Raw genomic sequence first — 57,671 nt, 5'->3', positions numbered from 1 at the left:
ACGTATGAAGAAGGATGGTAGCATGACGGATATGGAACTGGGTCAGACGGACCCCGATTACACAGCGTTTATCCGCAAAATCAAGGACAGCACAGGTATTGATCTTGCACAATACAAAGAAGCACAGATGAAAAGGCGGTTAACGACGCTTCGCAACAAAAACGGGTTTCCCAGTTTTGTTTCTTTTTATGATGCCATGATGAAGGAAAAATCTTTATTCTATGAATTTCTGGATCGGATGACGATCAATGTTTCCGAGTTTTGGCGAAATCCCAATCGCTGGGAAGTGCTGCGGGATATCATTTTGCCACAGCTGCTTGTAGGGAAGCAAAAGCTTAAGCTGTGGAGTGCAGCCTGCTCAACTGGGGAAGAGCCTTATAGTTTAGCTATGATTCTCGACGGTAAAGGGATTTTAGGGAATTGCTCCATTACAGCTTCCGATATTGATGATGGTGCATTGGCTAAAGCCAAGGAGGGGAGATATTTGGAGCGCTCGCTCAAGGATGTGCCTGAGCAGGTAGCTAGCAAATATTTTAAACCGGATGGTGCGATGTACCGGATTGATGACCGTTTAAAACAGGCTGTGAAATTTCAAAAGCAAAACTTGCTGCTGGATCGATTTGAGGATGGATATGATCTCATCATCTGTCGAAATGTTATGATTTATTTTACAGAAGAGGCCAAACATGTATTGTATCAAAAGTTTGCTGCCAGTCTTCGTCCCGGCGGTGTCTTATTTGTCGGCAGTACCGAGCAAATCTTTTCTCCAAACCAATATGGGCTGGAATCGACTGAAACCTTTTTTTATCGTAAAAAAGCATAAGCCTGCACATAGCATCCATAGTTTCGTAGGAACTTATTTCTATCCATAAGTAATGGCTGGCTTATCAACAGCGCACGTCCTTTGAGCCCTTCTGGCTGAGGGACGTGTTTTTGTTTATCTGATCACATGTGGCTTTTCTTGTCAAAGAAAGGTGCGTATACTATAATGAAGCACAGTTAAAGGTTTTAGCGATGCACAGTTTAACAGTTTAAAGGGGGAACGCGTCATGAGTTTACGTTATTTAACCGCGGGGGAAACGCATGGTCCCCAGCTAACTGCCATTGTAGAGGGTATGCCGAGTAATTTGAAGTTGGATTTTGAAGAATTGAATTTTCAGTTGCACCGTCGTCAGAAAGGATATGGACGGGGGCGGCGCATGCAAATTGAAAAAGATACGGCGAAGATTGCCGGCGGCGTACGTCACGGTTATACCACAGGAGCACCGATTGCGCTAGTTGTGGAAAATAACGATTGGAAGCACTGGCAGAATATTATGAATATTGAGCCTATTGAAGGCAGTGATGAAGAAAAACGTCGGGTTCATCGGCCACGCCCGGGTCATGCGGATTTGAATGGCGGTATGAAATACAACCTGAAGGATCTTCGTAACGTGTTGGAACGCTCCAGTGCACGTGAAACAGCAATTCGTGTGGCGTGCGGCGGTTTGGCTCGTCAATTGCTGGCTGAATTCGGAATCAAGGTGGCAGGTCAGGTCATCCGCATTGGTGAAATCGAAGCTCCTTATCGTGATTTGCCGATTGATGAACTGATTGCCGTCACCGAAGCTTCTTCGGTGAGAGTAACCGATCCGGAAACCGAAAAGAAAATGGAAGCATATATTGACCTGATCAAGCAAGAAGGCGACTCCGTCGGTGGGGTAGTGGAATGTATCGTAGAAGGTGTTCCAATTGGACTAGGTAGTCATGTACAGTTTGATCGTAAGCTGGATGCACGTATCGCACAAGGAGTCATGTCGATCAATGCATTTAAAGGTGTGGAAATCGGCATCGGGTTTGAAGCAGGGGAACTGCGCGGTTCACAGGTGCATGATGAAATTCTGTATGATGAGGAACGTGGGTATCACCGTCGTACGAATCGTTTGGGTGGTTTTGAGGGTGGCATGACCAACGGAATGCCCGTGGTGGTTCGTGGCGTAATGAAGCCGATCCCCACACTCTACAAGCCGCTGCAAAGCGTCGATATTGATACGAAGGAAGCGTTCACTGCCCAAGTTGAGCGTTCGGATGCATGTGCGGTACCAGCGGCAAGCGTAGTCATGGAGCATGTGGTAGCTTGGGAGATAGCCAAAGCTTTGTTAGAAAAATTCGGCGGGGATTCAATCGAAGAAATCCGCGCGAATATTGCATCCTATGAACAACAATTGGAGCAGTACTAAGATGAGTACGCTGACGGTACAACTCGGCGAACGTTCTTATCCTATTCATATCGGACGTGGGTTGTTGCATCAAGCCGGAGAGTCGTTAAAGGAACGAGGAATTGCCCAAAAAAGCCCATTGTTGATTGTTTCAGACGAAAATGCAGCGGGATTCTACCTGGCAACATTGGAGAACAATCTTCAAGAGTCGGGATACAAAACGGTATCATTTGTCGTTAAGCCAGGAGAAACATCCAAGTCGCTTGCTGTATTTGAGCAGGGGATAACAGCAGCCATTGAGGGCGGTCTGGATCGCAATTCAGCCGTTATCGCTCTTGGTGGTGGTGTGGTGGGTGATTTAGCTGGATTTGTGGCTGCTTCTTTTATGAGAGGCATCAAATTCGTACAGGTTCCAACGACAATCCTCGCTCATGACAGCAGCGTGGGTGGTAAGGTCGGTATTAATCATCCTTTGGCGAAAAATATGATAGGGGCCTTCCATCAACCGGAACTTGTACTTTATGACGTAGATACGTTGTCAACACTACCTCCGCGCGAGGTATCTGCAGGACTAGCTGAAATGATCAAACACGGCCTGATCTGGGCTGCTGATTTTGCTCAGTGGTGTCATGAACATGCGACGGATTTGCTCGCACTGGATGCGGCGGCACTGGAGTACGGACTGGAGAAGGGATGTTCCATTAAAGCCGAAGTCGTGTCGCGCGATGAACGAGAAAATGATGTACGCGCTATTCTAAATTTAGGTCATACGATTGGTCATGCGATTGAAGCCATTGCGGGATATGGTGAGTTTTTACATGGAGAAGCTATTTCTATTGGTATGGTCGGCTCCGCGCTTCTGGGTGTGAAGCTAGGGGCAGATCCATCTTTGGTAGACGATACGAAGGAAATGCTGTCTTCGTTGCGCTTGCCGACTTCTCTTCCATCACATCTGGAAACAGATCGACTGCTTGAAGCGATGATGCATGACAAAAAGTTCAAAGAAGGCAGCATTACTTTCGTTGTCCCACGTAGTATTGGGCGTGTGGAGGTTGTGAAGGATATTTCCGTCTCTTACATCCGGGAAGTCATTGAACAGTTAAAAAAGGAGGCGTGAAGATGTACAATCGTGGAATTCGTGGCGCGACGACCGTCGCGAATAATGAAGCAGATGAAATTTTGGAAGCAACAAGCCAACTATTGGATGAAATTGTATCCTACAATGAAATTCAGCCAGAGGATATTAGTAATGTATGGATAACAGTGACCCATGACCTGGATGCTGCCTTTCCAGCCATGGCCATCCGTAAGCTTGATGGCTGGGATATGGTTCCGCTGATGTGTGCATTGGAAATTCCTGTGCCAGGTAGTTTACCGAAGTGCATCCGTTTAATGGTACAGGTGAACACCGACAAATCCCAGCGGGAAATCAAGCATGTATATTTAAACGGAGCGCAGGCATTAAGACCAGATCTAGCTTCCCAGGGGAAATAAGCGCCTGTTTTTGAAGTTGATGGTTGCCAAAGTAACATCCCATGAGATATAGTGTGTGTAGCAGAGTTGAGTAGAGTAGAGTTAGCCAGAGCAGAGTTGAGATGAGAAGAGTGTAGCCTTAGCCAATTCCATATGAGATTACAGAGACCGGCGGTAGCGGATAAGCTTTTGTCCATGAAGAGACCTTCTTCTACAGAGAAGCTTATTTGAGGTGACCTGCGTGGTTGTGCAAAAGGGATAAGTGTATGCTTTTGTCTATTTGCTGTAATCATTCTACATATGGAGCATTCTTATAATTTCAATAACTGACAGCCTCTACCTTACGGGTAGAGGCTTTTTTATTCTCTCCATGGGTTCTGCGCCAAATTGGAAAGGAAGTGATCTCATGTTAACGCCGCATGTGGAGCAAGTGATAGCAATGGCGAATGAATTTAACCTGATTCCTGTGTACAAAAAAGTGCTGGCTGATATGGAGACGCCGATTCGGATTTTCCGTCGGTATGCTGAGCGGGACCGTGCCTTTCTGCTGGAGAGCGTAGAGGGAGGCGAACAGTGGGCGCGCCATTCCTTCATCGGAACAGACCCGTTTCTCATGGTCTCGGGAAAAAAAGGTCGATTGATTTTGGAGCAACATGGAAAACGTCAAATATTAAGCGATAAGCCACTTGAAGCGCTCAAAGCATTGCTTCGTAAATATCGTAGTCCGAAACTGAAAGACATGCCTCCCTTTACAGGCGGGGCTATCGGATTTTTTGGATATGACCTGCTTCAATACTATGAACAGCTGCCAGAGCACGCGGTAGATGATTTGAATATGGACGATATTCGTTTTATGTTTTGTGATCAAGTTATTGTCTTTGATCATGTAAAACAACAAATTCTGCTGGTTGGCAATGTTCATATTGGTGAAGGGTTCCGCGAGGAGGATATTCGTGCTGCTTATGCAGATGTGGAACGCAAGTTGGAGATTACGGCGCAGTATTTGCGCAAGCAATCCCCGCCGGAACGATTAGGATCAACTTCCATTCCTGATGATGTGGAACTGGGTGAAATTCAGTCCAATGTGACAAAGGAACAGTTTATATCAAACGTAGAGCAGGCCAAGGAGTATATCCGTTCTGGTGATATTTTTCAGGTTGTGCTATCCCAGCGTTTTCACATTGATACAGAGGCCTCGCCATTACAAGTATACCGCGTGCTGCGCACGATGAACCCGTCGCCATATATGTATTATTTGAAAATGGATGACGAGATCATCGTAGGCACTTCGCCGGAGGCACTCGTCAAGGTGGAAAACGGCCGCGTAGAGACCCGACCGATTGCAGGAACAAGACCACGTGGCGTAACGGAAACCGAAGATGCGGCACTTGCTGAGGAACTGTTGAAGGATGAAAAAGAACGTGCAGAGCATCTGATGCTGGTCGATTTGGGGAGAAATGACTTGGGGCGTGTATCCCAGTTTGGCACTGTTAAATGCGATACGTTCATGGAGATTGAGCGCTATTCTCACGTCATGCACATTGTATCTAATGTGTCGGGTGAGCTGCGTGAGGACAAGGATTTCTTCGATGCTTTCCTGTCTTGCCTGCCGGCCGGCACTGTATCAGGGGCTCCAAAGCTGCGAGCCATGGAGATTATTGCTGAGCTGGAGCGGGAAGCACGCGGAACCTATGCGGGAGCAATTGGATATTTGGGCTTCTCAGGCAATATGGATGCTTGCATTACGATTCGCACGATTGTGTTTAAAAAGAACCGGGCCTATGTCCAGGCGGGCGCTGGAATTGTGTGGGACTCCGTACCGGAAAGCGAGTATCAGGAGACGGTGAATAAAGCAAAGGCACTGCTGAAAGCAATCCGAACGGCAGAAGCGATGTTCCCAGCAACGACACAGCCCTACAACAGCGTCATCAACCAAGATTATTTGTACACTCCGTAACACACACAAATCTGATTCTGAGGAGGAGACGACAATGGAACGACATGACATGATGCAAATAGGGTTAAGCCGGATCATTGAAGGACAGCATCTTTCGCGTACGGAGGCCCGTAGCGTGATGGAACAGATTATGAGTGGGAGTGCTACACAGGCGCAAATCGGCGGGCTGCTAACGGCTCTTCGCCTCAAAGGAGAGACGGTGGATGAAATCACCGGTTTTGCCGAAGCAATGCGCAGCTATGCCAGTCCAGTGCAAGCAGGAGAAGGCAACAGTCGTTTGCTGGATACATGCGGCACCGGAGGTTCAGGCATTCACAAGTTTAATATTTCTACCATTTCCGCTATTATCGCGGCTTCGGTTTCTGTACGGGTAGCCAAGCACGGCAACCGCTCTGCAAGTGGGCGTGCCGGGAGTGCTGATGTTCTGGAGGCGCTCGGAGTCAACATTCATCTGACGAGTGATCAGGCGCGGTCGTGTCTGGACCGTATTGGCATCTGCTTTTTATTCGCACAGCTGTATCATCCGTCTATGAAGCATGCTGCGGCGCCGCGCCGCGAGCTAGGTGTGCGGACGGTATTCAATATGCTCGGTCCATTGACGAATCCGGCTGGTGCGGATCGACAGCTGTTGGGCATTTATGACGCTGGCAAAACGGAAGTGATCGCCGAGGTATTGAACCAGCTCGGCTCCAAACGAGCCATGGTTGTCAGCAGTTTGGACGGACTAGATGAAATTAGTATTTCAGCTGTGACACGAGTATCCGAGCTCAAGGATGGCAAGGTTCACACATTTGAGCTTCACCCGTCGGATCTGGGCTTGCAGACGCATTCTCTCGATCAGGTGTTGGGCGGCGATGCACAGGTTAACGCAGATATCATACGGCGAATTTTGAACGGAGAGCATGGTGCTTACCGTGATGTTGTGTTAGCGAATGCAGGAGCGTGTATCTATGTCTCAGGTGCAGCAGCTACTCTGACAGACGGAGTAAAGCGAGCGGCAGAAGCCATTGACTCTGGACGGGCACTTTCCAAGCTGGATCAATTAATACAGGCAACGGGGGAATATCAATATGTATCTTGATAAAATTGTAGTGACGAAGCGACAAGAAGTGGAGCAGCTAAAGCAGCATTTTCAAATTAATAAAGCCGAACGCTTAATTGCGGATTTACCTTTGACGAGAGGATTCGAACATGCGCTCGCCCGCGGACGCAACCGTCCGCTCGGACTGATTGCTGAAGTGAAAAAGGCCTCCCCGTCAAAAGGATTGATTCGACCCAATTTCCAGCCAGTGGATATTGCACGTGCATATGAGGGAGCGGGAGCCGATTGCATTTCTGTACTGACGGATGTGACGTATTTTCAGGGAAGCCCTGAATATTTACAGCAAATTCGCGATCAGGTGAAAATTCCGTTGCTGCGGAAAGATTTTATCATTGATGAACGGCAAATCTATGAAGCTCGTCTATTGGGAGCAGATGCGGTACTGCTGATTGCGGCTATCCTGGAACCCCATGTATTAGGGTCATTCTTACAAATCGCCAAGGAGCTTGGGCTGGACGCACTGGTAGAGGTGCACGACAGTGAGGAACTTAAAGCAGTGCTGGATCTAGGAACAGCTACCTTAGTTGGTGTAAACAATCGCAATCTCCGGACATTTGAGACCCGTCTACAGACGACAGAGGAGCTGATCTCCCTGATCCCTAAAGGGGTTACATTCATCAGTGAAAGTGGCATTGCAGGACCGGACGATGTGAAATATCTGTATTCGGTAGGTGCGCACGGCATTTTGGTAGGGGAGCATTTGATGCGTAAGGAAGATGTAGGACAGGCTGTAGCTGACTTGATGGACGGGGTTAAAGCATGAACAAAACGGGCGTAAAAATTTGTGGACTTCAAAGCGTTGAAGTGCTAAAATCTATCGTAAACTTACCGGTCGATTATATAGGTTTTGTGTTTGCTGACAGCAAACGCCGGATTGACGGCGCACATGCTGGAGAGTTGCTTCGCGTATTGGATGAATGGGCACCAGGCAGCAGACCTCGTAGCGTGGGCGTATTTGTGAACCCTGATGATGCACTGTTAAATGATGTGATGGAGAAAGCACCATTGGACGTCATTCAGCTGCATGGACAGGAGAGTCCGCAGCGTTGTCAGGAGCTTAAGGAACGTTTTGGCATACAGGTATTCAAGGCCTGGTCTGTGGATAGCCAAGGGCAGACGGTGAAGGACCTGGTAGAACGCCGGGCGGGCGAATTAGAGGCTTATGTCGGAACGATTGATGCTTTACTGCTGGATACATATGATCCCCTGTATGGTGGCGGTTCTGGAAAAACGTTTGTATGGGATCGAATTCCTGCTTATCAGGCTTGGGCTCATCAACATGGAATCCCTCTGTTTGTAGCTGGAGGGCTAACTGCCGATAACGCAGAAAAGCTGATTAACGAATATCATCCCGACGGGCTGGATGTTTCCAGCGGTGTAGAGACGAACGGAGTCAAGGACATTACAAAAATCACAGCATTCATAGAAAGGGTGAAGCAGGCATGACACAATTACCTGATAACAACGGACGTTTTGGAACATTTGGCGGACGTTTTGTACCGGAAACGTTGATGAACGCACTGATTGAATTAGAGGAATCCTACCGAAAATATGCGGATGATCCTGAATTTAAAGCAGAGTTGAACGGACTTCTAAAAGACTATTCGGGCCGGGAAACGCCGCTTTATCATGCGGAGCGTCTGAGTCAACATCTAGGCGGAGCTAAAATTTACTTGAAGCGTGAAGATTTAAACCATACCGGTGCCCACAAAATCAATAATGCATTGGCCCAGGGGTTGCTGGCGAAGCGCATGGGTAAACAGAAAGTCATTGCCGAAACAGGTGCAGGACAGCATGGTGTAGCGACAGCTACTGTGGCTGCATTGCTTGGTTTGGAATGCAAGGTGTTTATGGGCGAAGAGGATACGGTGCGCCAGCAGTTGAACGTATTTCGGATGCAGCTTTTGGGTGCGGAAGTGATTCCGGTGACATCCGGTACGCGTACACTTAAGGATGCCGGGAATGAAGCTTTGCGCTATTGGGTGAGCCATGTCCATGATACGTTTTATATTTTGGGTTCGGCTGTCGGCCCGCATCCGTATCCGATGATGGTACGAGACTTCCAGCGCGTGATAGGCGATGAAACACGTCGTCAGATCTTGGAGAAGGAAGGCAGACTTCCGGATGTTATTGTGGCAGCAATCGGTGGCGGAAGCAACGCAATCGGCATGTTTTACCCTTTTATAGAGGATCAGGGTGTTGCTTTGGTTGGCGTGGAGGCTGCTGGAAAAGGCGTCGACACGGAATTCCATGCAGCTACCATGAGCAAGGGAACACAAGGGGTCTTCCAAGGCTCTATGAGTTATCTGCTGCAGGATGAGTATGGACAGGTCCAGCCTGCGCATTCCATCTCGGCTGGACTGGATTATCCAGGTGTTGGACCAGAGCATTCATACTTAAAAGACATTGAGCGGGCTAAATATGTTCCGATTACCGATCAGGAAGCACTGGATGCACTTCAGCTCCTTTGCCGTACCGAAGGAATACTTCCTGCATTAGAGTCGGCACATGCTGTTGCACAGGTCGCCAAGCTGGCACCTACGTTGACCGCAGATGATATTATCGTTATTTGTTTGTCTGGGCGCGGGGATAAAGATGTGGACTCCATTATCAAGTATTTGGGAGGAAATCCGTCATGAATTTAATTGATCAGGCGTTTGAACGCCTTAAAAATGAAGGCAAAACGGCATTAATTCCTTTTCTGACGGTAGGCGACCCGGATGTGGATACTACAATAGAGATCATTCGGCAGTTAGAGTCGGCCGGAGCCGATATATTGGAACTAGGCGTACCTTACTCGGACCCGTTGGCAGACGGCCCTGTGATTCAGCGTGCGTCTGAACGTGCACTGAAACGGCAAATTACGATCCGCACCTGTATGGAGACCGCGTCTCTGGCTAGAGTAGCAGGTTCAAGCCTGCCTTTTATTCTGTTCACGTATTATAATCCTGTATTGCAGATGGGGATGGATGCTTTCTTTGCAGGCTTGCAGGAGCATGGTATCAGTGGTCTGATTATTCCGGATCTTCCGCTTGAAGAAGCAGAAGAGTTGGGAGGACGGGCAGCCGAGGTGGGAGTGCATTTGATCCCGCTGGTAGCCCCAACGTCTGAACAGCGAATTGAGCGCATTGTTCGGCAGGCCCGTGGGTTTGTATACTGTGTATCTTCGCTGGGTGTAACCGGAGAAAGAGCTTCTTTTTTTGAAGGAATAGAGGGCTTTATCGCGCAGGTCAAACGGCATACGAATGTTCCGGTGGCGATAGGCTTTGGTATTTCGAATCGTGAGCAGGTTGTCCGGTTTTCTGATATTTGCGATGGTGTTGTGGTTGGCAGTGCCATCGTACGTCAGGTGGAAGAAGCCATTCCATTGCTGGAGGATTCTGCCCGCAGAAAAGAAGGGCTTTTGCAAATTCGTGATTTTGTGGCACAATTAAAGCAGTAACAGGTGTCAAAATAGAAATTTTAAATTAGTTCTATGGGATAGAGGAGGTAAGGGCATGCAACCTAAACCGCATATTGTACATTTGCCAGTATATCAGCCCGGTAAACCGATTGAGGATGTGAAGCGTGAATTGGGACTCGATGAAGTCATCAAGCTTGCCTCAAACGAGAATCCGTATGGCAGTTCTCCTAAAGTGTTGCAGGCCATTCAGCAGGAGTTTGCTAACATCAGTGTATATCCTGACGGAAGTGCAGTTGCTCTGACACAGGCGCTAGCTAAACAAACGGGTTTAAAAGAAGAACAGTTTATCTATGGCTGTGGCTCTGACGAAATTATTGCGTTGATTACGCGTGCTTTCCTCCTTCCAGGGGAAGAAAGCATCATGGCTGATCAGACATTTTCAGTATATAAAAGCAACGTGGAAATTGAGGGAGCAGTTGCAGTTGAGGTGCCGTTGCGTGAGGGTGTACATGATCTGGATGCTATGCTGTCGCATATCAATGACCGTACAAAAATTATTTGGATCTGTAATCCAAATAATCCGACGGGAACGATTGTACCCGAAGCCGAATTGATAGCGTTTCTGAACCAAGTACCCAAGCATATTATGGTGGTGCTAGATGAAGCCTATGCTGAGTTTGTAATAGATCGTTCATATCCGGACGGCATTCGTTTGTTGTCAGCTTACGAAAATTTGGTTGTACTGCGTACCTTCTCCAAAATCTATGGTCTGGCTTCGTTACGTATCGGATATGGTATGGGAGCTGAGTCAACCATTCGCTTGATCAATCAGGTTCGCGAGCCGTTTAATACTTCACGGGTAGCACAAGCTGCGGCCATTGCTGCCTTGGAAGATCAGGAATTTGTTCAGGAATGTCGGGATCGTAATGCAGAGGGTAGAGCTTATTTGCAAAATGAGTTGAAACGTCTGGGGCTGGAGTCTTTCCCGGCACATGGTAATTTTATTATGCTGGATGTACGCCGTCCATCCGGTGAGGTATTTCAGGAGTTGCTTCGTAAAGGTGTGATTATTCGCGCAGGTCATCATAAATATCCGACATATATTAGGGTATCCGTTGGATCACAGCCACAAAATGAGTTGTTTATTCGTGCGCTGGAACAGGTCCTGGGGGCGGAAGCGGCGAAAGTACGCCTATAATTTCCGCAGATGGGATTTGATATGAGATGAAGATTGCTATTTTTGGCGTGGGACTGATTGGCGGGTCCCTCGCACTTTGTTTTAAAGGAAAGCCAGATATTACTGTAGTCGGCCACGCTCATCTCCCTGAACTAGTGGAACCGATGTTAAGCCGTGGTGTCGTGGACACCGCGACTCTTTCAGTTGAAGAGGCGGCAGAGGATGCCGATTTTATTTTTTTATGCGTACCGGTTGGTTTACTGGAGCATTATCTTGAGCTGTTAAGCAAGCTACCGCTTAAAGCGGGGTGTATTATTACCGATGTAGGCAGCACGAAAGCGGCAATTGCCAAAAAGGCATCTGAAATTTCTTTGCGCAACGCTTACTTTATCGGGGGCCATCCGATGGCCGGCTCGGAGCGTTCCGGAGTCAAGGCTGCTTCCGCGCTGCTGTTTGAAAATGCATACTATGTGCTTTCACCAGCAGAGGGTGTGCCTGAGGAAGCATACAGCTCGCTGCAACGTTTGTTGAAACATACCGGCGCTCATGTTGTGCGTGTCCAACCTGATATGCATGATGATATTGTCGGTGCGATTAGCCATCTTCCGCACATTATTGCAGCAGCGCTGGTGAATCAGGTACGAAAGCACAATGATGAGAATCCGTTGTACCGTACACTAGCTGCTGGTGGTTTTCGTGATATTACACGGATAGCCTCTAGTGACCCGGTGGTGTGGCGGGACATTTTGCTCAGTAATCGTGATGTTTTACTGGGTTTGCTGGAAGAATGGAACGGGCAGATTGAGCGATTTACCCACTTGCTGAGAACACAAGACGGAGAGGGAATAGCTGACGAATTTTTGGCAGCTGGGCATTTCCGTAGTGAACTGCCGGAGCGTCGCAAAGGAGTCATCGTCTCTACGTTTGATCTGTATATTGATGTACCGGATACCCCAGGGATTATCGGAAGAATTGCGATGGAGCTAGGAAATCACAGCATTAACCTGAGCAATATGCGAATCATTGAAAGCCGGGAGGATGTTCCTGGCATCATGCGGCTTTCCTTCCGTCAAGAGCGGGATTGGGAACGTGCCAAAGCCTTGCTGGATTCGATGGGCTATAAAGTGGTGGTATAAAGGGGAAAGAGAGTATGAGTATTTGTTAAGGAGGTACTCCGCTCCGCGATTCATTTGATCTTACGATCGCTGTTGCCTGCGGATTTTCTGACTCTATGTTCAAAGGGGGAAATCCACAGGCAAAGGCGAACGCTGCGCTTCTCCAGATTCAAATGAACCTCTACGCTATGGACCGCCTTAAAAGCACCATACTTTCTGGTAGTAAAGTAGTAAGAAAAGATCTAAAGCGATCGAAGGTTCTCTTCGCTCGCTTTTTATGTTAGTTGAAGAAGTAGCAGAGCTACGCGTTATTTTGTAATCACTATCTTTCTATACATACCGTTGAACATTATAGGTGCATCTTCTTTGATTCGCAGTTTTATTTTTTGGGTTTCAAGCAGTTCTTCGAAATTCAATCCTATATCGGTTCCTAACACTTTAATGAGGGGCCTTATTGTTTTTTTGAATAATGAGGGCTTTTTTCCTTTAGGAGAAAACTTATCGAAAATAATAATTTCCCCGTCTTTTTTCAAAACTCGCACCATCTCATCGAAGCATTTATTTGCGTCAGGTACTACCGAGAGAATTAGACTTCCTATTACTATATCAAATTGCTCATCCATAAAATTCATTTGTTGAGCATCCATCTCCAAGAATTGTATGGGGGTATTGCTAAATTTCTTTTTTGCTTTGTTAAGCATTTCAGGTGAATAATCTATGGCAGTAATATCCAGATCATAGTGATTTATTAATTCTAAATCTGCCCCAGTTCCTACACCTACAAAAAGTATTTTTTGCTCGCTATTAAATGACTTTTCTTGAAATATCATCTTTCTAGAATTAAGGAAGCTACCTGAATTAAAAAACTTATCATAAATTGGAGACCAAATCTTATATATTGCCTTATTCCACTTATTATTCATTTCTTGCCCCCTGCCTATTGAAAAATTTATTATATAATAATGTGTTTTAATAGGATAATCAACTAATAGGTAAATTATTGATATATTTTATCAACCAAGATAAGGGGGGGTAAGGAAAAGAGGAGTAATGGAAAACAAAAAAAACCACTCGAGTAAAGCCCCGAGTGGTAGCTACTTTCAGTAAGTAGCTGAGTAGGATAGGAGTGGAGAGAAACCATACTGTACTTTTATTATATGTATACGTTTTCATTCTGTCAATGTTTTTTTAAAGCGTTTTCTTTTTTGTGTAATTATCCTTACGAGTGCCTAAATGGAACACTTTCGTTGGGTTTGTCATTAAATCTGAATAAATTTAAAATCCATTGAAAAGCGGTTTAAATGAATTAGCTGCCAGCGTTTGGGAGCCTTTGCTGGAAATCGTGGGGATTTTGGACTTTTTTACTGGCGGCCATTTTGTGGTACAATGGGTAAGTCCATTTTGGATATTGAATATGTTGGGGATAGCACCGTTAATGTTGGCACTACATAGGGTAAGAAAATAACAAATGTTCCATGATGCTGTTTTATCCATTTGCGCAGAGGGCGCAACTTTTTTTGACCTGTTCGGTATATATAGACAGAATCGGACGGGAAAACAGCACATGTATGGGCGAGGAGGGTCTCACTCGGATGATGACAGATTCCCAGATGATTCAGGAAATCAAACAAGGTAATGTTGAGGTTTATTCAGAATTAATGAGGCGGCACCAACGTAAAATTTTAGCTTTTGTTTATCATATGCTGAAAAGTTCGAACCTGGAAATGATTGCTGAGGACTTATGCTCGGAGACGTTTTATAAGGCGTATCGGAGCCTGCATTCTTTTCGCGAGGTAGATGCATCGTTCTCCACTTGGCTATATACAATTGCACGCAATACGGTGCTAAGTGAGCTTCGTAAGCACCGTAGTGGTCAGGTTCCATTGGAAGAGAGCGGGTATGTACCAGTAGCTCCATCAGATGTGATTCCGGAGCAGGCTGTTCTTCGCGGTGAGAAGGTAGAGATGGTTCGTGAAGCAATCAACAGATTGCCTGAGAAGCAGCGATCTGCGCTGATTTTGCGTGAATATGAGCAATTAGATTATCAGGAGATTGCGACTATTTTAGGACAGACGGTCAGTGCAGTGAAGTCATTGCTTTTCCGGGCAAGAACCAGTGTGAAGACGCAGTTGGAGCCTTATTTTTTTGAGCCTCTCTATGAGGAAAACGAAGGGATGAGCAGCCAATGAAATCCAGGGACGCTGAGGATTTGTTCGCTACAGGCAAAAATGTATCGAAACAAGACTCGGAGCGCAGACGGGCCAAGAGCTCGTCTGCCGGGTGGGAGCATGGTTCGGAAGAGAATGATTGGAATTTGTCAAAAGAAAGTCGATCCGCTATTGGTGATATTTCCTTTGAAATAACAGATGATAAGCTAGAGGCAATGAATCGTAGAGTCATGGATCGCATTTATGAAGAATCACCGTGGCTTGTTCCGGGCGAGCATCGACGTGCGCGTGTAAACCCAGCAGCCCGTAAGTATATGTCTGTATGGATTGCCGGCTTCTTGGCCGTATTCTTGTGCAGCTTTTTGTTTTTAAACTGGAATGGAAGCTCCTCTCAGGAAAGTCCCCCCCAAGCGGCTCCTGTCATGGACACGGGTATTTTACCGACAGGTCTGCTGGAAACTACAAGTACATCTCCACAGTATCAATACCACATTAAAGATGTAAATAGTGGCATTATGGACCCGCTGGTTGCAAGCATTGTTCCTACTTACCCGCAATACTGGATGTTGTTGTCTGTATTGGCACTTGCGCTTGCTTTATTTTCTTTGGGGTGGATCCATCGGACGAGAAGAGTTAGAAATTAGCTGCCCGATAGGCTCTAGATCAAATTCATTTTAATGCCTGAATAACACAACAGCGGAGGATCGGACACAATGCTTATTGGCTTAATCAGACATGGATTGACGGATTGGAATGCGGTAGGTAGAATCCAGGGCCACAGTGATATTCCGTTGAATGAGGAAGGGCGCCGGCAGGCACGCTTGCTGGCAGAACGATTGAAGGAAGAGCCTTATCATTGGGACGGGCTTATTACAAGTAGTCTATCCAGAGCGAAAGAGACGGGGGATATCATTGCCTCTGCTCTGCACTTGCCGTTGCTGGAACCTGATGATCGACTAAGAGAACGCGCTTATGGTCAGGTCGAGGGGATGACACAGGCCGAACGCGAAGAGAAGTGGGGAGTTGACTGGCACCTGCTGGATTTGGGACAGGAAAGCGATGCAGATCTTCAGCTTCGCGCGCTAGCTTTTATGGAGGCGATTTGGACGGAAAATCGGGACAAGAATCTGCTGGTCGTTTCTCACGGCGGTTTTTTGGCTAATTTGTATAAGGCTCTATATCAGGAAAAATTCACGGAACGAATTGGCAATTTGTCATTAAGCGTACTCCAGCGTGAGGATGCGGACTGGGAATCACTTTTGTATAATTGCACAAAGCATTTGCAAGAGAAAAAGTGACTACAACTCAAAACGCTGGTGAAAGACCATGGCTTCTACTCATCGTAGAGCTGTGGTCTTTTTGTTTTTTTCATTATACCTTTGCAAAAAAAGAGGTTTAGAGTCTGCAGATTCCGTCAAAGCTGTGGGTACAACAGGTAAGAATCATTTCCGGATGACAGTCCAGTGACGAGGCGATGGAACAATGAATCTGGCGGATATGCTGACATTTGCGGATATTGTACATTTGAACAGAATCGCAGTGTATTACGATTGTGACTGTAAACCTAATTCCAAGCATGAGTTGATCCAAGGGATTTTGACAAAGCTCGGCAGTAGTAGTTTTTTTGAGACGCAAGTCAAGGAGCTGAGGTTGTCAGAGGTAAGGTTTTTGAATGCACTATTGTTCGATGACCGACCTTACTTCAGTATGGAGGAATTGATTGCGATTGCTAAACAGTCTGTCGAGCAGGACGGGGATGCTGGTGAGCGACCACGAGATATTGTGACCCGTCTGCGTTCTAGTGGCTGGTTGTTCAATGGTTCAACGCACAATACGAGATATTTGTATCAAATTCCGTCGGATATGAAGGAGCGCTTTCGGCGTGTGATGGTACATGACTTTCAAAACAGAATGATTCGGGTAAGCGAACCGTCGTCGTACCGGGATGAAGGACATCTACTGGCGGAGGATTTACGGCTTTTCCTTCAATACATGAGGCAGCATGAAGTTCCGCTTAATCCTGAGGGAGCTTGGTACCGTCGCAATCAGCAGCAGCTAATGGAGCATTTGCACATTGCGGAGCCGTTATTGGGCAAAGGAGGATGGCGATTTGGCTATGGTTCCTCTTTTAAGTTTTACCCGGATCGAATGGCATTACTGTATGATTATGCCCGTCACTCCAAGTATATTGAGGAGAAGGGGGACCGGGTTGAGCTGACCGCAAAGGGGGAGGGACAACAGGAGCTTGCAATTGAGGATGAAATGATACAGCTATTCAGGTTTTGGTTAAGATTGTATAAAGGAGCCGTACCCAATCTGCTTTCACTAGTCTACTGGATTGGAGAATGTGCCAGGCCATGGACATCGTCAGAGTCGCTTTTTGAGCATATCGGTCCCCTGATCCGACCGTTTTACTATGACACCCCCCGTTCGGTCTTTGATCAGAGGATTATACGAATGATGCTTCACTTGGGGATGCTTCGACAAGGTGAGCATTCGACGGGATCCTCTATACAAATGACGGTTTGGGGGCAGAAGTTGGCGGGAGAGTGCCGCCTTGGGCGAAACGACTCGGGTATACGGCTCCATTGACAAGCAGTACACATGTTGATAGAATTTCACCCAAAATATGAGAGGGTGAAGTTGATGCTCATTCACTACAACGGAAATATGCCACAGCTCCATTCATCTGTCTATGTGGCAGAAGGAGCAAAAATTGTTGGAAAAGTAACGATCGGCCAAGATTCCTCCGTATGGTTTAATGCCGTACTGCGCGGGGATATGGCGCCTATCATCATTGGTGAACGCTGCAATATTCAGGACGGTGTCGTGGGACATGTGAACACGGATCAACCTTTGTTGCTGGCGGATGACGTTTCGGTAGGACATGCTGCCATTATCCACGGTTGTACGATAGGCAAGGGCACATTAATTGGTATGGGGGCCATTGTACTCAACGGAGCGGAGCTTGGTGAATATGCTTTAATAGGAGCAGGGTCGGTCGTTACGGAAAATACCAAAATACCACCCTATACTCTTTCTATCGGTACACCTGCCAAAGTGGTGCGCGAATTGACAGATGCAGATTTGCAGCGGATGTCACGAACGACACTCAGCTATGTGGCGAAAGGAAAAGAATATAGGATCTCTTAAACTCATGTTGGAGGTGCATCCTATGGATAAAATGAAGGTTACTTATGAGGTAATGTTGGGCCTGTCTGCTGAAATGGTTTTGGACGAGGCATTACGTAAACACCGGAGTGAAAAACTTTACAAGGATATTGATGAGGCGTTAGCCTCCGGAGATGAAGTAGCTTTTCGTCATCTTACGGATGAGCTGAAAGCAATGAGTTAGAACGCTTCTGGAAAGCTTGAGTGGGTCATTTTAGACCAAGCGCCAGTTCAAGATTATATCATCAAACCTGATCGTAACGGCGGTCAGGTTTTTTTGATACGCTTGGATATGATATAGTCTTTGTAAGATCATGCCTGTACAAGGCAACTGTCGTATGAACGGAGGATGAAGGACGTGTCGTTATCTTATTTATGGAGCCGGTCGTTCTTGACGAGCCGGCCCTTTTTGTGGCTGTTATTCTGGTGTAATTTGGCTGGAACAGTATATGGGTACATATGGTATGGTGGACAGCTGGAATATACATTGAATTATCACCCGATATGGCAGATTGTATTTGTGCCTGATAGTCCGACAGCTAGCTTATTTTTTACGATTTCTATACTGTTTTTGCTTTATCCTCCTCATTTCAAGAGCTTAAAGGTCATTCGTCAGATTATGGAGGCGTTAGCTGTCGTCACGAGTGTAAAGTACGGCGTCTGGGCTTCGGTTATTATTTTGTGGGGAGTTGCGCAGGGGGGACACATGGTGTGGCAGGATTGGATGCTGATAGCATCTCACACAGCAATGGCGGTCGAAGCGTTACTGTTTGTACGTTTTTTTAGCTGTAAATGGATTGCTTTAGGTCTGGCTACACTGTGGACATTATTAAATGATACGATGGATTATACCTTTGGCATCTACCCTTATCTTCCCAGAACACTAACGGATGATATACCGCAAGTACGTGCTTTTACCTACATGCTGACCCTTGCTAGTATTGTAACGGCATGGCTTGCCATGCTGGCGCGCAATCGAAAGGTATCGTCTTATCGTGATGTAGCTTGAGTGCGCGTGACGTTCCTTTAGATGATATTTTAGCGCGGTAGTGCTGAAACGGGAAGATACTGTTCAAACGATCGCCCTAAAGCAAGTTCTAGTCCCGTTAACCTTGCCATACAGTAAGGTGAGGAGGGATGTCCCATGATTAGAGGTCAGGCGTTTCCAAAGGTGATACGTATTGTATTGAGTGTTGTTTTATCAATGGTCCTGCTGCTGTCTGTCTGCGTCCCTCCAGGTATGGCAGAGACACAGGATCAGTCCAAACCTGTAGGTAAAACAAAGGAAATTGAAGAGCTAGATCATGCAGCTGCGACACTGTATCGTGACGTAATGGACGGGAATATTGAAAAAGCGCGCGCGGATGTAGCCGAGGTAAGCAGATGGTTCAGCACTGGGCAAGTACAGGCGGCGCTATCTGTAGAGGCTATCCATGCTTTGTCCGGCAGCATCCTGGAGGTGCAGCAAGCTACACAGTCTGTTCAAGCATCACCGGATGAGTGGGTGAAGGCAGCGGCCAATTTACGGCTTGCGACAGATGCGCTTGCACACCCGCGCCAGCCTTTATGGCAGCAGTATTATAAGATATTAAGAGAAGATGTTAGCGGTTTGAATAACCAGTTTGCTAAAGGGAACATGAAGGGATTCAAAGCAAGTACCGCAGTCCTCGAAGACCACTATGAAACAATCCGTACAGCAGCATTGATCCATGGCAGAACAACTGAGGTCGTGCGGACTGATTCCTGGATATCTTACATCAAAGGATTGGGCAATCAGCAAAATGCAGATGCTTCAACGATTAGAGGGGCATTGGACCAGGGCAATCCGACGTTTAATGCTTTGTTTGGACGTGAAAAAGACGCCACCGCACTGGCGCCATTTATCCCGCGTGAGAGTGAGCGCCGGGCTGAAGTGGCCATCGGTATGATTGTGCTGCTGGCGTTGGCCTATGCAGGTTATCGTAAATATCGGGCTGGTTTTACTGGGTAACGATGAAAGTTTGAACATTCGCAATTTTGTTGTGAGCCATCCATTATTTGTTAGCCCATTGCCCGGATTACCGGGCTATTCCTCTTTAAACCCTTCCCCATGTACATCATGCACATCCTGAATGATGATAAACGCCCGTGGATCAACCGCTTTAACAATTTGGTGCAGTCGCCGTATTTCCTGACGGGACACGACACAATAGGCAACATGCTTGGCCTGTTTGGAAAATGCACCTACAGCCGGAATAATCGTCACTCCGCGATCCATGTCCCTGGTAATAATATCTGCAATATCCATCGTGTGATCGCTGATAATCATAAAAGCTCTGGCGGAATAAGCCCCCTCTTGTATAAAATCAATAATCTTGGATGCGATGAACACAGCGACTAATGTATATAGAATTTTTTCTTTGGGTATGTAAAGTAGTGAAGCGCCGATAATGACAATATCAATTACCAGCATAATCCTCCCCATGCTCCACCCAAACTTCCGATTTAAAATACGAGCGATAATATCCGAGCCACCGGTAGTGCCGCCAAAGCGGAACACAATGCCTAGCCCGGCCCCAAGCGTAACCCCCGCATATAATGAAGAAAGTATAAAATCGTGTTCAGTCTGAAACGTCCCCATCCATCCGAGATGAATCATTTTTTCAAATAACCACAAAAAGAATGTAAGTGACCCAATACCGACCCCCGTATATATAATCGACTTGCCCCCAAGCATTTTCCATCCAATTAAAAATAATGGAATGTTCAGAAACAAGGTGGAGAGAGAAGGTGAAATCGAAAAAGCATAATTAAGCAGCAGGGTAATCCCTGTAATACCGCCTTCCATCAATTTACTGGGTATAATAAAATAAAGAAGACCGAATGCATAGATGGCTGTGCCAAATACGATCGGCAAAATCAATTTAAGCTGTTCCATGGACTTGGATATTTTCATATAATCCCTCACAGTAGCAGTTTAAGGATGAGCGACTCCATGCAATTTTTCGTAAATCGCAGATCCCTATGTTTAGTATACCTTTTTGCGGCAGCTTTAAAAGACAGATGACTGCAAGTTGATATCGTTAGTCCACAATTAAAAAAAATTTGTTTTAAAATGTGCTTTACGATAACATATGAATAAACCTGCACATGGGGGGATTGCGTGTTTCATGGAAAAATCGTTAGATGAAATTCAACGTGAGGTAGACCAGTATATCTCTCAATTTAAGGAAGGGTATTTCAGTCCTTTGGCTATGTTGGCCCGGATGTCCGAGGAAGTAGGTGAATTGGCGAGGGAGGTCAATCACTCCTTTGGTGAGAAGCCGAAAAAAGCGGATGAAGCCGACAATTCCATTGAGCTGGAGCTGGGGGACATTTTGTTCATCACAGTTTGCTTTGCGAACTCACTAGGTATAAATTTGACCGAGGCACATGATAAGGTTATGCATAAATTTAACACGCGTGACGCGAATCGCTGGACCAAAAAGGACACCGATTAGGCGTTTTGTACATATGCTGTACCAAACCGGTTACCCGGAGGTGCAGTGTCATGAAGGCGGAGGAATACGTTCAGAAAGCTTATCATTGCATTTTGCAGAACGATTTTGAGCAGGCGGTGGAATGGTTTGAAAAAGCGATTTCAGCTCAGCCTGATCATGCGGAACATTATTTCCGATGCTCGGTTACCTATGCTCGTAGTGGACGCTTGGAGCAGGCTTTGGCATATGCAGAGCATGCGGTTCGCCTCGCTCCACAGCAGGAAGAATATGTTCTCCATCTGCATGCGCAGGAAGCCAGGCAGTATACAGAAAAGGCCAGAAAAATGCTGGAGGTCGACAGACCTACGCCGCAGATGCATCGAGATGCGATATTGCTGCTGGAACGGGCAATTTCCCTTGATCCGTTATGTGGTGACGCATTTTTGCTGCTCGCATTGATTTATGACGAATTGAATGAACATAAGCTGGCTGTGCAGGCTGCTCGTGAGGCTGCAGCGCTGTATCCTCACAATGTGCAGCTTGCCAACCTCATGAAGAAGTTATGCCAGCAGATGAATGAACAAATCTAGCACAAATGGATGCAGAAGGAGTTGTAGGGATATGTCAGAACCAATAAAAGTGGCTGTCGTTGGAGCAGCAGGGCGCATGGGCCGTGAGGTTGTCAAATTGGTTCTTCAGGATGAGGAACTACAGCTTGTAGCCGCAGTGAACAGAACACACGCCGGCAGTGATGCCGGCCTTCTCGTCGGACTACCAGAAGCTGGTATCGCTATTATGGAAGATGTAGAGCAGGCTTTACTGGAGAGCCGAGCCGATGTCATGGTTGACTTTACGGGGCCGCGTTTTGCATACGCACATACAGCGCTTGCTATTAAGTACGGAGTTCGTCCGGTTATCGGTACGACAGGGTTTACTCCCGAACAAATTGATGAACTGGACAAGCAGTGTCGTGAACAACAAATTGGGGGGCTGATTGCGCCTAACTTTTCGATCGGAGTTATTTTGATGATGCGGTTTGCGGCTCAGGCAGCAAAATATTTCCCACATCTGGAAATCATCGAATATCATGGCGACCAAAAATTGGACGCGCCCTCAGGCACAGCCATTAAGACTGCAGAACTGATCGCCGAGCAGCGTCAGGAGCTACGTCAAGGCAATCCGGAAGAGGAAGAAATGCTAGAAGGTTCACGTGGTGGTTACTATCAAGGATTCCGTATTCACAGTGTCCGTCTTCCTGGTGTGTTCGCACAGCAAGAAGTTATATTTGGAGGGTTTGGACAATCTCTGAAAATTCGTCAGGACTCCTATGAACGAGCTGGATATATGCCTGGTGTTAAAATCGGTATTCAGAAGGTGATGGAGCAACCGGGGCTTGTATATGGTTTTGAGCATTATATCGATTAAGAATATACGAATGAATTGATGAATGGCATTATAGAATGAGGCAGGAGGAATTTCGAATGTTAAAGATTGCATTTATAGCGCATGACCGCAAAAAGGATGAAATGGTTAATTTTATAACGGCGTATGAGCATGTATTTACAGATCACCAATTGTATTCAACAGGTACAACAGGTCAGCGCATAATGGAGCAAACCAAGCTTCAAATTCACCGCTTCATGTCCGGTCCGCTCGGTGGAGATCAGCAAATCGGGGCTATGGTTGCACAAAATGATATGGACTTGATTATATTTTTGCGTGATCCTCTCATGGCTCAGCCGCATGAGCCGGACATTAGCGCCTTGCTACGTCTGTGTGATGTGCAGGGGATTCCTTTAGCAACCAACGTTGCAACTGCTGAAATACTGGTGAAAGCACTGGATCGTGGCGACTTTGCTTGGCGTGAGCTGGTGCATAAATATAAACCGGGCCTTGACCAGCAGGGTGATGTGAAATGACGCTGGACATCCTGATTTTCGGAGCCCATGCCGACGATGCAGAAATCGGAATGGGTGGCACCATTGCCAAGCATACAGCCGCAGGTCTAAAGGTAGGGGTGTGCGATTTGACGCGGGCTGAAATGTCGTCCAATGGTGATGTGGATACTCGTATGGCAGAAGCTGAACAGGCCTCGAAAGTGCTCGGGCTTGCTGTGCGGACGAATTTGGGTCTGCCTGATCGTGGGTTATATGTAACACCTGAACATGTTGCAGCAGTTACAGCAGAAATCAGGCGCCATGCTCCAAAAGTTGTATTTGCTCCTTATTGGGAGGATCGGCATCCAGATCATGTCATGTGCAGCAAGTTAGTAGAAGAAGCTGTATTTAACGCCAAGTTGAGACGTTTTATGCCGGAGAGTCCCGCGGTACAGATCGAGCAATTATATTTTTATTTTATCAATGATATCGGCAGAACAGATTTGATTGTGGACATTACCGAGCATTATGATGCCAAGGAACAGTCGTTGTTGAGTTATGCTTCGCAGTTTCAGGCAGCACCTGGGAAGGACACGGTATCCACACCACTGAATCAGGGCTATGTGGAACGGGTAAAGGCTAGGGACTCGTTGCTGGGGCAACGCAAACTGATTTCATATGCAGAAGGGTTTGCGTCCAAAACGCCATATCTGGTTAAGCTATTCACATAAGGATTTATACCTACGCATGTTGTAGAATGCTGAAATAAATGGGCATACAAGTGATTATGGATGAACGGAAGGAGGCTTCTTAGCTTGAATGACAAACTAAAAATTGGGATTACCTGTTATCCGTCACTGGGTGGCTCGGGCGTTGTGGCTACTGAGCTGGGCAAGTTGCTGGCAGAAAAAGGGCATGAGGTCCATTTTATTGCTAATAGCATTCCGTTCAGATTAGGCGGGACGTTCCAGAAAAATATTTTTTATCATGAAGTCGAAGTTAACGATTATTATGTGTTCAGATATCCACCATATGATTTGTCACTAGCGACAAAAATGGCCCAGGTGGCTCAAATGAAGAATTTGGATGTACTCCATGTTCATTATGCTGTTCCGCATGCGGTGTGCGCTTATTTGGCGAAGGAAATGGTGGGCGATCATTTGAAAGTGGTCACCACCCTGCACGGCACAGACATTACAGTGTTGGCACAGGATGAATCGTTAAAGGATCTGATTCGACTGGCTATTAACAAAAGCGATGCTGTGACAGCAGTTTCCAAGGATTTGATTCGGGAGACAATCGATGCGTTAGAAATAACACGACCTATAGATTTGACCTACAACTTTGTAGATAAACGAGTATATTATCCAAGAGATGCCGCTGCGCTTAGGAGAGATTTTGCTCAACCGCACGAAAAAATTATGATGCATATTTCCAATTTCCGTCCGGTTAAAAGGGTGGGAGATGTGCTGGATATCTTCGACAGAGTGCAGCAAAAGGTACCTGCGAAGCTGCTGTTTGTAGGAGAAGGACCGGATCTTCCAAAGATTCGTTGTAAAATCGAAAGTTTGGGCCTGCAGGACAAAGTCTTCTTTTTGGGTAAACAAGATCAAATCGCAGAAGTGATTTCTATGGCTGATGTGCTGCTGCTTCCTTCGGAGAAGGAAAGTTTTGGTCTAGTTGCACTGGAAGCAATGGCCTGTGGAGTGCCAACAATTGGTTCTCAGGCAGGAGGAGTACCTGAACTTGTCGTGCATGGAAGTACGGGGTATCTTGCTGAAATCGGTAATACCGAGGCGATGGCGGATTATGCAGTGGAACTGCTGTCCGATGAAGCGATGGCGGAACGTTTCCGTGAAGCGTGCCTGACACGCGCGCGTACCGTTTTCTGCGATGAGCTGATTACCCGTCAATATGAAGAAATCTATTACCGTGTGTTGGGACGCGAGGTGCCGGATCTTAAACCGATCAGCGTTTAAGGAGGCGGACTCGCGTCCGTTTTTTATTGAATACTTGCAAAGGGGGAAACCCTATGAATACAAATACTTGGCAATATGCTGATCCAGAAATGGCTCTTCGCGGCAGAGAGGTCATACATACACTAACCACAGCAGGCCACGAAGCTTATTGGGTCGGTGGCTGTGTACGCGATGAGCTATTAGGACGAGCTATTCATGATATGGATCTGACCACTTCGGCTGAGCCTGAAGAGGTCTTAGCACTGTTCCCTCATGTGATTCCGACAGGAATCCAGCATGGGACGGTAACGGTCATGCAGGATGGTCATGCGTTCGAGGTGACCACTTTTCGTACGGAAAGTGGATACACCGATCACCGCCGTCCAACAGAAGTATCCTTTGTGAAGGACATCCGTGAGGATCTGATGCGGCGGGACTTCACGATGAACGCAATAGCGATGGCTGAACACGGGGAACGAGTAGACCCGTTTGGTGGAGAAGCTGATTTGCGAGCCGCTCTCGTTCGTTGTGTGGGACGAGCCGAGGAACGCTTTGAGGAGGACGGGCTGCGAATGCTGCGTTGCATCCGTTTTGCCTCTGTATTCCGGTTCCGAGTGGCTTATAATACCTGGAAAGGTATGATTCGTCGCAGAGAGGGACTCCGATACATAGCCATGGAACGGGTACGAATCGAGTTAGAAAAGATGCTGGCGGGGCCTGACCCGTTACGTGGGTTGGAGATGCTGGGTCGTAGCGGATTGCTCGACTGTACGAAGGTGCCCGTTCCCTGGGAACAATGTGATGCACAGGCACTCCAGGAGATCGTGCAGCTACCAGCAGAGCTGCGATGGGGGTTGCTCCTTATGTCTTGTAGACTTAGCTTCGAGGCAGCAGACGAGCTGTTAAAAGCTTGGACCTTCTCTAACGCTGCACGTCTGCGTTTGGTTCATTTGTTGGAATGGGAAACTGAGCTCATCAGCCATGCTGCTGCCATAGCTGGGAATTCTGTTTTAAGTGATTCTGACTGTATCAACGATGAGGCGCTGCGTCGCAGCTGGATTCAATTGTTAATTAAGCTGGGAAAGGACACAGCATCAGACTGGTTAGAGCTTTACAAGACACTGCCTTCTTCGTTCCGCGGATTACCACCATCGGTAGAAATGCATGTGCAGAAAATAGCTGAACTGGCAAACTCTTGGACACAGCAGGCAGTAGTCGTTCGGATTAAGGATTTAAATATTACTGGAAATGAGCTGGTTCAGGCAATGAATCGACCAGGTGGACCGTGGCTGGGACAGCTGATGGAACAGCTTTTACAAGCGGTCGCTTGCGGAGATATCCCGAATGAAACAGAAACATTGCTTCAGGAAGTGAAACGGGTGATGAGTAGTGAATAATCATGAGAGACTGTTAGGCATACTGGAGGAAGGTTCATCAGATTACGTATCTGGTGAGGAGATTAGCCGCCGCCTCTCCGTTAGTCGCACAGCAATATGGAAGCAAATCAACAAACTACGTGAGCTGGGTTATAATATCGATGCCTCTTCGCGCCGGGGCTATCGGTTGATATCTCGGCCTGACCGACTGGAAGTCTCCAGATTGTCAGATCTAGTAACTACACAATCGTTTGGCCAGCGTATCATAGTGCTGGATTCGACGGTATCCACTCAACAGGATGCTATGAGTTTGGCAGAAGAGGGTGCTCCAGAGGGAACGGTAGTGCTGGCAGAGGAACAGACAGCAGGCCGGGGACGTCAGGGACGGAAATGGTATTCCCCTCGCGGTAAAGGGATATGGATGAGCATTATATTGCGCCCCACCCAGCCCTTGGCTTTTACCCCCCAGCTAACGCTGCTTACAGGTGTGGCGGTATGTCGGGCTATTCGCCGACTGACGGGTGTGGAGGCAGGTATTAAATGGCCAAACGATCTGCTGATCCATGGTCGCAAGGTATCCGGTATTCTGCTGGAATCTGCAACAGAGGATCAACGGGTTCGCTATTGTATTGCAGGAATTGGCATCGACGTTAATTTGAATGTAGAAGATTACCCGGAAGAGCTATCCCATGTAGGGACATCTTTGAAAATAGAAGCAGGGTTTGAAATTGACCGTACTACACTGATTGCTGTAGTTCTGGAAGAAATGGAGCAGCTAAGCAAGCTATATGCCGAGCAGGGGTTCCAGCCTATAGCTATGCTGTGGGAGGCGTTATCCGTGACGATGAACCGCAGCGTTCGTGCACATACGGGACAAGGGGTAGCGGTAGAAGGTACAGCGGTCGGCTTGGACCCTTCAGGGGCACTCATGATTGAAACGGATCTTGGAGAGCGAATTCAGGTCATTTCAGGAGATATACAATTGTAGAAGCGACCTTAGCTGTGAAAAACGCTCATAATCTTTCTGTTCCCTGTGTAAAACTTCACGTGAAAAAGTGGATGTTTTTTGTTATACTGTGCAGGAGGCGGCATCGGACGGTCCGAGCTGCACTCCAAGGGCACATGCTCTACTTTAGCAAGTTTGTAAGACCATCATAACTTCATTTGAAGGTTACGTTGGATTCTGCTCTGAGCCGAACAGGACCGAGACAGAAGGGACGATCTCAAAATGAGTGTCTTTTTTGGCTGTTCGGACCTTTTGATGACGCAGATGTACAAGCGTTCATAAAAGGTTATTTTTTGTGCCAAAAAAAGATGGAAGGGAGCCATTCGAAATGGCAGGAAAACAAGCGCTGAATATTGTGAAAATGAAAAAAATGAAGCAGGAGGGCACTCCGCTCAGTATGCTGACCGCCTATGATTATCCATCGGCTAAGATAGCCGAGGAAGCGGGAATTGACATCATTCTCGTCGGGGACTCGCTGGGGAACGTAGTTCTTGGTTATGATTCGACCATCCCTGTGACCTTGGATGATATGGTGTACCATTCCCGGACAGTGGCAAGAGGCGCTGAGCATACATTTATCGTAGCGGACATGCCTTTTATGACATATCACAGCAGTATATCCGAAAGTCTACAAGGCATCCGTCGTCTGATGCAGGAAGGACATGCGCATGCGGTTAAATTAGAGGGCGGAGCAGAGATTGCCGATGTCGTAAAAGCGACTGTTCAGGCAGGTGTACCTGTGCTGGGACATATCGGGCTTACTCCGCAATCCGTGAATCAGATTGGCGGCTATCGCATTCAAGGTAAGGACGAAGCGGACGCACGCCGATTGATGGCAGATGCGAAGGCGTTAGAACAGGCAGGTGCCTTTGGTATTGTCTTGGAATTGGTGACTGAGGAAGTGGCAACGGCGATTTCTAAAGAACTTTCCATTCCGACGATTGGAATCGGTGCAGGACGTGGATGTGACGGTCAGGTACTCGTTTATCACGATCTGATTCAATATGCTTCGCCTTATTTCAGCAAACGTTTTGTGAAAACCTATGCCGATGTAGGCGGCTTGATCCGCAGCAGTATTGAGCAATATGTGAGCGATGTAAAAGGGCGGGCATTCCCGGCCCAAGAGCATGTGTTTAGCGCGGATGATCGCGTTGTGGAGTCCCTGGAGTCCTTGTACGGACAAGCAAAAGGACAAGCGCGGGAACAAGCTAAGGAAAAGGTGGAATCTCAGTCATGATCATCGTAAGAGAAGTAGCTCAGCTCCGCAAGGTTATTGCCGAACGTCGGCAGCTTGGAGTCAATGGAGAAAAAAAAGTACACGATTCTGCCTCATTACTGCAACATAAAGTTGGATTTGTACCAACAATGGGATACCTGCATGAAGGGCACGCGAGCTTGATGCAAAAGGCGCGCGAAATGGCAGATACGGTGGTGCTTAGCATTTTCGTAAATCCAATTCAATTTGGACCTACCGAAGACCTGGACAGCTACCCTCGCGATGAAGCTCGTGATCTGGAGGTAGCTCGGCGCGAAGGCGTGGATATTGTATTTTTGCCGACGGTAGCAGAAATGTACCCGCAGCCAACCCAAACCAAAATTCACGTATCCGCTTTGACAGACCGCTTGTGCGGTGCTTCCCGTCCAGGTCATTTTGACGGTGTGACTACAGTGGTAGCCAAGCTGTTTAATATGGTAGGTCCTGATTTGGCCTTTTTTGGAATGAAGGATGCGCAGCAGGTTGCTGTGCTTCAACAAATGGTGACTGATCTCAATATGAATGTGACCCTTATACCTTGTCCTATCGTCAGAGAGGCCGATGGTTTGGCTCTTAGCTCCCGTAATGTATATTTGAGTGCGGAACAGCGTAAGCAGGCGTTGGTCCTGTCCCAGTCCCTGCGTAAGGTGCAAGAAGTGAGCGAAGATATCGTACAGAACACCGTTACGATGGAGCAGATACGTCAAATGGTGGAGTCTACCATTGCCTCTTCTCCTTTGGCGGATATTGACTATATTGAAATATTAACTTTTCCTGGTCTGGAGCCCCTTCGCCCTGAGCAGCGTCTATGTGATGTGCAGGACGACATCATTGTTGCGCTGGCTGTAAAATTTGGGAATACCCGACTGATTGACAATATAAGAATACAGAAAGTGGAGGTACTTTCCCATGTTTAGAACCATGATGAAATCTAAAATTCACCGCGCGACGGTTACCGAAGCCAACCTGAACTATGTGGGGAGTATTACCATAGATGAAGATTTAATGGAGACATCGGATCTGCTGGAGAATGAAAAGGTTCAAATTGTAAACAATAACAATGGAGCTCGACTGGAAACCTATGTGATCCCAGGACCGCGCGGAAGCGGCGTGATTTGTCTCAACGGTGCGGCAGCCCGTCTGGTTCAGCCTGGGGATACAGTCATCATTATTTCCTATGCTTCCATGTCAAATGAAGAGGCCAAAACATACAAGCCAACTGTGGTATTTGTGGATGAACATAATAAACCAGCCCAAACGATGAACAAGGAAGTACACGCGACGATCATGTAATGAATGGGAGCGCGGATGAAACCCCTCATTTAAGCGAAAAATGTGATTGTAATAATCCATCTTTCGTAAGGGCGGGATGCACATGTTCCAGCATGTATTCGCAGAAATGAACAGCATGTTAGATGATATCGTGAAGCATTACCCATCAGCCCAGGGCCCCCGCAGACAGGAGCTGCTGCAGAATTGGAGTCTGCTGCGGAGAATGAGTGATGGAATTATGGATGAGTGGCTGGCTTTTGAGGAAAAAATGGTTTGCTTGCGTGCTGCTGGCTTTTCCGCAGAGACCGACATGTCTGACGCTGAATTGCCAGAAAAGGAGCTGCCGGCTTTTAACCGGGGGCAGGGGTATTATCGATTACTTATGTACCCTGAGGCCATCCAGCAATTTAAGCAGGTGCTACAGCATTTTCCAAACAGCTGGCAGAGTTGCATGTATATGGGGATGGCTTATTTTCAACTGGATGATTCAGCAGAGGCTGTAGGTCATTTTCAGAAGGTGCTGCACCTAACTGAACAACCAGGACTAAAAGCCGTCATTTTTAATGCGTTAGGCTGTTTGATGGCAAAGCAGGCTGACGTAAAAGAGGCGCAAAAATATTTTGCTCTCGCACATCAGTTCGATCCAACGCTACCCGAGCCACTGCACAATATGCAAGCCTGTTTGTCTGGTGCCGAAAAGCTTCGATGCAACAGCTCCATGTTAACCTGGATGTAGCTGTCAGACACCGAATAAGACGATGCATGCCCACCTCCTTGGGCGCCGTGTGCATCGTCTTTTTTGGCTGTCTTAATTTCCAAACAGGCAATCTTCTGCTATGCTATTATACGGAGTTATTATTTTTGTATGTGTCAAAAGAAAGGATTAAGCTCGAATGAAATTTGCGGTATTGGATTTTGAAACGACAGGCACCCAGTCCGCGGATGATATCATTCAAGTCGGACTTGCAATTATAGATCATGATAACAGCATTTCCCGTGTTTACGGCTCTTATGTAAACCCTGGCAGATCTATTCCACCTTTTATCACCGGCTTGACCGGGATTACAGACGATGACGTCAAAGACGCGCCTTCACTCGAAGAAATGATGATGGAACTCGTGCCTATGCTGGACGATGTCGTGCTGGTCGGTCATAATGTGGCGTTTGATTTCAATTTTTTGCAAAGCGCTTTGGATCGGTGCGGATACTTACCCTTCAGCGGTAGAATTTTGGATACGATGGATTTTCTAAAAATCTTGTTCCCGTCGCTATCTTCTTACCAGTTGGGTTTTGTTTCCTCTGAGTTTGGGCTGGCACATGACCGCCCTCATCAGGCAGACAGTGACGCGTTGGCTACAGCTGAGGTGTTTTTAAAGTGTCTAGGTGAGCTTCAGGCATTACCTTTGATAACGATACAGCGGCTTAGCGATTTGTTTGCAGAGGAAGACAGTGATCTTGGTTGGTTTCTTGACGGTATTCGGGAAGAGAAAGAGCTTGATCCTATTCAGGATTTGGAGAAACATCAATTTTTCCGTCAGCTTGCGCTTAAAGTGGAGGATTGGACCGAGCTGGCTACTCCGCGTAGAGAAGATGATCCGAATCCGCTGTCAGGTGTTTCCTTTGAGGAGTATATGGATGATGTGCGGGACAATTTACGTTCATCTTTGAGCCAATATGAGGAGCGCGAGGCCCAGATCCAAATGATTGAGGGTGTAAACCAAGCCCTGAGTCAAGATAAGCATTTGTTGATTGAGGCGGGGACAGGAACAGGGAAGTCCCTAGGTTATTTGCTTCCGTCACTATATCATAGTGTAAAATATGGGCAGAGGGTCACCGTAAGCACGCATACCATTAATCTGCAGGAGCAATTGCGAGAGCGTGATATTCCGATGCTGACAAAAGTGATTCCGTTCCCGTTCCGGGCTGCCATTTTTAAGGGTCGGGGACATTATTTGTGTCTGCGCAAGTTTGAACATAAAATAAACAGAAGAGACTTCGCGACACCAAAGGAAGACTTAATTACAGCGGCTCAAATGATCGTCTGGCTGACGCTGACAGAAACCGGTGATGATGAGGAACTAAACCTGAGCAACCGTGGAGGGGATTTTTGGGAAACGGTGGCCAGTGATTCCGAGTCCTGTCTTGGTCGTTCTTGCCCATGGTTCCGTAAATGCTACTATCATCGTGCACGTCATGAAGCAGGAACAGCGGATGTGGTTATCACGAATCACTCCAAGTTGTTCACCGACGTCAAAGCAAGTCACCAACTGCTGCCGAGCTATGAACATCTGGTCATTGATGAAGCTCATCATCTAGAAGAAGTAGCTGGCAAGCACCTGGGCATGCATATGAAATATTTCACACTTGTGCACACGCTGACTCGATTGTTCAAGGACAGTAAGAATGGACAATTGCCTTCGCTACGTCAGCAGTTGGCAAAATCGGGGCATGAGAAGTCAACAGAATGGGCCTCAACCATTGACCAGCTGTATCCACTCGTTTTAGAGGTTAAGGAAACTTGGGACCTGTTAAGCGATAAGCTGTTTGGCATGTTGCCGGAACGTACTGATGCAACGCCGGGAGAAACAGGGCAGTTTTCTTCACGTCTGAAACCATCGGCGAAGCCCGCGAAGTGGGATCAGGCGGCAGCATTGGAAAATCAGCTATATGTAACGCTGAGCGAAATTTTGCGCAAGGGCGACAAGCTGATGCTGGATGTCAAGGAAGAACATGACGATTATGCGGCAGATAGTCTCATTACAGATATTACGGGTCTGTTTAAGGATTTGGCGGGAATTAAGGAAAATTTACGTTTCTTTATACGACTCGATGATGAAACAACCGTATACTGGCTCGAAGCGAGTGGGCAATTCCGTAGTAAGTCATTGCAATTTTATGCGGTGCCCGTCGATGTGAGCCGTCAGTTGAAAGAAATGTTTTTTGACAAAAAAAGAAGTATTATTCTGACATCTGCTACTTTATCGGTAGATAAGTCATTTCAGTACATGACCGAGCAACTCGGCTTGCAGGAGGCTGCGGATCAAGGACGATTAATGACTTCTCAGCTCCCATCCCCTTTTAATTACAGGGATCAGGTGTTGCTGGTCATTCCGCGGGATTTTCCGAGTGTGAAGGGTAGTGTAGGGGATGCACACTTTGTAGAGATGCTCGTTAGCTCTCTAGGGGCGACTGCTCAGGCAACGCGGGGGAGAATGCTTGTTCTGTTTACTTCCTATCGGATGCTCCGGCAAGTGTATGAGCCGCTCAAAGAAGCGCTGGCATCCAGTGATATTACCGTGTTAGGACAAGGTGTGGACAGTGGAAGCCGCAGCAAGCTAACCCGCCGGTTTCAGGAAGCCAAAGCTTCTGTACTGCTGGGAACCAGCAGCTTCTGGGAAGGCGTCGATATTCCAGGGAAGGCACTGACTTGCCTGGCCATCGTTCGCTTGCCGTTTCAACCGCCCAATCACCCGTTACTGGAGGCAAAAAGCGAGTTGCTCCAGCAGCAGAAGAAGAATCCATTCATGAAGCTGTCTGTACCACAGGCAGTGATCCGTTTCAAACAGGGATTTGGTCGGTTGGTACGTACAGCGAGCGACCACGGAGTCGTCATTGTCTACGATACACGTGTGATCGAATCCTATTACGGAAAGCACTTTTTGTACTCGTTGCCGGGACCCAAAATGGAGCATATGCCATCGGAGCAAATGGTGCCACGCATTGCGGAATGGCTCCAATCCGCCCCGGAGACAGAGGCACAACGGACGGACACCTAAGGTCCGTTACAATTAGGGGGAGCAAGTATGAAATCAGATAAAATTTCAGAGGCTGTCGTACGGAGGTTACCCGTATATTTACGCTATCTGAATGCACTGCACAAACGGGAAGTGGCTACGGTCTCTTCTCAAGAGCTGGGGCAGAGGCTGGATTTGAATCCGGCCCAAATCCGTAAAGACCTGGCCTATTTTGGCGATTTTGGCCGGAAGGGTATCGGTTATGATGTTTCTTATCTAATTGAGAAAATACGCCATATCCTGAAAATCGACCAGCAGATTAATGTAGTACTGGTCGGAGCGGGTAATCTGGGTCAAGCCCTCTCAAACTATAACGCATATTTAAAAGACAATATGAAGATTGTGGCAGTGTTTGATGCGTTTCCAGATAAGGTTGGAACCAGAATCAATACACTGGTCGTTCAGCCAATGGATGAACTGGAAGCGACTGTGAAGGAAAAAAATATTCGAATCGGGATTATTACAGTGCCTGAGTTTGAGGCACAGCACGTAGCTGACAGGCTCATTGAGAGTGGAGTTGGAGCGATTCTGAACTTTGCACCTATCATTCTCAAGGCACCGGCTAACGTTCGGATACATGCCACAGATTTTACAACTGATTTGCTTAGCCTCGCATATTATTTGGAGGATGGAAAGGAAGAAGCACAATATGACAGTGAATAAATGGGTAATTAAAAACGGTTCTTTTGCCGTAAATGGAGCCGAAGCGGGAGTAATTCATGGTTTTATGATTGTGGAGGATAGCCGCATTACTTACATTGGCGAGACTTTGCCTGCTGGTGAGGAAGAGACGGAAGCAATCGACGGTAAGGGGCTATTGTTCTTACCTGGTCTGGTGAATACTCATGGTCATGCGGCGATGTCTCTGCTGCGAGGATATGGAGATGATCTGGCCCTTCAAGTGTGGCTGCAGGAAAAAATGTGGCCTATGGAGGCCAAGTTTACATCTACAGATGTGTACTGGGGAACATCTTTGTCAGTGTTAGAAATGCTAAAGGGTGGAACCACGACTTTCCTGGATATGTACGACCATATGGATGAGGTGGCTCGTGTAGCTGAAGAGTCTGGCATTCGTGCAAGTCTGATGCGTGGAGCAATTGGACTATGCTCAGAAGAAGAACAGCGGATCAAGCTGGCTGAGGCCGTAACTTTTGCGCGCAACTGGCATGGTAAAGCAGACGGCCGTATCACAACCATGATGTCACCGCATGCCCCGTACACATGTCCGCCTGCGTTTATCGAGAAATTCGTACAAGCTGCACATGATCTCGATTTACCATTGCATACGCACATGTCCGAGACGATCGCCGAAGTTGAGCAAAACGTACGTGATTACGGTTTGCGTCCAGTTGCACATTTAGATAAGCTTGGCTTTTTCTCTCGTCCTTCCCTGGTTGCCCACGGCGTTCACTTGAACGACGAAGAAATTGCCTTATTAGCAGAACGAGGTGTAGCGGTCTCCCATAATCCAGGCAGCAACTTGAAGCTGGCAAGCGGCGTAGCAAGAGTGCCTGAACTACTGCGTGCAGGAGTGACCGTTTCTCTTGGAACAGATGGTCCTGCCAGCAATAATAACCTGGATATGTTCGAGGAAATGCGCCTGGCGGCACTTATTCACAAGGGAGTGTCTGGTGACCCTACGGCAGTTCCTGCCAATGAAGCACTGCGTCTGGCAACAGAATATGGCGCAAAGTCAATCGGTTTAAAAGAGGTAGGAGCGCTGGCAGCAGGCAACAAGGCTGACTTTATCGCGTTAGATCTGAATCAAGCTCATTTCTTGCCGCGTACAGATCTTATTTCCCATGCCGTATACTCTGCAAGTGCCAAAGACGTGGCTCATGTATGGGTAGACGGCCGTCAGGTTGTGAAAAATGGCGAATGCCTGACGATGGACGAGGAACGTATCAAACATGAGGCACAAGCCGCCTTTGAAGGGCTGCTGTCGCGCTAATTCAGGTGTCACATCCCCTTAGAGAGGAAGCACAAGTTTGAAAAATAAGAAAAAATGGATAGCGGTCGCCATTTTGGCCGTAATACTGATCCTGGTCAGCATTTTCTGGTATTATTCCTACGTTACTCAAGACCAGGTGGCTGAGAAAAATGCCGCTATCATTAAGGCCAAGCAAGTGGGTGGTCTGGTAAGCACGACTCAGACATGGAAGTCTGTATGGGATCAGATATATTGGGTAGTTGAAGGAAAAAACGCACAGAATGAAAATATAATGGTGTGGGTTCCCTTTCAGAAAATGGAGGGGCAACCTAACATCCCTGCTGCAGATCCAAAAGGTGTTCATACTGAGCTGATAAAAAACGGAGTCGACGAACAAAAAATGACGGCGATCGTCCAGCAGCAACTTCCTAATGTGAAAATTGTGAGACTCCAACCGAGTGTGTTCAATGGCGAATATGTATGGCAACTGTTTTACGATGATGGAAGCCATCATAACTATACCTTCTATCGTTTCTCTGATGGGGGATCGACAGGGATAAAGTATACTTTGCCGAATTACTAGCGTGATGTTAAGAATGGAGAATGGTGGTTTGGAAGTGCTGAGGTAGGAGGGAACAGACACCGCGCTGCGCGAAGGTAACTTTTACACTCAGACTATATAGCTTGGAATGATTGAAATGAAGAAAAAAAGGCGTAAATGCGATATAATTCGTATTTACGTCTTTTTCTTGCTGCGCTGCAAAGCTGGGCTTTAAGCTAGCGAAGCATCCATACCTAGCTAATTTTTCTGCTAAGACATCGGCTTCCACCCATAACCAATGATTTTGCCTTCTCACAACTCCTCCACACATTGCCTTCGATATTAGATTCACGTTATGATATACTATATTTGATAAGTGATAGACAAATATGATAGATAAATAAGTTGCTGATCGCTATAAGATCATGAAATTTGGTTGTTTGTTGACATTCGTCCCGTTTCTTCTGGGTTTTACATTTTGAGAGGAGGATGTTGTTTGAAGTTACGTGCAGTTCCTATAGTTGTGGCGGCCGTTTTGGCAGCCTTGTTGTTATTTGGGGGATGGTTCATTTATCGTCAGGTTACAATGCAAAGTCCTCTAGAAAAACTGGTATCTCAATATCCAGGCGTGAAAAGCGCTCAAATAGATATTAAACAGGATCAGGTCGTCTTGAAACTTGATCTCAAACCGCAGGCGGATGTGGCCGGGTTGGTCGATGTGGTTAAGCAAAAAGGGCAGTCCATCATTGGCAGCCGTTCGATTAACCTGGATATCGCAGATCATTCCAATTCATCACTGAATCAATGGTGGTCTGAAGCTATGTTTCCTGTAGCCGAAGCGATGGAAAATAAAAAATATACTCAAATTTCATCTACAGTTGAGCAGATGAAAAAGAAAAAAGCAGGGATCAAGGCTGATACCGATATGGATTCGAACAATGTCTATATCCGACTCAGTGAAGGCAACGCGACGAAGTTTATCGTTTTGCCACGTCAATCTCAGCAAATGGGGGTATGGCCTAATGCCTAGATGGATCAAGGAAATATTAATCGGTATTATACCGGTGACCATTATATTTCTCGTTTTTATAGGGGTAAATATTATCCCTCTGCTGGTTGCGGGCGTGATGCTCAGCGGCTTGTTAATGCTGATGCATGCGCGTGGCGGCTTGGCCGTAGGTGCTGGGCAAGAACGCAAACGTAAAAAAAATGGCCCGGACAAGCTGACTTTTGAGGAAATTGGTGGTCAAGAAAGCGCAAAACAGGAATTGCGTGAAGCCTTGGATTTTTTGAATCGACATGATGAAATTTCCAAGTTTGGCATTCGTCCATTAAAAGGTGTTTTGCTCACAGGCCCTCCGGGAACAGGAAAAACGCTGATGGCGAAAGCAGCTGCACATTATACCAACTCTGTGTTTGTTGCAGCTTCAGGTAGTGAATTTGTTGAAATGTACGTGGGTGTCGGCGCAGGTCGTGTCCGTGAGTTGTTTCGGGAGGCTCGCACTCGTGCAGCCAAGGAAAAGAAAGAAAATGCAATTATTTTTATTGATGAGATTGATGTTATTGGCGGTAAGCGTGAGGGCGGACAGCAACGAGAATATGATCAGACTCTGAATCAATTGCTGACAGAAATGGATGGCATTTATTCGGCAGATACACCGCGGATATTGCTCATTGCGGCAACGAATCGTAAAGAAATGCTGGACAGCGCCTTAACGCGTCCAGGACGTTTTGACCGTCATATTCAAGTAGATTTGCCTGATAAGAAAGGCCGTCTTCATATCCTTAAAATTCATGCCAAAAACAAACCGATCCAGGAAGATGCGAATTTGGACAAAATCGCAGAGGAGTCGTACGGTTTTTCCGGTGCGCAGCTTGAGAGCGTCATGAATGAAGCAGCAATCTATGCCATGAGACAGGATCAGCAAATGATTGCGCAGAGTCATCTGTCTATGGCGATTGACAAGGTGATGATGGGTGAAAAAACAGACCGAGAATCGACACTGGAAGAGAAAAAACGTGTAGCGATTCACGAGTTGGGACATGCTATAATGGCTGAAATCGTTCGCCCTGGCAGCGTAAGTCAAGTAGCGCTCAGTCCGCGTGGGAAAGCGCTCGGTTATGTGCGTCACAATCCACAGCAGGAGCATTATTTATATACCAAGCAGTACCTGGAAGAGCAGATTATGATTTCGCTCGCAGGGGCTACGGCTGAAGAAATGTACTACGGGGGCCGGAGTACTGGTTCAAGCAATGATTTTGAGCAGGCACTGAACATCGTTCATACGATGATGACTTCCGGATTGACTTCTCTTGGAATTATTAACATGGAAATGGTTACAAAAGAAGAACTTATGCGGGAAAATGGCGAGATTATGAATGATCTGCATAACCGGACTTTGGAGTTGTTGGAAAAGCACCGTCCTGTGTTCGACAATTCTCTTGATATCCTGATGAAGGAAGAAACTCTGTCCGGAGATCAATTTAGATGTCAATTTAGTGAAAATGCTTTATTACCAGCATAATTTTTTATGCTGGTTATTTTTTTTTACTTTTAGTCCGTGCTAAGATATTATTATCTATTGGGACATAAACATGTATTTTTCGACAAAGAAGGATACAATATATGAGAGTGACCAGGAAAGGGTGGAGTTAAGAACCATGCAATTTAAAAAAATCGGCGTCATTGGCGGCGGCACCATGGGACAGGGTATTTCTGAAATGCTCGCGTCCAAAGGAATCGATGTGCTGCTAGTAGAGCAGACACCAGAGAAACTAGACTACGCTTATAATATGATTGAAACAAGTCTAGACAAGCAACTCGAAAAATGGGCAATTACTCAAGCAGAGAAAAAATTGATTTTATCTCGCATTGAAAAAGTATCCCATCTGGCGGAGCTTGCTAGCTGTGATATGGTGATTGAAACCATTACAGAGAATCTGGACGAGAAGAAAGCTGTTTTCCAAGAGCTGGATCATGTGTGTCCAAGCAATATTATTCTTGCAAGTAATACATCCACGCTGAGCCTGACCGAGCTTGCTAGCTCGACCAAGTATCCAGAGCGTGTTATTGGTATGCACTTTATTTATCCAGTATCCCGTATTGATCTTGTGGAAATTATTCGTGGTTTGAAAACATCAGACGAAACATTTGAAAACACTAAAATGTTTGTGGAAGAAATTGTGGAGAAAAAAGGAGTCATGATTTATGAATCTCCTGGCTTTGTAACTAGCCGGATTATCTGCCTCCTGATTAACGAAGCGGCTCATGTACTTCAAGAGGGTGTAGCTTCCGCGGAAGATATCGATGATGCTATGCGTATCGGCTACAGCTTCCAAAACGGTCCTTTGGAAATGGCTGACCGCTTTGGTCTGGATTCCGTTCTGGCCGCTTTGGAGCGGATGTTCCGTGAATTTGGCGAGCTGAAATACCGTCCGTCCATCGTCCTGAAGAAAATGGTGCGTGCAGGTAATCTGGGCGTGAAATCGGGCGAAGGTTTCTTCAAGTATGACAAGGATGGTGACCGGATATGAAAATTCTCGTAATCAACGCAGGTAGTTCTTCCCTGAAATACCAATTATATGATATGACGGACGAGTCCGTTTTGGCAAAAGGTTTGGTAGAACGTATTGGTATGGATTCCTCTATTCTGACGCATAAACCAACCAATAAGGAAGAATACACTGAAGTTAGCGAAATTTTGGAGCACACTACAGCCATCCGCAAAGTGCTGAATGCACTCACAGATGCAGAGCATGGTGTCATCTCCAGTATTAGTGAAATTCAGGCTGTGGGTCATCGTGTGGTTCATGGTGGCGAAATCTTCAAACAGTCAGCACTCGTAACACCTGAAGCGAAGAGTGAAATCCGCCGTTTGTTCGACCTGGCTCCGCTGCATAACCCGGCATCCATGATGGGGATTAAAGCGGCTGAGACGAATATGCCAGAAGTACCGCAGGTTGTGGTATTCGATACTTCGTTCCATCAAACTATGCCTGAAAAAGCTTATATGTACGCCATCCCTAGAGTGTTGTACAATAAGTACAAGGTTCGTCGTTACGGTGCACACGGTACCTCCCATGACTTTGTAAGTAAGGAAGCTGCCAAATTTGTCGGCCGTCCTTTGGAAGACCTGAAGATTATCACTTGTCATATCGGTAATGGCGGTAGTGTAACAGCAGTTCAAGGCGGTTTGTCCGTAGATACTTCCATGGGTATGACTCCATTAGAAGGTCTTATGATGGGTACTCGTAGTGGTGATTTGGATCCAGCGATCGTGCCTTATGTCATGAACAAAGAAGAATTGACTGTCAATGAAGTCAATTCCATGCTGAACAAGCATAGTGGACTTCTAGCTATTTCTGGTATCAGCAGTGATATGCGTGAAGTCACAGAAGGTATGGAAAAAGGCGAGCCTAATACTACATTGGCATTTGAAATGTATGAATACCGTCTGCGTAAGTATATTGGTTCGTATGCTGCCGCAATGAACGGGGTAGACGTAATTGTATTTACGGCAGGCGTAGGCGAAAACTCCGTCGTTCTGCGTAAAAGAGTGTTGGAGCAACTGACATTCCTCGGTATCGAACTGGATGAATCGTTGAATGCTGTTCGTTCTGGCGAGATTCGTCGGATTACAACTGCAAACTCGAAGGTAGAAGTACTGATCATTCCAACGAACGAAGAACTGGTAATTGCCCGTGATACGTTCCGTCTGGTTCAGTAGTTCGGTCCCTAAATGTAAACTTTATACATGCGGACCTATAGTTTAAGTTCTGCATGCACCAAACAGCGAGAGCAAACAGCCTGACCCAAGGGGAAGGGCTGTTTGATTTTCGGTTTAAGGAGAGAAGACGGTCATGACAAATAAAAGTACGATTGCCCAAGTGGGCCGCCATGTAGGGGAAACGGTTACAATCGGCGCTTGGGTAAACAATAAGCGGTCCAGTGGTAAAATTCAGTTCCTGCAACTGCGAGACGGCAGCGGGTATATTCAAGGGGTTATCGTGAAAAGCGAAGTGTCGGAGGATATTTGGAATGACGCCAAATCCTTGACTCAAGAGAGCTCCCTTTATGTAACTGGAATCGTGCGTGAGGAGCCACGTAGCCAATCGGGCTTTGAACTAACGGTTACAGGTATTGAAATCATTCATTTGACCGAAAACTACCCGATTACTCCCAAAGAGCACGGTGTAGACTTTCTGATGGACCATCGCCACTTGTGGCTGCGTTCCGCCAAGCAACGTGCTGTTCTGATTATCCGGGCGGAAATTATCCGGGCTGTACAGGAATTTTTCAACGGCAATGGTTTTACGAAAGTAGACCCGCCTATTTTAACTCCATCTTCTGCAGAAGGTACAACAGAGTTGTTCCATATCAAATATTTTGACGAAGATGCCTATTTGACACAAAGTGGACAATTGTACATGGAAGCTGCGGCAATGGCGCTGGGTAAAGTGTATTCCTTTGGTCCAACCTTCCGTGCGGAAAAGTCCAAAACACGCCGTCACTTGATTGAGTTCTGGATGATCGAGCCTGAGATGGCGTTTGTGGATCATGAAGAATCCTTGTGCATTCAGGAGCAGTTTGTAAGCCATATCGTGCAGTCTGTTCTGAAAAATTGTGCAAAGGAGCTTGAAGCTATCGGACGCGATGTTTCGAAGCTGGAACAAATTCAAGGCGAATTCCCACGGATTACGTACGATGAGGCAATTGCCTTCCTTCAAGGTGAAGGATTCGATATCCCGTGGGGTGAAGACTTTGGTGCTCCTCATGAAACAGCTATTGCCGAAAGATATAACAAGCCCGTGTTCATTACGCATTGGCCGACTCACATTAAAGCATTCTATATGAAACCTGACCCAGCCCGCCCAGAGGTTGTTCTGTGCGCCGATATGATCGCACCTGAAGGGTATGGCGAAATTATCGGGGGTTCCCAACGGATTGACGATCCAGCACTGATGGAAGAACGTTTTAACGAGCATAATTTGCCACGTGAGGCTTACCAATGGTATATGGATCTGCGCACCTATGGTACCGTTCCGCATTCCGGCTTTGGATTGGGACTGGAGCGTACAGTGGCCTGGATTTGTGGACTCGATCATGTACGTGAAACAATTCCGTTCCCACGTATGCTGTATCGTTTGTATCCATAATCAATGACAGGATCATTCAACAAGACATCAGCGGCAGAATGGGCGGAGGGAGTAGCCTACGCTATGGAAACCGGAATGGTTCAAATTCCCTACGCCCTGCTCAAGCATTATCGGACGCTTCGGCTGACGGATGGTGAAATGCTGCTGCTGATGCAGTTACTTGCATTTAAACAAGCGGAACGTAATGATTTTCCGACATGGGAGCAATTGCAGGCTCGTATGGGTTGCACTGCAAACGAAATCGCACTTTATTTCAGCAAGCTCATGAAAGAAGGATTTTTGCGGATAGATTCCGTAGAAGACCGCAGCTCATCTGTGCAATTTGAACGTTATAACTTGACGGGGCTGTATCGCAAGCTGGCTGAATGTATGATCGCCGAGCGTTCAGAGCAGCACGATGAAGATGACATTTTGTTTGCCGGGAAGCCGGATTTACTGAATGGAATATCGGAATCCCCGCTTACAGAAGAACGAAATTTGTTCACGATTTTTGAGAAAGAATTCGGCCGACCGTTATCACCGATGGAATACGAGACGATCAGCAGCTGGGTGGATCAGGATCGGTATCCGGAGGAGCTGATTTTGCTGGCTCTGAAGGAAGCGGTGTTTGCCGGGAAAGTACATTTCCGGTATATAGATCGCATTTTGTTAGAGTGGAGCCGAAACCGGGTCCGTAATGCTCAGGATGCGAAAGAATATGCCCAGCGATTCCGTAGTGGTGGTCGTAGTTAAAATCATAGAACGACCTTTCAGGTAACCGATTTATGCATTATAACTTTCACAATGAAGTGTAAATAAGCTTTAATGATAGAGGACGCACCTTTCGAGTTGAAGGGTGTGTCCTTTTTAAATATTTTTTTTCGAAATATGCAGGGGGAGAAAATTCTCTGGCGTCTATAGTATTGGGAAGGGGGAGAGCGTCATTGATATAGAGAGAATCATTGAACGAATCCGGTCTGGTGACCGGCAGGCGTTCCGTGAGATCGTAGAGTTGTACAGCAAGCATGTATTTCATGTGGCCTATTCGGTATTACATGACAGTAAGGAAGCGGAAGATGCCGCGCAGGAGGCGTTCGTTCAGGTGTACAAGTCTCTCCCCCAGTACCGGAACGAAGGGTTTAAAACGTGGCTGAGCCGAATTGCGCTCCATAAAGCGCTGGATATCAAACGCAAACAAGACAGGCGGCCTGCAGAGCTTATAGACGTGGCACAATCCCTTGTGCAGCTTCCTTCCCCGGATGAGGATGTACTGGCCCGTCTCATCCGCGAAGAACAAACAGTAGAACTATCACAAAAAATCGCCCAGTTACCCGAGCAACATCGGGATATTATTCAAGCTTACTATATGCAGGGCAAAACCTACGATCAAATCGCACAAGAAACGCAGGTAGCTTTAAAAACGGTAGAGTCCAGACTCTATCGGGCACGACTATGGATTCGAAATCACTGGAAGGAGGAGGAATGGCGATGACTGACCAACAGGATAGACCGTGGATGGAAGGGCAAACGAATGACTGGCATGCATACATTACAGGAACTTGTACGATAGAGGAATCTACTCGGCTGGAAAAGCTCTTGTTACAAGATGAACAAGCGCTAATGTTATATCTTGTTGCATTGGAGCAATTAGAGCCGGCACTGAAAGAATACTCTGCCTGGATGGATACGGAACGCTTCACAGATCAGGTAATGGCCGTTCTCCCCGATATAGAAGTGCCGAATCAAGTTGTATTCAAAAAACGCCGTTGGTTTGAAAAACCTGTATTTCATTATGTTATTGCGGCAAGCCTAACGTTGATCTTGCTATCTAGTGGAGCCTTTGACAAAATGATGCCGCATTCAGGCGGAAAGCAGATGCCTCCCAATGAACGCGTGTCTTACAGCGAAGAAATCATGCAAGCTACAACAACCTGGCTCGATAAATTAAAGCCCTGAATAAATGAAAGGGTAAGATGAACAAGTTTAAACCAGCCTTCAGTTGGACATTTATCAAGTTCTCATAAATAGAAAGGAAGTGTAGCAATGCCTTATACGGAACGAAGCAAGCTCTTGGCATTTCTATTGAACATCATTCCAGGTGTAGGACATTATTACTGGACCAGAAAAGCCAATTCGTTTGTATATACTATTTTGTTTTTCGGATTTCTGGCTGGAGGATTATTTTTTTCAGTAGTGTCAAGGGATGGAACGCCTTTTCTGGGAAGTATATTTGTTGCTGCTCTTTTGTGGGGACTCAGCATGCTGCACATTGTGATTAGCTTGTTACGTTATGATCCTCGTGCAGTTGCTGCTCCATATCCCCCTCATGTAGGACCCAATCCATATGGCTTTTACTCGCAAAGTGGACCTTATGGAGAGACTGGTTTAACAGGAGAGGTACCAGAGGGGGCAACGGACACAGGCACAAATGCCCCGGGAGCGGGTATGGGATCTGGCCCAGACCATAACCATTATCAACAAGGCTACTATGGTATGGCAGGATCACCTGCTTTTCAAAAAGGATCAGACAATGAGCGATTTTTTACGATTTTGCTGTCATTTATTCCTGGATTGGGACACCTTCATTTGGGGCTGATGCAGCGTGGCTTGTCTTTTCTGCTATCCTTCTTTGGCTTTGGAGCGATTCTCGTCTTTATTACCAGCATTACGAACGAATCCGGATTTTTGGCGTTTGCGGGCGTATTGCCGATTATTTGGCTGTATTGTATGTTTGATGCGGTGCAGCATGTACACCGCAAACAAGCCGGAGACATTCTTCAGGATCGGACTTTGTTTGAGGAACTGGAGCATGGAAGAGTTGAGGGACGTCGTAGTAAAATGCTGGCTACCATTTTATCGGTATTTCCGGGTGCTGGGCATATGTATATTGGTTTGCAAAAACGTGGACTCCAGCTTATGCTACTATTTTTAGGATTTATCTATATACTGGACGTGCTACATCTCTCACTCTTTTTGTTCCTCATTCCGGTGGTCTGGTTTTACAGCTTTTTTGATGCATTGCAGCAGGTAAGCCGTTATGGACGGGAGCAGCTGATCGACAAGCCTGTGATCGGTATGTTTGCTCAATATCACCGCTGGGTAGGCTTAGGACTGCTTCTGCTGGGTGCATACTACATCCTGATTAACGTACTTGTTCCAACACTGGATCGCCTGTTCCCGGATGAACGAATTTACAACATAGTTGACATGTATTTAAGAACCATTATTGTCTCCCTCCTATTAATTGGCGGCGGTGTTTGGATGATGATCGGCAATTCCAAATCTAAGCGAGCAAAGGAGAAACGATAAAATGGATACTGAATTTTCAAAGAGTGAGGCTTCCTTTAAGGGAGCCCATCACTCTCAAAACGACATGACTGGTGCAACAGGCATATTGGGCACTTCATCTCATAAGAATAGTACCTCTAAGAACTCCAACGCGCCAACAGGTGTATGGAAAGTCGGAAGACTATCAATGGGGCTGTTCTTGGTGCTGCTGGGGGGCGTAACGTTTGCCTCCAAGTTTTGGGGAGTAGGCATACTGGATCAGGCACTAACCTGGTGGCCTGTCGTATTTGTTTTGCTGGGACTGGAAATTTTAATGTATACTGCCTGGAAAGGGACACGTGAGCGCATTCGATATGATGTGTTTAGCATGTTTATTACGGCGGTATTGGTTTTTTGTTGTATTGGATTTGCGCTGGTCAGTTCATTAGGGATCACTCCGCAAGTTAGAGAAATAATGAGTTCGGTACAGGAAACAAGGATTCTTCCAGATTGGCATGAAAAGCTGCCAGCCGGAGTAACCAAGGTGATTGTGCAGGGTGAAGACCCTTATGCAGTCAAAATTGACGCAACCACCTCACCGGAGGTGCATGTGTTCGGGAGTTATGTCTATACAGGCAATGAGGAAGATTTCAAAGGAATGGAGCTGTATCAAACAAAGCAAGTTGGAGATACACTGTATGTACTTCTCAGCCAGGTTCCCACACGTTTTATGCAAACACATCATCAGCTGGACGTTACCATTGCTGTGCCTGAGGGAATAGCGGTTACTGTGCGTGACAGTCAGGGAAATGTGATTGAAAAATAGAGAGTGCTTCCAGCTTCAGCTTTACATTTTGTATTATACACGCGATACTTGTTAGGGAGCTTGGGTTTTCGCTATGTCACTAGTTCAAACATATAGTTGCTTAACCAGGCGTAATTTGATGATATGCATTCGAAAGAGCGAATGTAACTGGAAAAGAGGGAAAAAATGATTTCATTGAATCCTGACACACTTACAGAGCGTGAAAATTATAAGCTGTTGACCGGAAGTATTATCCCAAGGCCGGTAGCGTTTGTTACGACTTTGAGCAGCAAAGGGGTGCTGAATGGTGCTCCTTTCAGTTATTTTTCTATCGTTGCCGCCGAGCCGCCACTGCTGTCTGTATCCGTACAGCGTGTTGATGGAGTTTCCAAAGATACAGCACGTAATGCGATAGAGCATAATGCTTTTGTCGTACATATTACAGACGAAGACAACGTGGGGGCGGTGAATGTGACGGCTTCCCGTCTGTCGCCGGAGGAGAGTGAGATTGCACTGGCAGGTCTTACTCCGATCCAGAGTACAAAAATCGCCGTTCCGGGTGTGACGGAAGCGAAGATTCGCATGGAATGTATTTTGGAGAAAGTGATCCCGCTGGGAGGCAAGGAGGACACACCTGCCTGTGATCTATTAATTGGTCGCGTAGTGCAGTATCATTTGTCGGAGGAAGCGTACCAAAATACATATGTGATTGCCAAGGAGTTGCGTCCGGTGAGTCGGTTGGCTGGGAATAACTATGCAAAGCTAGGAGAGCAATTCACGCTGGAGCGTCCCCAATAGGGGACGTTTTTTTACAACATGAAGCAAAAGGAACTTCCCAGGCAATGAAAATATTCAAAGATGTTTACAGGATTTAGGAGATCGAAGGTTTAGAATGAGACTCTAGTGGGTTGGAGTGCCCTGATGAAAAACCAATTGCCATTGTCCTTCATTTAATTTCCAAATGGAACTTCTAAGTGACTTATTTCCGGCATCAATCGATTCCGTACAGTATGTTGCATGTACAATATTTGAAGATAACAGCCTTATGTTAAAGTCAGTAATCACAAATGGAATATAGTCTAATGGAGATTTACCAATTAAAAAGCTTAATTGCATTGACTTATCGTACTTTTTACCCGACGAACCATACTCAAGATAGTCATCAGCTAATAGTCTTTCAAAATCCTCTCTCTGAGCATGCATCAGCTGCTTTTCTAAATTTAGTATTATATCTTCTAAAACTTTACTCACCGGACCACCTCAACTCATTTTTATCTTGCCAGTGGGCTAGAACTCTTTTGAATAAAAAAGAGAACGTACCGTGCTTTCGCTAGGCTCCGTTCCCGACATTTGATGACCAATTTTTATAGTTCACCGATATGCATCTTTAATATTTACAAGTTATTCATTTCAAAGTTTTTAGCAGTAAGGAGCGATAGGTCGTTTCAAACAGAAACTCAAACGCCTCCAGATGCTTTTTAGCTTCAAACACATCACGCCCCCATGCATAAATACCGTGATTACGTAATAAAATCCCTGGAACCTGATCATTCAGCACGCCCGGCACCAGCTTGGCAATCGAGGCGATATCAGCATAATTGGGCAGCACGGGAATCTGAATGGCGGCATTTTCCTCCCAAATGTTAAAAGCTTTAATGAGCTCGATGCCTTGTACAGGTACAAAGCCCTGCTCGCCGCAATATTCAGAAATCAGGTTGTTAAACACGGTATGCACATGAAAAACCGCTCCACAACCTGTCAGTCGGTAAATTTCGCAATGGATGAGCGTTTCTGCACTTGGCTTGAGGTTTGTGGCTTCTGCTGCTTTTCCGTATTGATCTACGAACAGAAAATCTTCAGGAGTGCGCTTGGTTTTATCCTTGCCGCTAGCGGTGACTGCAAAATAAAATTGTTCAGGATGAAAATTACCGATTCGGATCGACAAATTTCCGCTTGTGCCTGGGAACCAGTTGCGCGAGGCGAATAGTTCCTTGACATCAGCAAGTTCTTCCAGAGCACGGCGTTTTTCCTCGATTGAAATGTCTGCCAGGTTAAAACTCATTACAGTACCCCCTGCTCCTGTTTTTGCTTTAGATCCTTGATAATATCGTCAAATGTCTCAAAGGGTACATGCGGTACACCAAGCTCTTGACACTTTAATGTTAGATGCGAGCGGGAGTACACCAAGTCGGCAATTTTGGCTCCTTCAAAATCGGTCAGGCTGTCGCCAATCAAAATCCGTTCGTATTGCTCGGGAGGGTATTGACGAATGACGGTTGTTTTGCACATGCCGCAGTCATTCTTACACGGCTCCTCACATTGATGCGGCCACGTTATCTGGATGTGATCTCCCGAAAAATCCGCTCCATTGCAATAAATGTGATCGTGTGGAAAATTAAACGGTTCTAGCAATGGATCAATAAAAAAATCAATACCGCCGCTAGTAACGAAAAATTCAATCTGCTGCTCTTGAACAAAGTCTAAAAAGCGTGCAAAGCCCTCACGTATACCCGCTTGTCCAAGTGCATAGGAGATAATTTCGTCCTTTTGCTCTGAAGGCATGAGGGCAAACATCGCCCCTACACCTTCACGAATGGATATATGTCCGTTCACAATTTGATGCATGATAGGTTCATAGCCCGCAGGTTGAAAATGCTTCATAATAGCGACAATATTATCATTGTTTGTAATGGTCCCGTCAAAATCGCAAAAAATGACGGGCTTCTTTGTAGTGCTCATCGTTCGCCTCCCCACGTGTCAAGCGCAGATTGCAGCTCAGGATGAGTACGGGCGTATTGTGCCAGCGGAACATTGTGCTGGACCGCTTCAATCGCCTGAACAAAAGCACGGCCACCAGCTTCTGTACCCAGTGGATGTCCGTGAATGCCACCCCCAGCGTTAACCACCACATCGGTACCAAAGTCACGTACAATGAGCGGCACCAGCCCTGGGTGAATCCCTGCGGAAGGGACAGGCATGCTGGCCTTCAGCGGTGAATCAGGAGTGATCAGTTCGTCACGGATCACCATGTTCTCCTCACGTGGCATCGTCACGGAGCCGTAGGGAGAAGGAAAGAGAACAAGGTCAGCGCCAGCCAGGCGCATAAGCTGACCGAGCAGGACGGACGCCGATATGCCATAATGAGGCGATGGGTAAGTAGCACCCGCTAACGAAGGATGCGCTGCAATCGGCACTGAGATGGCGGGATCGCTGCTAAGTTCATGCAGCACATCATAACCGTAGGCCAACACGTTAAACAGTAACGCGTTCGCGCCTGCGTCGATAGCCTTGAGGGCTTGCGCTTTGAGCTGCGAGGTTGGACCGGTTAAATTAGCGGCATACAGCAGCTTTTTACCAGTTTCACGCTCAGCCGCTTCAGCGGCCCGGATACAGGCTTCAACACGTTTTTCAATCGGCGTCAGCGCATTTTCAAACAAGATCTCGTCGTCCTTGATTAGATCAACGCCGCCGAGAGCCTGACGGGTAAACTGTTCACGCAGTTCGTCCAAGTTGAGCCCAATCACGGATTTGAAAATGCTCATAAGCAGAGGTCGATCATACACGCCAAGCTGATCGCGCAAGCCGCTGATACCAAATTTCGGTCCCGAAAAAGCAGAGAGGAAGGCTTCCGAGAAACCCAGCTTCGTCAGCTTAATTCGGCCGTCCATTGAAATTTTGCCGAAGACCGTAACCAGCAAAGCGGGGATATCGCGGCTGAAATTAACATCTGGGTAAGCGATGGTCAGGTCGGCGTACCGCTCACCAGGACCTCCATCGTGAATATCTACAGATTGAACAGAGCCGAGGTGTTTTTGCATCGCAGCCCGCTTGGCCTGAGGGAGCTCAGTCCAGCTGCCCACCGTCATGCCGATGGCAATAGATTGGGCCTTTTTGTTAAAATCAGCTCTGTCATCGTATACTCGGTAGGTCGCCAGGCAATAGCTCATTCAATTCCCTCCTTAAGTACAGCTCCCATCTCGCGGGATCGTTCAGCACAGCGCTGCACCGCCGTAATCACCGTTTCGTAGAAGTCACCTTTGTCCAGTGTTTCCAATGCAGCTACCGTGGAGCCATTAGGAGACATGATTTTGTGGCGAAGAGCAGAAGGCTCCTCTCCGGTTTGTTGTACCATGCGTGCTGCTCCAAGCGCAGTTTGTACCGTTAATTCGTGCGCTTGTTCAGGAGTCAAGCCACCGCGAATTCCCCCGGCGATCATGGCTTCCATTAAATAGTAGACATAGGCAGGACCGCTTCCGGAAATGCCAGTCAATATATCCATTTTCTCTTCTTCTATAACCGTTACCGTACCTACAGATTCGAACATCGTAAGCACGTTTTTGCGCTGACTTTCGCTGATCTCTTTGGAAAAGCTGATGCCTGTGGCGCCGAGTCCAATCGAGCTGGACGTATTAGGCATCGTCCGCGCGATGGGCTGCTTGCGACCCAGCAATGTTTGCATGGTACGAATAGACAAACCGGCGATGACTGAAATGATCAGCTGTTCATCTGACAGGAGGGGGCCGAGCCGTCCAAGGGCCTTGGCAGCATCTTTAGGTTTCATGGCAAGCACGATCACTGGAGAATGACGCAGCAGTTCTGTTTTGGCGGCATCTTCAGTTTGGAATAATACTCCGTATTGCTGCTGAAGTTCTTCAAGGCGAGCCTGATTACTGCGGTTGATGACAGTAATACCGCCACGTTTGACGACAGAACGATTCGTCATCCCACGAATAATAGCCTCAGCCATTGAACCTGCCCCGAAAAACGTAATTTGCTCGTTAATTAACACTTTTGTTTGTGATTCACACATGGATTCATACCTCCAAAGATACGGATTGATTTATGATATTATTCCCTGATTTGTCCAGTACCGTACACGCGGTATTTGGTTGAAGTCAAGGCAGGCAATCCCATGGGGCCGCGGGCATGTAATTTTTGTGTGCTGATTCCGATCTCGGCACCAAATCCAAACTCGAAGCCATCCGTGAAGCGAGTGGATGCATTGTGGTACACGGCTGCCGCGTCCACTTCTTGCAGAAAACGATCGGCATGAGCTTTATTCTCAGTGACAATACACTCTGAATGCATCGTACCATAACGGGCAATGTGCTCCAGTACTTCGTCTAAATGGTTTACGACTTTGACATTCAAAATGTAATCATTATACTCGGTGCCATAATCCTCTTCCGTAGCAGGAACAGCCCAAGGAACCAGTTCTTGTGTCCGCGCACAACCGCGCAGCTCAACCCCGGCATTACGGAAACGTTCCGCTAATTCTGTTAAATGTGCTTGTGCATAATCCGAGTGCACAAGCAATGTTTCCATCGAGTTGCATACAGACGGTCTTTGGACTTTGGCGTTGAGTGTAATGGCTTCGGCCATTTCTGCATTCGCTGTAGCGTCCAGGAATGTATGGCATACGCCAGCTCCCGTTTCGATGACAGGCACGGTAGCGTTTTGAACAACATTTTGAATAAGTGAACGCCCGCCGCGTGGAATAATCACATCCAGCAAGCCATTCAACGTAAGCATTTCGTTGACAGAGGCACGGTCTGAATCTTCAATAAGTTGAAGCGACTCGCGCGGCACGGCTGTGGCGTCTAGCGCTTGCTGGAGCACTTCAATAATCTTGCGATTGGAGGAGAGAGCAGCCGAGCCACCGCGCAGCACAACCGGATTGCCTGTTTTCAAGCACAGACCTGCAGCATCCACAGTCACATTTGGACGTGCTTCATATATAATGCCGATGACACCTAGCGGTACACGTATTTTTTCAATTCGCAGACCGTTGGGACGCTCAATTTGCTCAAGCGTGTCACCGACTGGATCAGGTAGCGCAGCAATCTGGCGTAATCCTTCGGCAATAGCTCCGATTCGCTCCTCGGTCAGCTTGAGGCGGTCGAGCAGCGATTCCGACGTACCTAGTTCTTTTCCACGTTTCAGGTCCATATGATTCGCTGTAATGAGTTCCTCAGTATGGTTCACTAGAGCTTCAGCCATAGCAAACAATGCTTCGTTTTTTTGGGTTGTAGTCAGTCGGTTCATAATGATGGCACTTTTTTTCGCGAGACTTGCTTTGGTTCGTACTTCACTGAACTGGTTTTCTTCTGTTTTTGCTGTATTTGTCGTTAAATCACTCATAATATGGCCTCCCTACATACATAATGTAATCCATTCGTCCCTGTGGATCACCTCAAGCCGGTGAATGGGGCCGATTTTGCCCACAACCTCGCCGCTGGGTAAACCTTGTACGATTCGAAGCTGTTCATCATCATAATTCACGATGCCGCGTCCTAACACCTTATTTTCCGGTCCCAGCACCTCAACGACATCTCCGGCATGAAAGCTGCCCTCTACACGGCGTACGCCAACCGGAAGCAGGCTATGTCCTCCGTGTACCAACGCCTCCTCGGCTCCTTGGTCTACATGCACTGAGCCAAGAGGCGTGGACATAAATCCAAGCCATTGTTTTTTCATCGGCAGTGAAGACAGGTGAGTATCAAAATAAGTGCCCGGTCCATGCCCTGCGACGGCTGCGTCCAAATCGCCATTCTCGCTTACGCGACCCACATATACAGGCACACCTCCGCGTGTAGCTACTTTGGCAGCCTCGATTTTGGATCGCATTCCGCCAGTTCCTACTGCTGATCCGGAACCTCCGGCTAATGCATAAACCTCCTCTGTAATTTCCTTGATACGTTCAAAACGTACGGCATTCGGATGCTTGCGCGGGTCTGCCGTATATACGCCATCGGTATCCGTAATGATAATCAAATGCTGGGCCTTGACCAGATTAGCAACTAGCGCAGACAGCATATCGTTATCGCCGAATTTCAATTCGTCAATCGATACGGTGTCATTTTCGTTAAAAATCGGGATAACCTGCTGGCGCAGCAATTCTTCTACAGTCATTCCGGCATTGTTCATCCGTTTGCGGCTCAAGAAGTCACTACGGGTCAGCAGAACCTGCGCGATTACGAGGTCAAAATTTTTAAAAGCCTGCTCATAGGCTTGCATCAGAAGAGCTTGGCCTACGGCAGCGGCCGCTTGCTTTTCATGCAGCAGTTTGGGCCGGAAAGGATACCCAATTTCCCGGAACCCGGCGGCTACAGCGCCTGAAGTAACCAGTAGCACTTCATGGCCCTTTGCACGAAGCAAGCTGATTTCCCTGGCAAAATAAGCGATGGCTTCCCGATTCAGTCCACCTTCCACTCCAGTCAGGGAGCTGCTGCCGATTTTAATGACAATACGTGTTGACAAGATGTCCACTTCCTTAATATTACTCTTTTTAATGCAAAAAAACTTCCATCCTTTGTATAAAAAGGACGAAAGTTTGTGCTTCCGCGGTACCACCTTCATTGATGATTCATGATCATCCCACTTGAACCCTGTTAACGGCAGGAACCGCCTGATTGCGCAGGGCGCTCGGGGATAGGAGTTGGGAGAGAGTCCAGGTAAATTCTTGCAGCCTATCGGAATTTACTCTCTGAACAGGACTGAGCCTCTCTTAATAGTCCCTTCAACGCGCTAAATGATATTGGATACAGAATACCACGAAAAGACCAAGTTTGGCAAAGAAGTTGTAGCTGGAAAATACGGCTTAACCAAACAGGTTTAGTTTGCCGATTCGATCAGCCGCCTCGGCCAGTCGAGCCTCTGAGCTCAGAAGCCCTGCTCGTACATATCCTTCGCCGCCGCTACCGAACCCAATCCCTGGAGCGACAGCTACCTTGGCTTCACGCAGCAGCAGATCCGCAAAGGAAGCCGAAGTATAGCCCTGCGGCACGGGCAACCAGCTGAAGAAGGAGCCGCTTGGACGCGTCGCCTTCCAGCCTATTTGCCCAAGGGCATCATAAAAAGCGTTACGGCGTGATTCATAGCGAGCAACCAGCTCGGTTACGCATTCCTGTGAGGACGTCAGGGCTGTCGCCGCTGCTGCCTGAATGCCGCCAAATAGGCTGACATAAATATGGTCCTGTAGCAAATTAATCAGCGAAATGATTTTGGCATTACCAAGCGCGAAACCAACACGCCAGCCTGCCATATTGTATGTTTTGGACAAGGTATAGAACTCAATTCCAACATCCTTAGCCCCCTCGGCCTGAAGGAAGCTTACAGGCCGCTTGCCATCGAATCCAATAGCGCCATAAGCAAAATCACTGGCAACCACAATACTGTTACGTAGCGCAAATTCAACCGTTTCCTCGTAAAAAGAAAGTGGAGCAGTTGCCGAAGTCGGATTATTCGGATAGTTCAGGAACATTAATTTGGCGCGGCGGCGATCTTCTTCGGTAATGGCTTCATAATCGGGCAGGAAACGGTTCTCTTCCTTTAAGGGGAGGAAGGACATTTCCGCTTTAGCCAAGGCTACGCCAGACCAGTAATCGGGGTAGCCGGGATCAGGGACGAGGCACACATCGCCGGGATTAAGCAGAACTTGCGGTAGCTGAACCAAGCCTGTTTTTCCGCCAAACAGGATGGCGACCTCGCTTTCCGGGTCAAGCGTTACACCGTAATCCTCCTGATAGCGCTGGACAATGGCTTCTTTGAGAAAGCTGTAACCGCGAAAAGGTGAATACTTATGATACAGCGGGTTATCCGCTGATTCCTGCAAAGCTTTAACAATATGAGAAGGAGTGGGAGTATCCGGGTTTCCCTGTCCGAGATTAATGACATCATGCCCTGCTGCAATTTCACGGTTTACATTTTGTACAAGTGTGGCAAAAAATTGAGTGGGTAACTGTTTCATGATGTCAGCGGAGGGAATAGAAAAATGAGTCATCCATGCACACGACCTTTTGGAATAGTTTAAGAAACAATCTATCACGATTTTACCGAGTTGTATAGGGGGAATTAAGCTTGCATGGGTTGCGTAATCCAGACTAATCGGGCTATGATGGGAGAAAATACCGGACAATGGGGCACGGAAAGTTCCGACTCACAGAGAGGATGAAGGATTTTGACGTATCAGAAAGCTCAGCCATTCGGTGTGGCACTTATACAAGCTCATATAGAAATAGGAAATCCCCCGGAAAACAACACTCATATTCGATTTTTAATGGAACAAGCGGTAAAGGCCGAACAGAAGCCGGATCTGATTGTACTGCCGGAAATGTGGAATACAGGCTATGCCTTGGATCGCATTCAAGAGCTGGCGGACGAGGAAGGAACGGTGACTCGGGCATGGATAGCGGCGTTTGCCGCCACACATCAAGTTAATATAGTAGCCGGATCGATCGCAGAAAAAAAGAGCGACGGTCATGTGTATAATACAATGCTCGTTTTTGACCGCACAGGCACAGAGGTGGCTTCGTACTCCAAAATTCATCTGTTCCGACTTATGGATGAAGAGAAATATTTACAGCCTGGCGAGGAAAAAGTGGTATTTGCACTGGATGGCGGGATACAGGCTGGAGCGTCAATCTGTTACGATATCCGTTTTCCTGAATTGGCCCGCAGCTTGGCCATGTCCGGTGCAAATTTGCTGATCGTACCCGCAGAATGGCCCCATCCACGGCTTCATCACTGGCGCACCCTGCTGACCGCACGGGCTATTGAAAATCAAATGTACGTCATTGCTTGTAACCGTGTAGGTCGTAGTGGAGATACCGATTTCTTCGGGCATTCGCTCATCATCGATCCGTGGGGAGAAATCATGGCCGAGGGTGGAGATCAGGAGGAGATTGTCACAGGGTTCATTGAGTCTGCATTGGTTCAGGACGTGCGTGGGCGTATTCCGGTGTTTGAAGATCGGCGACCCTTACTGTATGACAGATAATCAGTGTAGAAAGGATTAATCCATGCTTAAGGAACGTATTGAATTTTTGTGTAAAAAGAAAAACCTGTCCCGTAAAGAGTTGGTAGACGGATTAGTTACACCTGCACATTTTGCGAATATACTGGCTGACCGTTACCCGATGGCTGAGGATCTGGCTGAGCAAATTGCTGAGCGGCTAGGTGTACAACCTTCCTACCTATTGCGTGCATCGGCAGAAGATGAGGAGACGCTGGCTACAGCGGATAAGATTTTCACAGAGCTGTCCAAGCTGGGTAACACCACGACAGAAAGCTATGTGGATCACCTGGAGGATCGCAATGATTCGCTTGTCGTGGAAATGACGACTTATTTGATGAAGGCTGTTTATTTTCAGCAGATCAATGACCCAACGGCCTACGAATATTTACATCAAACCTATTTGAATTTTTACTTGGAGAAGTTTGGTCGCTCGGATGAGGTGGAGCTGCCTGCACCGCTAAAAAAAGCAATTTTATTTTATAAGATTCAGTATTTCCGCTCTAAAAACCATTATTATGATGTACTAAATAGCGTTACGCAACTGATCCGCCTGGTGGAAGAGGGGACGGAAAACTGGCTCAATGCGCAAAACATTATGATGGAGGCCTGCATTCAGGTCAAGCAATTTGATCAGGCAAAGCAGGTGTTCGAGCAGACGATGCGCAGGGTATATGACGACCGGCTTTTTCATCGATTGACGGGTCTGTATGTAGCTTACAGCGGTTATTGTTTTGCTATGGGGTCTGTACAGGAGGCACTGTTAACATTGTCTATGGCGGAAGCCAATTTGGTCTATTTGGAAAATGCAGCAGATATGCTTACGACGATCCTGAACAATCGGATTATTATGCTGACGTCGATTGGCGAGCTGGATAAGGCCTTGGAGGAAGTGGTGCGTTTTGAAGCACTGGTAAGCCGGGAGCGCGAGGAAATGCAGCAAATGATGCTGCCTGTTACGCTGATATATCGTTGTGAGATCGCATTTTCCCGGAAAAACTGGGGGCTGCTCTCACAGCATCTGGATCAGCTGCGCAAAACTAATCTGACAACGGATCAGCAAATGGGACTTGATTTTTATGAAAGCCAGCTTGCGCTTGCCCAGGGAAATCAGGATGCTTTTTGGGTGCATGCTCAGCAATGTTTGCCTTATTTTGAAGCCCTCCAGCATCCTACGCGACTTGAGCAGCTATATGAAACGCTGGCTGTAGTGTCCGAGGATAGCCGTCGCTATAAAGAATCATCAGCGTATTATCGTAAACTGGTGTATCTTTTGCGTAAAAAATAGTATGCGTGCACTTGTTTTGCGCAAAACGATTGGACGATCATACGAAAGAATGCTCCGAATTGAGCAAAATTTTGTGTAAACCATGCCAAAGTTCAAAAATAAACTGATAAAATGCAGTTTAAAGCTGCTGTTTTTTCGGTTTTTTTGTATGT

59 protein-coding genes are annotated in these 57,671 nt (G+C 46.9%); 49 read left to right on the top strand and 10 right to left on the bottom strand.

What is annotated here, in order from left to right:
• The first annotated feature begins 22 nt into the window (after positions 1–22).
• The 12 genes from FKV70_RS05765 to FKV70_RS05710 all read left to right on the top strand — a co-directional run bounded on the left by FKV70_RS05765 (position 23) and on the right by FKV70_RS05710 (position 12,446).
• Positions 23–823 (top strand): CheR family methyltransferase, encoded by an 801-nt coding sequence (locus tag FKV70_RS05765; protein ID WP_063213486.1) that lies wholly within the window; start codon positions 23–25, stop codon positions 821–823.
• A gap of 226 nt (positions 824–1,049) precedes the next feature.
• Positions 1,050–2,219 carry a chorismate synthase gene (aroC, locus tag FKV70_RS05760; RefSeq protein ID WP_063213485.1) on the top strand — a complete coding sequence of 390 codons (1,170 nt, stop codon included), beginning with the start codon at positions 1,050–1,052 and terminating at the stop codon, positions 2,217–2,219.
• A gap of 1 nt (position 2,220) precedes the next feature.
• On the top strand, positions 2,221–3,315 hold the full coding sequence (aroB, locus tag FKV70_RS05755; RefSeq protein WP_142612085.1) for a 3-dehydroquinate synthase: 1,095 nt from the start codon (positions 2,221–2,223) through the stop codon (positions 3,313–3,315).
• Positions 3,316–3,317: 2 nt separating this feature from the next.
• Entirely contained in the window at positions 3,318–3,692 is a 375-nt protein-coding gene (aroH, locus tag FKV70_RS05750; RefSeq protein ID WP_063213483.1) for a chorismate mutase, read from the top strand.
• A 385-nt stretch (positions 3,693–4,077) separates the two neighbouring features.
• Positions 4,078–5,628: an anthranilate synthase component I gene (trpE, locus tag FKV70_RS05745; protein ID WP_142612084.1), complete on the top strand. Its 1,551-nt coding sequence runs from the start codon at positions 4,078–4,080 to the stop codon at positions 5,626–5,628.
• Between the two features lie 34 nt (positions 5,629–5,662).
• Complete coding sequence (gene trpD / locus FKV70_RS05740) at positions 5,663–6,709, top strand: anthranilate phosphoribosyltransferase (RefSeq protein WP_063213481.1); 1,047 nt, start codon at positions 5,663–5,665, stop codon at positions 6,707–6,709.
• Positions 6,699–7,493 (top strand): indole-3-glycerol phosphate synthase TrpC, encoded by a 795-nt coding sequence (gene trpC / locus FKV70_RS05735; RefSeq protein ID WP_063213480.1) that lies wholly within the window; start codon positions 6,699–6,701, stop codon positions 7,491–7,493. Before trpD ends, trpC begins: the two co-directional genes overlap by 11 nt.
• Positions 7,490–8,176, top strand: a complete 687-nt coding sequence (locus FKV70_RS05730; RefSeq protein WP_142612083.1) for a phosphoribosylanthranilate isomerase — start codon at positions 7,490–7,492, stop codon at positions 8,174–8,176. Before trpC ends, FKV70_RS05730 begins: the two co-directional genes overlap by 4 nt.
• Complete coding sequence (gene trpB, locus FKV70_RS05725) at positions 8,173–9,369, top strand: tryptophan synthase subunit beta (protein ID WP_063213478.1); 1,197 nt, start codon at positions 8,173–8,175, stop codon at positions 9,367–9,369. Before FKV70_RS05730 ends, trpB begins: the two co-directional genes overlap by 4 nt.
• A complete protein-coding gene (gene trpA, locus FKV70_RS05720) occupies positions 9,366–10,172 on the top strand; it encodes a tryptophan synthase subunit alpha (protein WP_142612082.1) in 807 nt (268 codons plus the stop codon). Before trpB ends, trpA begins: the two co-directional genes overlap by 4 nt.
• A gap of 55 nt (positions 10,173–10,227) precedes the next feature.
• The gene (gene hisC, locus FKV70_RS05715) at positions 10,228–11,331 is read left to right on the top strand and encodes a histidinol-phosphate transaminase (RefSeq protein WP_063213476.1); all 1,104 of its coding nucleotides are present in this window, start codon (positions 10,228–10,230) and stop codon (positions 11,329–11,331) included.
• 26 nt (positions 11,332–11,357) lie between these two features.
• On the top strand, positions 11,358–12,446 hold the full coding sequence (locus FKV70_RS05710) for a prephenate dehydrogenase (RefSeq protein ID WP_064796403.1): 1,089 nt from the start codon (positions 11,358–11,360) through the stop codon (positions 12,444–12,446).
• A gap of 287 nt (positions 12,447–12,733) precedes the next feature.
• Here the strand turns inward: FKV70_RS05710 and FKV70_RS05705 are convergent, their stop codons facing one another.
• Positions 12,734–13,348 carry a class I SAM-dependent methyltransferase gene (locus FKV70_RS05705; RefSeq protein WP_142612081.1) on the bottom strand — a complete coding sequence of 205 codons (615 nt, stop codon included), beginning with the start codon at positions 13,346–13,348 and terminating at the stop codon, positions 12,734–12,736.
• A 669-nt stretch (positions 13,349–14,017) separates the two neighbouring features.
• Between FKV70_RS05705 and FKV70_RS05700 the strand changes: the two genes are divergently transcribed.
• From FKV70_RS05700 to FKV70_RS05665, 8 genes are all read left to right on the top strand, one after another.
• Positions 14,018–14,614 (top strand): RNA polymerase sigma factor, encoded by a 597-nt coding sequence (locus FKV70_RS05700; RefSeq protein ID WP_013310707.1) that lies wholly within the window; start codon positions 14,018–14,020, stop codon positions 14,612–14,614.
• On the top strand, positions 14,611–15,237 hold the full coding sequence (locus FKV70_RS05695) for a hypothetical protein (RefSeq protein ID WP_064796405.1): 627 nt from the start codon (positions 14,611–14,613) through the stop codon (positions 15,235–15,237). Before FKV70_RS05700 ends, FKV70_RS05695 begins: the two co-directional genes overlap by 4 nt.
• A gap of 69 nt (positions 15,238–15,306) precedes the next feature.
• Positions 15,307–15,891 (top strand): histidine phosphatase family protein, encoded by a 585-nt coding sequence (locus tag FKV70_RS05690; protein WP_142612080.1) that lies wholly within the window; start codon positions 15,307–15,309, stop codon positions 15,889–15,891.
• Positions 15,892–16,075: 184 nt separating this feature from the next.
• Entirely contained in the window at positions 16,076–17,185 is a 1,110-nt protein-coding gene (locus FKV70_RS05685) for a hypothetical protein (RefSeq protein ID WP_142612079.1), read from the top strand.
• 54 nt (positions 17,186–17,239) lie between these two features.
• Positions 17,240–17,746, top strand: a complete 507-nt coding sequence (locus FKV70_RS05680) for a gamma carbonic anhydrase family protein (RefSeq protein ID WP_063213470.1) — start codon at positions 17,240–17,242, stop codon at positions 17,744–17,746.
• A gap of 22 nt (positions 17,747–17,768) precedes the next feature.
• Positions 17,769–17,948: an IDEAL domain-containing protein gene (locus tag FKV70_RS05675; protein ID WP_013371655.1), complete on the top strand. Its 180-nt coding sequence runs from the start codon at positions 17,769–17,771 to the stop codon at positions 17,946–17,948.
• A gap of 174 nt (positions 17,949–18,122) precedes the next feature.
• On the top strand, positions 18,123–18,773 hold the full coding sequence (locus tag FKV70_RS05670) for a DUF1405 domain-containing protein (RefSeq protein ID WP_142612078.1): 651 nt from the start codon (positions 18,123–18,125) through the stop codon (positions 18,771–18,773).
• A 135-nt stretch (positions 18,774–18,908) separates the two neighbouring features.
• The gene (locus FKV70_RS05665; RefSeq protein WP_063213468.1) at positions 18,909–19,754 is read left to right on the top strand and encodes a sporulation protein YpjB; all 846 of its coding nucleotides are present in this window, start codon (positions 18,909–18,911) and stop codon (positions 19,752–19,754) included.
• 75 nt (positions 19,755–19,829) lie between these two features.
• Here FKV70_RS05665 and FKV70_RS05660 read toward each other — a convergent pair whose 3' ends face one another.
• Positions 19,830–20,699, bottom strand: a complete 870-nt coding sequence (locus tag FKV70_RS05660; RefSeq protein WP_064796410.1) for a YitT family protein — start codon at positions 20,697–20,699, stop codon at positions 19,830–19,832.
• Between the two features lie 214 nt (positions 20,700–20,913).
• Between FKV70_RS05660 and FKV70_RS05655 the strand changes: the two genes are divergently transcribed.
• From FKV70_RS05655 to FKV70_RS05525, 27 genes are all read left to right on the top strand, one after another.
• Complete coding sequence (locus FKV70_RS05655; RefSeq protein ID WP_064796411.1) at positions 20,914–21,243, top strand: nucleotide pyrophosphohydrolase; 330 nt, start codon at positions 20,914–20,916, stop codon at positions 21,241–21,243.
• 50 nt (positions 21,244–21,293) lie between these two features.
• Positions 21,294–21,812, top strand: a complete 519-nt coding sequence (locus FKV70_RS05650) for a tetratricopeptide repeat protein (protein ID WP_142612077.1) — start codon at positions 21,294–21,296, stop codon at positions 21,810–21,812.
• Positions 21,813–21,843: 31 nt separating this feature from the next.
• Complete coding sequence (dapB, locus tag FKV70_RS05645; protein WP_064796413.1) at positions 21,844–22,647, top strand: 4-hydroxy-tetrahydrodipicolinate reductase; 804 nt, start codon at positions 21,844–21,846, stop codon at positions 22,645–22,647.
• Positions 22,648–22,703: 56 nt separating this feature from the next.
• Complete coding sequence (mgsA, locus tag FKV70_RS05640) at positions 22,704–23,141, top strand: methylglyoxal synthase (protein ID WP_063213464.1); 438 nt, start codon at positions 22,704–22,706, stop codon at positions 23,139–23,141.
• Complete coding sequence (bshB1, locus tag FKV70_RS05635) at positions 23,138–23,830, top strand: bacillithiol biosynthesis deacetylase BshB1 (RefSeq protein WP_142612076.1); 693 nt, start codon at positions 23,138–23,140, stop codon at positions 23,828–23,830. Before mgsA ends, bshB1 begins: the two co-directional genes overlap by 4 nt.
• Positions 23,831–23,914: 84 nt before the next feature.
• Positions 23,915–25,078: an N-acetyl-alpha-D-glucosaminyl L-malate synthase BshA gene (gene bshA, locus FKV70_RS05630; protein ID WP_064796416.1), complete on the top strand. Its 1,164-nt coding sequence runs from the start codon at positions 23,915–23,917 to the stop codon at positions 25,076–25,078.
• Positions 25,079–25,131: 53 nt separating this feature from the next.
• The gene (locus FKV70_RS05625) at positions 25,132–26,454 is read left to right on the top strand and encodes a CCA tRNA nucleotidyltransferase (RefSeq protein ID WP_142612075.1); all 1,323 of its coding nucleotides are present in this window, start codon (positions 25,132–25,134) and stop codon (positions 26,452–26,454) included.
• A complete protein-coding gene (locus FKV70_RS05620) occupies positions 26,447–27,421 on the top strand; it encodes a biotin--[acetyl-CoA-carboxylase] ligase (RefSeq protein ID WP_142612074.1) in 975 nt (324 codons plus the stop codon). Before FKV70_RS05625 ends, FKV70_RS05620 begins: the two co-directional genes overlap by 8 nt.
• 346 nt (positions 27,422–27,767) lie before the next feature.
• Complete coding sequence (panB, locus tag FKV70_RS05615; protein WP_142612073.1) at positions 27,768–28,676, top strand: 3-methyl-2-oxobutanoate hydroxymethyltransferase; 909 nt, start codon at positions 27,768–27,770, stop codon at positions 28,674–28,676.
• Positions 28,673–29,611 (top strand): pantoate--beta-alanine ligase, encoded by a 939-nt coding sequence (gene panC, locus FKV70_RS05610; RefSeq protein ID WP_142612072.1) that lies wholly within the window; start codon positions 28,673–28,675, stop codon positions 29,609–29,611. Before panB ends, panC begins: the two co-directional genes overlap by 4 nt.
• Positions 29,604–29,987 (top strand): aspartate 1-decarboxylase, encoded by a 384-nt coding sequence (gene panD / locus FKV70_RS05605; protein WP_013371641.1) that lies wholly within the window; start codon positions 29,604–29,606, stop codon positions 29,985–29,987. The genes panC and panD overlap by 8 nt, the downstream gene beginning before the upstream one ends.
• A gap of 82 nt (positions 29,988–30,069) precedes the next feature.
• The gene (locus tag FKV70_RS05600) at positions 30,070–30,702 is read left to right on the top strand and encodes a tetratricopeptide repeat protein (RefSeq protein ID WP_064796421.1); all 633 of its coding nucleotides are present in this window, start codon (positions 30,070–30,072) and stop codon (positions 30,700–30,702) included.
• A 157-nt stretch (positions 30,703–30,859) separates the two neighbouring features.
• On the top strand, positions 30,860–33,742 hold the full coding sequence (gene dinG, locus FKV70_RS05595) for an ATP-dependent DNA helicase DinG (RefSeq protein ID WP_142612071.1): 2,883 nt from the start codon (positions 30,860–30,862) through the stop codon (positions 33,740–33,742).
• Between the two features lie 27 nt (positions 33,743–33,769).
• On the top strand, positions 33,770–34,423 hold the full coding sequence (locus tag FKV70_RS05590; RefSeq protein WP_142612070.1) for a redox-sensing transcriptional repressor Rex: 654 nt from the start codon (positions 33,770–33,772) through the stop codon (positions 34,421–34,423).
• Positions 34,410–35,711 (top strand): amidohydrolase, encoded by a 1,302-nt coding sequence (locus tag FKV70_RS05585; protein WP_063213454.1) that lies wholly within the window; start codon positions 34,410–34,412, stop codon positions 35,709–35,711. Before FKV70_RS05590 ends, FKV70_RS05585 begins: the two co-directional genes overlap by 14 nt.
• A gap of 37 nt (positions 35,712–35,748) precedes the next feature.
• Positions 35,749–36,273 (top strand): cell wall elongation regulator TseB-like domain-containing protein, encoded by a 525-nt coding sequence (locus FKV70_RS05580; protein ID WP_142612069.1) that lies wholly within the window; start codon positions 35,749–35,751, stop codon positions 36,271–36,273.
• A gap of 454 nt (positions 36,274–36,727) precedes the next feature.
• Positions 36,728–37,261, top strand: a complete 534-nt coding sequence (locus tag FKV70_RS05575) for a hypothetical protein (RefSeq protein WP_063213452.1) — start codon at positions 36,728–36,730, stop codon at positions 37,259–37,261.
• Positions 37,254–38,756: an AAA family ATPase gene (locus FKV70_RS05570; RefSeq protein ID WP_142612068.1), complete on the top strand. Its 1,503-nt coding sequence runs from the start codon at positions 37,254–37,256 to the stop codon at positions 38,754–38,756. Before FKV70_RS05575 ends, FKV70_RS05570 begins: the two co-directional genes overlap by 8 nt.
• Before the next feature lie 136 nt (positions 38,757–38,892).
• Positions 38,893–39,765, top strand: coding sequence for a 3-hydroxyacyl-CoA dehydrogenase family protein (locus FKV70_RS05565; protein WP_142612067.1), 873 nt, complete (start codon positions 38,893–38,895; stop codon positions 39,763–39,765).
• The gene (locus FKV70_RS05560; protein ID WP_063213449.1) at positions 39,762–40,958 is read left to right on the top strand and encodes an acetate/propionate family kinase; all 1,197 of its coding nucleotides are present in this window, start codon (positions 39,762–39,764) and stop codon (positions 40,956–40,958) included. Before FKV70_RS05565 ends, FKV70_RS05560 begins: the two co-directional genes overlap by 4 nt.
• Before the next feature lie 133 nt (positions 40,959–41,091).
• Positions 41,092–42,387 carry an asparagine--tRNA ligase gene (gene asnS, locus FKV70_RS05555; protein ID WP_064796425.1) on the top strand — a complete coding sequence of 432 codons (1,296 nt, stop codon included), beginning with the start codon at positions 41,092–41,094 and terminating at the stop codon, positions 42,385–42,387.
• Positions 42,388–42,390: 3 nt separating this feature from the next.
• Positions 42,391–43,119 carry a DnaD domain-containing protein gene (locus tag FKV70_RS05550; protein WP_142612066.1) on the top strand — a complete coding sequence of 243 codons (729 nt, stop codon included), beginning with the start codon at positions 42,391–42,393 and terminating at the stop codon, positions 43,117–43,119.
• A gap of 118 nt (positions 43,120–43,237) precedes the next feature.
• Positions 43,238–43,858 (top strand): RNA polymerase sigma factor, encoded by a 621-nt coding sequence (locus FKV70_RS05545; RefSeq protein ID WP_142612065.1) that lies wholly within the window; start codon positions 43,238–43,240, stop codon positions 43,856–43,858.
• Entirely contained in the window at positions 43,855–44,322 is a 468-nt protein-coding gene (locus tag FKV70_RS05540; protein WP_142612064.1) for a hypothetical protein, read from the top strand. The genes FKV70_RS05545 and FKV70_RS05540 overlap by 4 nt, the downstream gene beginning before the upstream one ends.
• Positions 44,323–44,409: 87 nt before the next feature.
• Positions 44,410–45,675, top strand: coding sequence for a hypothetical protein (locus tag FKV70_RS05535; protein ID WP_063213444.1), 1,266 nt, complete (start codon positions 44,410–44,412; stop codon positions 45,673–45,675).
• Between the two features lies 1 nt (position 45,676).
• Positions 45,677–46,459 (top strand): hypothetical protein, encoded by a 783-nt coding sequence (locus tag FKV70_RS05530; protein ID WP_142612063.1) that lies wholly within the window; start codon positions 45,677–45,679, stop codon positions 46,457–46,459.
• Positions 46,460–46,624: 165 nt separating this feature from the next.
• Positions 46,625–47,236, top strand: a complete 612-nt coding sequence (locus tag FKV70_RS05525; RefSeq protein ID WP_142612062.1) for a flavin reductase family protein — start codon at positions 46,625–46,627, stop codon at positions 47,234–47,236.
• 102 nt (positions 47,237–47,338) lie between these two features.
• On the opposite strand, the gene FKV70_RS05520 is transcribed toward FKV70_RS05525, so the two are convergent.
• The 8 genes from FKV70_RS05520 to FKV70_RS05485 all read right to left on the bottom strand — a co-directional run bounded on the left by FKV70_RS05520 (position 47,339) and on the right by FKV70_RS05485 (position 55,220).
• Positions 47,339–47,689 (bottom strand): nuclear transport factor 2 family protein, encoded by a 351-nt coding sequence (locus FKV70_RS05520; RefSeq protein WP_142612061.1) that lies wholly within the window; start codon positions 47,687–47,689, stop codon positions 47,339–47,341.
• A gap of 154 nt (positions 47,690–47,843) precedes the next feature.
• The gene (mtnB, locus tag FKV70_RS05515) at positions 47,844–48,500 is read right to left on the bottom strand and encodes a methylthioribulose 1-phosphate dehydratase (protein WP_142612060.1); all 657 of its coding nucleotides are present in this window, start codon (positions 48,498–48,500) and stop codon (positions 47,844–47,846) included.
• On the bottom strand, positions 48,500–49,177 hold the full coding sequence (locus FKV70_RS05510) for a 2-hydroxy-3-keto-5-methylthiopentenyl-1-phosphate phosphatase (RefSeq protein ID WP_142612059.1): 678 nt from the start codon (positions 49,175–49,177) through the stop codon (positions 48,500–48,502). Before FKV70_RS05510 ends, mtnB begins: the two co-directional genes overlap by 1 nt.
• Positions 49,174–50,385, bottom strand: coding sequence for a 2,3-diketo-5-methylthiopentyl-1-phosphate enolase (locus tag FKV70_RS05505; protein ID WP_142612058.1), 1,212 nt, complete (start codon positions 50,383–50,385; stop codon positions 49,174–49,176). Before FKV70_RS05505 ends, FKV70_RS05510 begins: the two co-directional genes overlap by 4 nt.
• Positions 50,382–51,248 carry a pyrroline-5-carboxylate reductase gene (gene proC, locus FKV70_RS05500; RefSeq protein WP_142612057.1) on the bottom strand — a complete coding sequence of 289 codons (867 nt, stop codon included), beginning with the start codon at positions 51,246–51,248 and terminating at the stop codon, positions 50,382–50,384. Before proC ends, FKV70_RS05505 begins: the two co-directional genes overlap by 4 nt.
• Positions 51,249–51,286: 38 nt before the next feature.
• Positions 51,287–52,579, bottom strand: a complete 1,293-nt coding sequence (locus FKV70_RS05495; protein WP_142612056.1) for a glutamate-5-semialdehyde dehydrogenase — start codon at positions 52,577–52,579, stop codon at positions 51,287–51,289.
• 12 nt (positions 52,580–52,591) lie between these two features.
• Entirely contained in the window at positions 52,592–53,797 is a 1,206-nt protein-coding gene (proB, locus tag FKV70_RS05490; RefSeq protein ID WP_142612055.1) for a glutamate 5-kinase, read from the bottom strand.
• Positions 53,798–54,038: 241 nt separating this feature from the next.
• Entirely contained in the window at positions 54,039–55,220 is a 1,182-nt protein-coding gene (locus FKV70_RS05485; protein ID WP_142612054.1) for a pyridoxal phosphate-dependent aminotransferase, read from the bottom strand.
• Between the two features lie 177 nt (positions 55,221–55,397).
• Between FKV70_RS05485 and FKV70_RS05480 the strand changes: the two genes are divergently transcribed.
• Together FKV70_RS05480 and FKV70_RS05475 are read left to right on the top strand one after the other, a co-directional pair.
• Positions 55,398–56,216 carry a carbon-nitrogen family hydrolase gene (locus tag FKV70_RS05480; protein WP_142612053.1) on the top strand — a complete coding sequence of 273 codons (819 nt, stop codon included), beginning with the start codon at positions 55,398–55,400 and terminating at the stop codon, positions 56,214–56,216.
• 22 nt (positions 56,217–56,238) lie between these two features.
• Complete coding sequence (locus FKV70_RS05475; RefSeq protein ID WP_142612052.1) at positions 56,239–57,519, top strand: helix-turn-helix domain-containing protein; 1,281 nt, start codon at positions 56,239–56,241, stop codon at positions 57,517–57,519.
• Positions 57,520–57,671: the final 152 nt, after the last annotated feature.

The organism is Paenibacillus ottowii, assembly GCF_006874425.1.
Taxonomy (GTDB): Bacteria; Bacillota; Bacilli; order Paenibacillales; family Paenibacillaceae; genus Paenibacillus; species Paenibacillus ottowii.
The sequence above is the reverse complement of the archived record's forward strand: the minus strand, read 5'-3'. Positions and strand labels throughout refer to the sequence as shown.

What these genes read in the sequence shown, in the direction of transcription:
- FKV70_RS05765 (WP_063213486.1), top strand. Translation starts at nt 23, where the DNA reads ATGACGGATATGGAACTGGGTCAGACGGACCCCGATTACACAGCGTTT.
- aroC (WP_063213485.1), top strand. Translation starts at nt 1,050, where the DNA reads ATGAGTTTACGTTATTTAACCGCGGGGGAAACGCATGGTCCCCAGCTA.
- aroB (WP_142612085.1), top strand. Translation starts at nt 2,221, where the DNA reads ATGAGTACGCTGACGGTACAACTCGGCGAACGTTCTTATCCTATTCAT.
- aroH (WP_063213483.1), top strand. Translation starts at nt 3,318, where the DNA reads ATGTACAATCGTGGAATTCGTGGCGCGACGACCGTCGCGAATAATGAA.
- trpE (WP_142612084.1), top strand. Translation starts at nt 4,078, where the DNA reads ATGTTAACGCCGCATGTGGAGCAAGTGATAGCAATGGCGAATGAATTT.
- trpD (WP_063213481.1), top strand. Translation starts at nt 5,663, where the DNA reads ATGGAACGACATGACATGATGCAAATAGGGTTAAGCCGGATCATTGAA.
- trpC (WP_063213480.1), top strand. Translation starts at nt 6,699, where the DNA reads ATGTATCTTGATAAAATTGTAGTGACGAAGCGACAAGAAGTGGAGCAG.
- FKV70_RS05730 (WP_142612083.1), top strand. Translation starts at nt 7,490, where the DNA reads ATGAACAAAACGGGCGTAAAAATTTGTGGACTTCAAAGCGTTGAAGTG.
- trpB (WP_063213478.1), top strand. Translation starts at nt 8,173, where the DNA reads ATGACACAATTACCTGATAACAACGGACGTTTTGGAACATTTGGCGGA.
- trpA (WP_142612082.1), top strand. Translation starts at nt 9,366, where the DNA reads ATGAATTTAATTGATCAGGCGTTTGAACGCCTTAAAAATGAAGGCAAA.
- hisC (WP_063213476.1), top strand. Translation starts at nt 10,228, where the DNA reads ATGCAACCTAAACCGCATATTGTACATTTGCCAGTATATCAGCCCGGT.
- FKV70_RS05710 (WP_064796403.1), top strand. Translation starts at nt 11,358, where the DNA reads ATGAAGATTGCTATTTTTGGCGTGGGACTGATTGGCGGGTCCCTCGCA.
- FKV70_RS05705 (WP_142612081.1), bottom strand. Translation starts at nt 13,348, where the DNA reads ATGAATAATAAGTGGAATAAGGCAATATATAAGATTTGGTCTCCAATT.
- FKV70_RS05700 (WP_013310707.1), top strand. Translation starts at nt 14,018, where the DNA reads ATGATGACAGATTCCCAGATGATTCAGGAAATCAAACAAGGTAATGTT.
- FKV70_RS05695 (WP_064796405.1), top strand. Translation starts at nt 14,611, where the DNA reads ATGAAATCCAGGGACGCTGAGGATTTGTTCGCTACAGGCAAAAATGTA.
- FKV70_RS05690 (WP_142612080.1), top strand. Translation starts at nt 15,307, where the DNA reads ATGCTTATTGGCTTAATCAGACATGGATTGACGGATTGGAATGCGGTA.
- FKV70_RS05685 (WP_142612079.1), top strand. Translation starts at nt 16,076, where the DNA reads ATGAATCTGGCGGATATGCTGACATTTGCGGATATTGTACATTTGAAC.
- FKV70_RS05680 (WP_063213470.1), top strand. Translation starts at nt 17,240, where the DNA reads ATGCTCATTCACTACAACGGAAATATGCCACAGCTCCATTCATCTGTC.
- FKV70_RS05675 (WP_013371655.1), top strand. Translation starts at nt 17,769, where the DNA reads ATGGATAAAATGAAGGTTACTTATGAGGTAATGTTGGGCCTGTCTGCT.
- FKV70_RS05665 (WP_063213468.1), top strand. Translation starts at nt 18,909, where the DNA reads ATGATTAGAGGTCAGGCGTTTCCAAAGGTGATACGTATTGTATTGAGT.
- FKV70_RS05660 (WP_064796410.1), bottom strand. Translation starts at nt 20,699, where the DNA reads ATGAAAATATCCAAGTCCATGGAACAGCTTAAATTGATTTTGCCGATC.
- FKV70_RS05655 (WP_064796411.1), top strand. Translation starts at nt 20,914, where the DNA reads ATGGAAAAATCGTTAGATGAAATTCAACGTGAGGTAGACCAGTATATC.
- FKV70_RS05650 (WP_142612077.1), top strand. Translation starts at nt 21,294, where the DNA reads ATGAAGGCGGAGGAATACGTTCAGAAAGCTTATCATTGCATTTTGCAG.
- dapB (WP_064796413.1), top strand. Translation starts at nt 21,844, where the DNA reads ATGTCAGAACCAATAAAAGTGGCTGTCGTTGGAGCAGCAGGGCGCATG.
- mgsA (WP_063213464.1), top strand. Translation starts at nt 22,704, where the DNA reads ATGTTAAAGATTGCATTTATAGCGCATGACCGCAAAAAGGATGAAATG.
- bshB1 (WP_142612076.1), top strand. Translation starts at nt 23,138, where the DNA reads ATGACGCTGGACATCCTGATTTTCGGAGCCCATGCCGACGATGCAGAA.
- FKV70_RS05625 (WP_142612075.1), top strand. Translation starts at nt 25,132, where the DNA reads ATGAATACAAATACTTGGCAATATGCTGATCCAGAAATGGCTCTTCGC.
- panB (WP_142612073.1), top strand. Translation starts at nt 27,768, where the DNA reads ATGGCAGGAAAACAAGCGCTGAATATTGTGAAAATGAAAAAAATGAAG.
- panC (WP_142612072.1), top strand. Translation starts at nt 28,673, where the DNA reads ATGATCATCGTAAGAGAAGTAGCTCAGCTCCGCAAGGTTATTGCCGAA.
- panD (WP_013371641.1), top strand. Translation starts at nt 29,604, where the DNA reads ATGTTTAGAACCATGATGAAATCTAAAATTCACCGCGCGACGGTTACC.
- FKV70_RS05600 (WP_064796421.1), top strand. Translation starts at nt 30,070, where the DNA reads ATGTTCCAGCATGTATTCGCAGAAATGAACAGCATGTTAGATGATATC.
- dinG (WP_142612071.1), top strand. Translation starts at nt 30,860, where the DNA reads ATGAAATTTGCGGTATTGGATTTTGAAACGACAGGCACCCAGTCCGCG.
- FKV70_RS05590 (WP_142612070.1), top strand. Translation starts at nt 33,770, where the DNA reads ATGAAATCAGATAAAATTTCAGAGGCTGTCGTACGGAGGTTACCCGTA.
- FKV70_RS05585 (WP_063213454.1), top strand. Translation starts at nt 34,410, where the DNA reads ATGACAGTGAATAAATGGGTAATTAAAAACGGTTCTTTTGCCGTAAAT.
- FKV70_RS05570 (WP_142612068.1), top strand. Translation starts at nt 37,254, where the DNA reads ATGCCTAGATGGATCAAGGAAATATTAATCGGTATTATACCGGTGACC.
- FKV70_RS05565 (WP_142612067.1), top strand. Translation starts at nt 38,893, where the DNA reads ATGCAATTTAAAAAAATCGGCGTCATTGGCGGCGGCACCATGGGACAG.
- FKV70_RS05560 (WP_063213449.1), top strand. Translation starts at nt 39,762, where the DNA reads ATGAAAATTCTCGTAATCAACGCAGGTAGTTCTTCCCTGAAATACCAA.
- asnS (WP_064796425.1), top strand. Translation starts at nt 41,092, where the DNA reads ATGACAAATAAAAGTACGATTGCCCAAGTGGGCCGCCATGTAGGGGAA.
- FKV70_RS05550 (WP_142612066.1), top strand. Translation starts at nt 42,391, where the DNA reads ATGACAGGATCATTCAACAAGACATCAGCGGCAGAATGGGCGGAGGGA.
- FKV70_RS05540 (WP_142612064.1), top strand. Translation starts at nt 43,855, where the DNA reads ATGACTGACCAACAGGATAGACCGTGGATGGAAGGGCAAACGAATGAC.
- FKV70_RS05535 (WP_063213444.1), top strand. Translation starts at nt 44,410, where the DNA reads ATGCCTTATACGGAACGAAGCAAGCTCTTGGCATTTCTATTGAACATC.
- FKV70_RS05530 (WP_142612063.1), top strand. Translation starts at nt 45,677, where the DNA reads ATGGATACTGAATTTTCAAAGAGTGAGGCTTCCTTTAAGGGAGCCCAT.
- FKV70_RS05525 (WP_142612062.1), top strand. Translation starts at nt 46,625, where the DNA reads ATGATTTCATTGAATCCTGACACACTTACAGAGCGTGAAAATTATAAG.
- mtnB (WP_142612060.1), bottom strand. Translation starts at nt 48,500, where the DNA reads ATGAGTTTTAACCTGGCAGACATTTCAATCGAGGAAAAACGCCGTGCT.
- FKV70_RS05510 (WP_142612059.1), bottom strand. Translation starts at nt 49,177, where the DNA reads ATGAGCACTACAAAGAAGCCCGTCATTTTTTGCGATTTTGACGGGACC.
- FKV70_RS05505 (WP_142612058.1), bottom strand. Translation starts at nt 50,385, where the DNA reads ATGAGCTATTGCCTGGCGACCTACCGAGTATACGATGACAGAGCTGAT.
- proC (WP_142612057.1), bottom strand. Translation starts at nt 51,248, where the DNA reads ATGTGTGAATCACAAACAAAAGTGTTAATTAACGAGCAAATTACGTTT.
- FKV70_RS05495 (WP_142612056.1), bottom strand. Translation starts at nt 52,579, where the DNA reads ATGAGTGATTTAACGACAAATACAGCAAAAACAGAAGAAAACCAGTTC.
- proB (WP_142612055.1), bottom strand. Translation starts at nt 53,797, where the DNA reads ATGAAGGTGGTACCGCGGAAGCACAAACTTTCGTCCTTTTTATACAAA.
- FKV70_RS05485 (WP_142612054.1), bottom strand. Translation starts at nt 55,220, where the DNA reads ATGACTCATTTTTCTATTCCCTCCGCTGACATCATGAAACAGTTACCC.
- FKV70_RS05475 (WP_142612052.1), top strand. Translation starts at nt 56,239, where the DNA reads ATGCTTAAGGAACGTATTGAATTTTTGTGTAAAAAGAAAAACCTGTCC.